Source organism: Enteractinococcus coprophilus (genome assembly GCF_006716305.1).
In the GTDB taxonomy this organism is placed as follows: Bacteria; Actinomycetota; Actinomycetes; order Actinomycetales; family Micrococcaceae; genus Yaniella; species Yaniella coprophila.
In genome coordinates this window covers 807,402-865,072 of record NZ_VFOU01000001.1, presented here as the reverse complement: position 1 = coordinate 865,072, position 57,671 = coordinate 807,402, and the positions used below count along the sequence as shown (strand labels likewise).

Annotated in this window: 56 protein-coding genes (2 of these 56 cut by a window edge); 27 read left to right on the top strand and 29 right to left on the bottom strand. The window is 57.8% G+C overall.

Annotation, left to right across the window (positions count from 1 at the left end):
• A protein-coding gene (locus tag FB556_RS03945; RefSeq protein ID WP_141864921.1) for an MFS transporter crosses the window boundary here: on the top strand, positions 1-595 show its end. The gene continues 743 nt to the left of window position 1, outside the view; the window shows 595 of its 1,338 coding nt (coding positions 744-1,338); its start codon lies off the left edge, out of view; the stop codon is at positions 593-595.
• Between the two features lies 1 nt (position 596).
• On the opposite strand, the gene FB556_RS03940 is transcribed toward FB556_RS03945, so the two are convergent.
• Together FB556_RS03940 and FB556_RS03935 are read right to left on the bottom strand one after the other, a co-directional pair.
• A complete protein-coding gene (locus FB556_RS03940; protein ID WP_141864919.1) occupies positions 597-1,544 on the bottom strand; it encodes a LysR substrate-binding domain-containing protein in 948 nt (315 codons plus the stop codon).
• Positions 1,545-1,689: 145 nt separating this feature from the next.
• Positions 1,690-2,031 carry a hypothetical protein gene (locus tag FB556_RS03935; protein ID WP_170200353.1) on the bottom strand — a complete coding sequence of 114 codons (342 nt, stop codon included), beginning with the start codon at positions 2,029-2,031 and terminating at the stop codon, positions 1,690-1,692.
• A 213-nt stretch (positions 2,032-2,244) separates the two neighbouring features.
• On the opposite strand from FB556_RS03935, the gene FB556_RS03925 reads away from it, so the two are divergent.
• Both FB556_RS03925 and FB556_RS03920 read left to right on the top strand, forming a co-directional pair.
• Positions 2,245-3,413, top strand: a protein-coding gene (locus tag FB556_RS03925) for an IS3 family transposase (RefSeq protein ID WP_141864913.1) whose coding sequence is annotated in 2 segments (ribosomal slippage) — positions 2,245-2,529 and positions 2,532-3,413 — 1,167 coding nt in all. Because the reading frame shifts where the segments join, the coding sequence is not laid out codon by codon here.
• Between the two features lie 368 nt (positions 3,414-3,781).
• Positions 3,782-4,096, top strand: coding sequence for a helix-turn-helix domain-containing protein (locus FB556_RS03920; RefSeq protein ID WP_141864911.1), 315 nt, complete (start codon positions 3,782-3,784; stop codon positions 4,094-4,096).
• Between the two features lie 409 nt (positions 4,097-4,505).
• Here the strand turns inward: FB556_RS03920 and FB556_RS03915 are convergent, their stop codons facing one another.
• The 8 genes from FB556_RS03915 to FB556_RS03885 all read right to left on the bottom strand — a co-directional run bounded on the left by FB556_RS03915 (position 4,506) and on the right by FB556_RS03885 (position 13,093).
• The gene (locus FB556_RS03915; RefSeq protein ID WP_141864909.1) at positions 4,506-5,576 is read right to left on the bottom strand and encodes an IS110 family RNA-guided transposase; all 1,071 of its coding nucleotides are present in this window, start codon (positions 5,574-5,576) and stop codon (positions 4,506-4,508) included.
• A gap of 308 nt (positions 5,577-5,884) precedes the next feature.
• A complete protein-coding gene (locus tag FB556_RS03910; protein ID WP_141864907.1) occupies positions 5,885-7,084 on the bottom strand; it encodes an IS110 family RNA-guided transposase in 1,200 nt (399 codons plus the stop codon).
• 375 nt (positions 7,085-7,459) lie between these two features.
• A complete protein-coding gene (locus FB556_RS03905) occupies positions 7,460-8,047 on the bottom strand; it encodes an NADPH-dependent FMN reductase (protein ID WP_141864905.1) in 588 nt (195 codons plus the stop codon).
• Positions 8,048-8,517: 470 nt separating this feature from the next.
• Positions 8,518-8,709, bottom strand: coding sequence for a hypothetical protein (locus FB556_RS03900; protein ID WP_141864904.1), 192 nt, complete (start codon positions 8,707-8,709; stop codon positions 8,518-8,520).
• A gap of 97 nt (positions 8,710-8,806) precedes the next feature.
• Positions 8,807-8,953, bottom strand: coding sequence for a hypothetical protein (locus FB556_RS13390; RefSeq protein ID WP_170200352.1), 147 nt, complete (start codon positions 8,951-8,953; stop codon positions 8,807-8,809).
• Positions 8,954-9,381: 428 nt separating this feature from the next.
• Complete coding sequence (locus FB556_RS03895; RefSeq protein ID WP_141864902.1) at positions 9,382-9,792, bottom strand: DUF421 domain-containing protein; 411 nt, start codon at positions 9,790-9,792, stop codon at positions 9,382-9,384.
• A 553-nt stretch (positions 9,793-10,345) separates the two neighbouring features.
• Positions 10,346-11,707, bottom strand: a complete 1,362-nt coding sequence (mgtE, locus tag FB556_RS03890; protein WP_246057186.1) for a magnesium transporter — start codon at positions 11,705-11,707, stop codon at positions 10,346-10,348.
• A gap of 612 nt (positions 11,708-12,319) precedes the next feature.
• Positions 12,320-13,093: an SDR family NAD(P)-dependent oxidoreductase gene (locus tag FB556_RS03885; protein WP_141864900.1), complete on the bottom strand. Its 774-nt coding sequence runs from the start codon at positions 13,091-13,093 to the stop codon at positions 12,320-12,322.
• An 857-nt stretch (positions 13,094-13,950) separates the two neighbouring features.
• On the opposite strand from FB556_RS03885, the gene FB556_RS03880 reads away from it, so the two are divergent.
• From FB556_RS03880 to FB556_RS03820, 13 genes are all read left to right on the top strand, one after another.
• Positions 13,951-14,253 (top strand): urease subunit gamma, encoded by a 303-nt coding sequence (locus tag FB556_RS03880; RefSeq protein ID WP_141864898.1) that lies wholly within the window; start codon positions 13,951-13,953, stop codon positions 14,251-14,253.
• Positions 14,254-14,267: 14 nt separating this feature from the next.
• Positions 14,268-14,858 (top strand): urease subunit beta, encoded by a 591-nt coding sequence (locus FB556_RS03875; protein WP_141864896.1) that lies wholly within the window; start codon positions 14,268-14,270, stop codon positions 14,856-14,858.
• Positions 14,855-16,567 carry an urease subunit alpha gene (gene ureC / locus FB556_RS03870; RefSeq protein WP_141864894.1) on the top strand — a complete coding sequence of 571 codons (1,713 nt, stop codon included), beginning with the start codon at positions 14,855-14,857 and terminating at the stop codon, positions 16,565-16,567. The genes FB556_RS03875 and ureC overlap by 4 nt, the downstream gene beginning before the upstream one ends.
• 16 nt (positions 16,568-16,583) lie before the next feature.
• Positions 16,584-17,057 (top strand): urease accessory protein UreE, encoded by a 474-nt coding sequence (gene ureE, locus FB556_RS03865; RefSeq protein WP_141864892.1) that lies wholly within the window; start codon positions 16,584-16,586, stop codon positions 17,055-17,057.
• A complete protein-coding gene (locus FB556_RS03860) occupies positions 17,038-17,787 on the top strand; it encodes an urease accessory protein UreF (protein ID WP_141864891.1) in 750 nt (249 codons plus the stop codon). Before ureE ends, FB556_RS03860 begins: the two co-directional genes overlap by 20 nt.
• Positions 17,788-17,822: 35 nt before the next feature.
• The gene (gene ureG, locus FB556_RS03855; RefSeq protein WP_141864890.1) at positions 17,823-18,437 is read left to right on the top strand and encodes an urease accessory protein UreG; all 615 of its coding nucleotides are present in this window, start codon (positions 17,823-17,825) and stop codon (positions 18,435-18,437) included.
• The gene (locus FB556_RS03850; RefSeq protein ID WP_141864888.1) at positions 18,434-19,324 is read left to right on the top strand and encodes an urease accessory protein UreD; all 891 of its coding nucleotides are present in this window, start codon (positions 18,434-18,436) and stop codon (positions 19,322-19,324) included. The genes ureG and FB556_RS03850 overlap by 4 nt, the downstream gene beginning before the upstream one ends.
• Positions 19,325-19,439: 115 nt before the next feature.
• Positions 19,440-20,543, top strand: coding sequence for a FecCD family ABC transporter permease (locus FB556_RS03845; protein ID WP_141864886.1), 1,104 nt, complete (start codon positions 19,440-19,442; stop codon positions 20,541-20,543).
• Between the two features lie 26 nt (positions 20,544-20,569).
• Positions 20,570-21,565, top strand: coding sequence for an ABC transporter substrate-binding protein (locus tag FB556_RS03840; protein WP_141864884.1), 996 nt, complete (start codon positions 20,570-20,572; stop codon positions 21,563-21,565).
• Positions 21,562-22,353 carry an ABC transporter ATP-binding protein gene (locus FB556_RS03835; RefSeq protein WP_141864882.1) on the top strand — a complete coding sequence of 264 codons (792 nt, stop codon included), beginning with the start codon at positions 21,562-21,564 and terminating at the stop codon, positions 22,351-22,353. Before FB556_RS03840 ends, FB556_RS03835 begins: the two co-directional genes overlap by 4 nt.
• Positions 22,350-23,420 carry a methyltransferase domain-containing protein gene (locus FB556_RS13635; RefSeq protein WP_141864879.1) on the top strand — a complete coding sequence of 357 codons (1,071 nt, stop codon included), beginning with the start codon at positions 22,350-22,352 and terminating at the stop codon, positions 23,418-23,420. Before FB556_RS03835 ends, FB556_RS13635 begins: the two co-directional genes overlap by 4 nt.
• 254 nt (positions 23,421-23,674) lie before the next feature.
• The gene (locus FB556_RS03825) at positions 23,675-24,217 is read left to right on the top strand and encodes a DUF7010 family protein (protein ID WP_170200351.1); all 543 of its coding nucleotides are present in this window, start codon (positions 23,675-23,677) and stop codon (positions 24,215-24,217) included.
• Positions 24,192-24,749 carry a GNAT family N-acetyltransferase gene (locus FB556_RS03820; protein ID WP_141864875.1) on the top strand — a complete coding sequence of 186 codons (558 nt, stop codon included), beginning with the start codon at positions 24,192-24,194 and terminating at the stop codon, positions 24,747-24,749. Before FB556_RS03825 ends, FB556_RS03820 begins: the two co-directional genes overlap by 26 nt.
• Before the next feature lie 23 nt (positions 24,750-24,772).
• On the opposite strand, the gene FB556_RS03815 is transcribed toward FB556_RS03820, so the two are convergent.
• Positions 24,773-25,192, bottom strand: a complete 420-nt coding sequence (locus FB556_RS03815; protein WP_141864873.1) for a hypothetical protein — start codon at positions 25,190-25,192, stop codon at positions 24,773-24,775.
• Positions 25,193-25,274: 82 nt separating this feature from the next.
• Complete coding sequence (locus FB556_RS03810) at positions 25,275-26,756, bottom strand: lipase maturation factor family protein (protein WP_141864871.1); 1,482 nt, start codon at positions 26,754-26,756, stop codon at positions 25,275-25,277.
• Between the two features lie 144 nt (positions 26,757-26,900).
• Here FB556_RS03810 and FB556_RS03805 point away from each other — a divergent pair, with 144 nt between their 5' ends.
• Positions 26,901-27,311 (top strand): VOC family protein, encoded by a 411-nt coding sequence (locus FB556_RS03805; RefSeq protein ID WP_141864869.1) that lies wholly within the window; start codon positions 26,901-26,903, stop codon positions 27,309-27,311.
• A 19-nt stretch (positions 27,312-27,330) separates the two neighbouring features.
• On the top strand, positions 27,331-28,164 hold the full coding sequence (locus FB556_RS03800) for a CoA transferase (RefSeq protein WP_211343968.1): 834 nt from the start codon (positions 27,331-27,333) through the stop codon (positions 28,162-28,164).
• A 162-nt stretch (positions 28,165-28,326) separates the two neighbouring features.
• Here the strand turns inward: FB556_RS03800 and FB556_RS03795 are convergent, their stop codons facing one another.
• Positions 28,327-28,761 carry an arsenate reductase ArsC gene (locus FB556_RS03795; RefSeq protein ID WP_141864867.1) on the bottom strand — a complete coding sequence of 145 codons (435 nt, stop codon included), beginning with the start codon at positions 28,759-28,761 and terminating at the stop codon, positions 28,327-28,329.
• Between the two features lie 7 nt (positions 28,762-28,768).
• The gene (arsB, locus tag FB556_RS03790) at positions 28,769-29,923 is read right to left on the bottom strand and encodes an ACR3 family arsenite efflux transporter (protein WP_141865334.1); all 1,155 of its coding nucleotides are present in this window, start codon (positions 29,921-29,923) and stop codon (positions 28,769-28,771) included.
• 92 nt (positions 29,924-30,015) lie between these two features.
• On the opposite strand from arsB, the gene FB556_RS03785 reads away from it, so the two are divergent.
• A complete protein-coding gene (locus FB556_RS03785) occupies positions 30,016-30,369 on the top strand; it encodes an ArsR/SmtB family transcription factor (protein WP_141864865.1) in 354 nt (117 codons plus the stop codon).
• Between the two features lie 25 nt (positions 30,370-30,394).
• Positions 30,395-31,267, top strand: coding sequence for an FAD-dependent monooxygenase (locus FB556_RS03780; protein ID WP_141864863.1), 873 nt, complete (start codon positions 30,395-30,397; stop codon positions 31,265-31,267).
• Positions 31,268-31,277: 10 nt separating this feature from the next.
• Here the strand turns inward: FB556_RS03780 and FB556_RS03775 are convergent, their stop codons facing one another.
• Genes FB556_RS03775 through FB556_RS03765 form a run of 3 tightly spaced genes read right to left on the bottom strand, consistent with a single transcriptional unit; the run spans position 31,278 to position 34,160 of the window.
• Positions 31,278-32,534 (bottom strand): hypothetical protein, encoded by a 1,257-nt coding sequence (locus FB556_RS03775; protein WP_141864861.1) that lies wholly within the window; start codon positions 32,532-32,534, stop codon positions 31,278-31,280.
• Positions 32,534-33,397, bottom strand: a complete 864-nt coding sequence (locus FB556_RS03770; RefSeq protein WP_141864859.1) for a cytochrome c biogenesis CcdA family protein — start codon at positions 33,395-33,397, stop codon at positions 32,534-32,536. The genes FB556_RS03775 and FB556_RS03770 overlap by 1 nt, the downstream gene beginning before the upstream one ends.
• A 7-nt stretch (positions 33,398-33,404) precedes the next feature.
• Positions 33,405-34,160, bottom strand: a complete 756-nt coding sequence (locus tag FB556_RS03765) for a DsbA family protein (protein WP_170200350.1) — start codon at positions 34,158-34,160, stop codon at positions 33,405-33,407.
• Between the two features lie 120 nt (positions 34,161-34,280).
• Here FB556_RS03765 and FB556_RS03760 point away from each other — a divergent pair, with 120 nt between their 5' ends.
• Genes FB556_RS03760 through FB556_RS03745 form a run of 4 tightly spaced genes read left to right on the top strand, consistent with a single transcriptional unit; the run spans position 34,281 to position 37,497 of the window.
• A complete protein-coding gene (locus tag FB556_RS03760; RefSeq protein ID WP_141864855.1) occupies positions 34,281-34,826 on the top strand; it encodes a hypothetical protein in 546 nt (181 codons plus the stop codon).
• Complete coding sequence (locus FB556_RS03755; protein WP_141864853.1) at positions 34,823-35,188, top strand: BlaI/MecI/CopY family transcriptional regulator; 366 nt, start codon at positions 34,823-34,825, stop codon at positions 35,186-35,188. The genes FB556_RS03760 and FB556_RS03755 overlap by 4 nt, the downstream gene beginning before the upstream one ends.
• Positions 35,185-36,177 (top strand): M56 family metallopeptidase, encoded by a 993-nt coding sequence (locus tag FB556_RS03750; RefSeq protein ID WP_141864851.1) that lies wholly within the window; start codon positions 35,185-35,187, stop codon positions 36,175-36,177. The genes FB556_RS03755 and FB556_RS03750 overlap by 4 nt, the downstream gene beginning before the upstream one ends.
• A gap of 48 nt (positions 36,178-36,225) precedes the next feature.
• Positions 36,226-37,497: an MFS transporter gene (locus tag FB556_RS03745; RefSeq protein WP_211343967.1), complete on the top strand. Its 1,272-nt coding sequence runs from the start codon at positions 36,226-36,228 to the stop codon at positions 37,495-37,497.
• Here FB556_RS03745 and FB556_RS03740 read toward each other — a convergent pair.
• The gene (locus FB556_RS03740; protein ID WP_170200349.1) at positions 37,481-37,912 is read right to left on the bottom strand and encodes a hypothetical protein; all 432 of its coding nucleotides are present in this window, start codon (positions 37,910-37,912) and stop codon (positions 37,481-37,483) included. The genes FB556_RS03745 and FB556_RS03740 overlap by 17 nt on opposite strands.
• Positions 37,909-39,867, bottom strand: coding sequence for a hypothetical protein (locus FB556_RS03735; protein ID WP_141864845.1), 1,959 nt, complete (start codon positions 39,865-39,867; stop codon positions 37,909-37,911). Before FB556_RS03735 ends, FB556_RS03740 begins: the two co-directional genes overlap by 4 nt.
• A gap of 112 nt (positions 39,868-39,979) precedes the next feature.
• On the opposite strand from FB556_RS03735, the gene FB556_RS03730 reads away from it, so the two are divergent.
• On the top strand, positions 39,980-40,405 hold the full coding sequence (locus FB556_RS03730; RefSeq protein WP_141864843.1) for an MFSD8-like MFS transporter: 426 nt from the start codon (positions 39,980-39,982) through the stop codon (positions 40,403-40,405).
• 22 nt (positions 40,406-40,427) lie between these two features.
• On the opposite strand, the gene FB556_RS03725 is transcribed toward FB556_RS03730, so the two are convergent.
• The 7 genes from FB556_RS03725 to FB556_RS03695 form a co-directional block, all read right to left on the bottom strand.
• On the bottom strand, positions 40,428-41,801 hold the full coding sequence (locus tag FB556_RS03725) for an NtaA/DmoA family FMN-dependent monooxygenase (protein ID WP_141864841.1): 1,374 nt from the start codon (positions 41,799-41,801) through the stop codon (positions 40,428-40,430).
• 50 nt (positions 41,802-41,851) lie between these two features.
• Complete coding sequence (locus FB556_RS03720; protein WP_141864839.1) at positions 41,852-42,382, bottom strand: hypothetical protein; 531 nt, start codon at positions 42,380-42,382, stop codon at positions 41,852-41,854.
• 99 nt (positions 42,383-42,481) lie between these two features.
• Positions 42,482-43,180: a hypothetical protein gene (locus FB556_RS03715; protein ID WP_141864837.1), complete on the bottom strand. Its 699-nt coding sequence runs from the start codon at positions 43,178-43,180 to the stop codon at positions 42,482-42,484.
• Positions 43,181-43,252: 72 nt separating this feature from the next.
• Entirely contained in the window at positions 43,253-43,507 is a 255-nt protein-coding gene (locus FB556_RS03710; RefSeq protein WP_141864835.1) for a hypothetical protein, read from the bottom strand.
• A 400-nt stretch (positions 43,508-43,907) separates the two neighbouring features.
• Positions 43,908-44,585, bottom strand: coding sequence for a hypothetical protein (locus tag FB556_RS03705; RefSeq protein WP_141864833.1), 678 nt, complete (start codon positions 44,583-44,585; stop codon positions 43,908-43,910).
• A gap of 5 nt (positions 44,586-44,590) precedes the next feature.
• Positions 44,591-50,101, bottom strand: coding sequence for a DUF6531 domain-containing protein (locus tag FB556_RS03700; protein ID WP_141864831.1), 5,511 nt, complete (start codon positions 50,099-50,101; stop codon positions 44,591-44,593).
• A gap of 131 nt (positions 50,102-50,232) precedes the next feature.
• A complete protein-coding gene (locus tag FB556_RS03695) occupies positions 50,233-50,517 on the bottom strand; it encodes a pyrophosphorylase (RefSeq protein WP_141864829.1) in 285 nt (94 codons plus the stop codon).
• Positions 50,518-50,975: 458 nt separating this feature from the next.
• Between FB556_RS03695 and FB556_RS03690 the strand changes: the two genes are divergently transcribed.
• Positions 50,976-52,952, top strand: coding sequence for a serine/threonine-protein kinase (locus FB556_RS03690; RefSeq protein ID WP_141864827.1), 1,977 nt, complete (start codon positions 50,976-50,978; stop codon positions 52,950-52,952).
• A gap of 126 nt (positions 52,953-53,078) precedes the next feature.
• Positions 53,079-54,401, top strand: coding sequence for an HNH endonuclease (locus FB556_RS03685; RefSeq protein WP_141864825.1), 1,323 nt, complete (start codon positions 53,079-53,081; stop codon positions 54,399-54,401).
• Between the two features lie 189 nt (positions 54,402-54,590).
• Here FB556_RS03685 and FB556_RS03680 read toward each other — a convergent pair whose 3' ends face one another.
• The 3 genes in view from FB556_RS03680 to FB556_RS03670 are tightly spaced (at most 41 nt apart) and all read right to left on the bottom strand, a layout consistent with a single transcriptional unit that may run on beyond the window.
• Positions 54,591-54,935, bottom strand: a complete 345-nt coding sequence (locus FB556_RS03680) for a DUF1307 domain-containing protein (RefSeq protein WP_141864823.1) — start codon at positions 54,933-54,935, stop codon at positions 54,591-54,593.
• Positions 54,936-54,937: 2 nt separating this feature from the next.
• Positions 54,938-55,195, bottom strand: coding sequence for a hypothetical protein (locus FB556_RS03675; RefSeq protein ID WP_141864822.1), 258 nt, complete (start codon positions 55,193-55,195; stop codon positions 54,938-54,940).
• Between the two features lie 41 nt (positions 55,196-55,236).
• Positions 55,237-57,671, bottom strand: the 3' portion of a protein-coding gene (locus tag FB556_RS03670; RefSeq protein WP_141864820.1) for a type VII secretion EssC family protein. 1,897 nt of this gene lie beyond the right edge of the window; 2,435 of the gene's 4,332 nt are visible here — the last part of the coding sequence; the start codon falls outside the window, past its right edge; it ends in the stop codon at positions 55,237-55,239.

The following is a 57,671-nucleotide window of genomic DNA, read 5'->3' as shown; positions in this document are numbered from 1 at the left end:
ATACCCCAAAAACCTCATCCTGGGCATCATCGCGGGCATGAGCTCCTACACGGTCCAAGGTCTGATGACCGTCTGGGGTATCGCCTATGTCATCAACAGTGGCCTGGACTCCACCCACGTGCTGTGGGTCAAAGCCCTCGGCGCGGCCTCGACCGTGGTGGTCGTCTGGTTCGCCTCGCAACTGTCCGATAAGTTCGGCCGTCGTCCGGTTATGATGGGCGGGATGCTGCTGGGTGCGATCTTCGCCTTCCCGGTCATGTTTATGCTCGATATGGCCAACCTATGGGTGTTCGCCTTCGCGCTGTTACTCACCCAGGGGCTCGTACAGGGCAGTATCTTCGGACCATTCGGAGCGTTCTGTGCCGAAATGTTCCCCACCCACATCCGGTACACCGGGGCCTCGCTGGTCTACCAGACCTCCTCGACCCTGGGTGCCGGTTTCACTCCGATGATTGCTTCGAGTCTGGTGGCCATTGCCGGCGGTTCGCTGTGGTTGATCGCCGTAGTCTGGATTGCCGTGTTCGTCGTCGCCATTGGCGCAACCATGTTAGTCAAAGAAGGTCGCACCACCGACCTTGAAGGAACCACGTTCTAACCTACGACGACGTCGCATTTGGTGCGCGATTGGATGCCGCTTGAGCATCAAGTCGCGCACCTTCTGCTGTACACACCGCAATGAGTTTAGCCAAGCGTCGGCTGTGCCGCTGCTGCGCAAACGCAATACAGATGTCACTGGGTTCGAAATCTTCTAACTGGATGGTCACCAACGGCAGCCCATCATAGGAGATATCCACCGGCGGGCGCTGTACCAGCACGCTCCAGCCCAGTCCGCGGGCCACCAAGCCGCGAACAGCTTCAAAACTAGTGGAGCGCCACGCAATATTGGGCCCCACCCCACCGGCCCGCAGTTTGGGCAACTGATTTTCACTCACCGCCGGCACATCCAACAGCACGTATGGGTCATCACCGAATTCGGCGATCTTAGCACTGGACCGCCCGGCAAGCGGGTGCGAAGGCGCCACCAACGCGTAGCCCTGCCCTTTGCGAATCACCTGGTGGCGCACGCCATCCACCAGGTGGCCCGTGTGAGTGAAGACCGCATCGAGTCGGCCTTCGAGCATTTGGCGTTGTAGTTCCTTGCCGTCGCCTTCAATAATCCGCACGGAAACCTGCGGGTTAGGCACAATAAAATGCTCTGCGATAAACGGTACCCAAAACGGTGCAACCGCCGTGTAGATCCCGATGTCCAGCGGCCCTACGAGTTCTTCGGCGCGATCGGTCATTTCTTGTTGGACGTCAGCGGCCATGGCAACGAGTTCTCGAGCGTCGGCTAAGAATCGTCTGCCCGATGACGTCAGCTGAATCCCGTAGCTGCGGGTGCGCACCATAAGCTGTTGCCCGACGGCGCGCTCCAACTCATTGAGCGACTGCGACATCGCCGCTTGGGAAATGTGCACCTGTGCGGCGGCCGCCGTCACGGTCCCAGCATCAGCCGCCGCGATAAAATGCTGCAACTGCCGCAGGGTGAAACGAAACGGATCCACGGCAACCTCACCTGGGATAGCTACGACAGTTTGAAAGTTCTAAGAGGACGCTCTAAGAACTATCACAATTATACTGCGCGCGCCGCCCCGGGCAGCAGCTACTCGACTTCGACACACCCCCAATCAAGAGCCCTCTGTCGAGACCCTAGTCCACGGTTTCCGTCTCAACCACGGGTATCTCAAAGGACGACGCTTCGCCGAACTCAGTATGCTGCTCGCCTTCCATGCCCTGTATCTGCTCAGATGTCACACTCATCAGTTCCTCGGCCTCGCCTTTCGTCCACCCCATACCTGCGTAATCAAATTCATTGACGGTGCTCTGCTCGGTAACCGGCACACTTTTGGCCTGCAGCACAGTGGTAGATGTCAAGGTGGTTTCAATCTCTTCGCCGTGTCCCGGGACTTCGTAAATTTCGATGTCGTCCGCGTCGCCAACGAACTCAACATCCACTCCTACCTCGCTGGCGGAATCTGGATGCGGCCTCATTCGGGAACGTACCAACGTCGGGCTGACGGCGGCTCGGGCACGAGGCCGCCCCGGCGGCCGCCCACCTAGGTTGACTCCCCATCAAGCGATCACTGCCAAGAAACTCTACGAGCAACAAGACATGATCGTCGCCCAAATCGGAGACGGGGCCTGCTGCACGACTAGGTGACATTCGATCTGGCTAGCTGACTGCTGGTCTGGAAGGATGAACCTATGCCCACCCCGTTCCCCAAAGAGTTCCGCGACGACGTTGGCGAAGTTGCGCTGAATCGTGATGCCGGTGTCACACTGGCTCAAATTGCCAAGGACTTTGGCATTCATGTTGGCACGCTGGATACATGGATGCGCCAAGCCCGCACCGCATCTGGGGAACCACCAAACGTGACCAAGTCAGAGAACGACGAGCTGAAGGAATTGCGGAAACGCAACCGCTTACTGGAGCAAGAAAACGAAGTCCTGCGACGTGCCGCAGCGTATTTATCACAGGCAAATCTGCCGGGAAAAGGCTCTACCCGCTCGTAAAACAGCTGGCCACCGAAGGGATCCCCGTGGTGGTATCGTGCCGGGTACTCAAGCTTGCTCGTCAACCGTACTACCGCTGGTTGCACCAGCCCGTACCAGAAGCTGACCTGGTGGCAGCCTATCGTGCCAACGCGCTCTTTGATGCCCACCGAGACGACCCGGAATTCGGCCACCGACTCTTGGCGGATGAAGCCACAGCCTCCGGCCAACCGATGGCTGATCAGACGGCATGGCGGATCTGCCACGACAACCAATGGTTCAGCGTATTCGGCAAACGGAAAGCACGCGGCAACGGTATCCGGCCTGGTCCTGCAGTCCACGATGACCTCGTAAAACGCGACTTCACCGCTGACCGCCCCAACCAGTTGTGGTTAACGGACATCACCGAACATCGCACCGGCCAAGGCAAACTCTATGTCTGTGCGGTCAAAGACGTCTTCGCCGGCAAAATCGTCGGATATTCCATCGATGCCCGTATGACCTCACGGTTAGCCCTCAACGCACTGAATAATGCTGTTGCCCTACGTGGCAACGTGGCCGGTTGTGTGGTCCATTCCGACCGCGGATCGCAATTTCGTTCACGGAAATTTGTGCGCGCCCTGAAACGTCACGGACTGGTCGGATCGATGGGCCGCGTCGGAGCTGCAGGAGACAACGCCGCCATGGAATCCTTCTTCTCGCTACTGCAAAACAATGTGCTGGATCGCAAACCATGGGCCACACGCATCGAGCTTCGCATCGCGATCGTCACCTGGATTGAACGAACCTACCACCGCCGCCGCAGACAATCCCGGCTCGGCCGGTTGACGCCAGTCGAATTCGAGACCATGATGAACACCCAGGTAGTACTCGCTGCCTGACACAACACCTGTCACCTAACCGTGCAGCAGGCGCACGTCTTAGGTGTCAGTCGCTCTACAATCTATCGGGCGTTACGGCATGATCCGGGATTCAGGCCGATGCAGCAACGGCCAGTGGGTGAGAAACGATCTGACCAGAAGCAGGATCTCTAGCCTGACTGGCCCGTCTGGGCGCAGCATCGCCCAGGGGCATGCTGAGTATCTGATGCGGCTTCAGCTCGGTGGGCGTCTAGGTGTTGTGCAGGTGCTTTGACGTGTTGTCCATGACCTGGGGTGGCCTTCGGTCCAGAGACCCTTCTTGCAGTCTGGACGAGGGTGGGGTACTGGCTGTTGGAAAAAACCTGCCAGAAGATGTCACAATTAAGGACATGACTATACAAGACGTTTTCAATTCTAACCTTGCCCGCGCCGGTCGTGCCTTGGTAGGCATCTCTACCTGGCACATCGCAAACGAAACCGGCATTAAACGCAAGGACATTCGTAAATTTGAACGCGGTATCATCGATCTGCCCGAGGACCAGAAAGAAGCCATCCAAGCAGTCCTCATCGACCACGGCGCACTCTTTCTACCAGATTCACAAGCCGGCGGCTACGGTGTGCGACTCAAATATTCCCAGCAAAAATCCAAACAACTCGACCGTTGGGAAGGCGAAGGCGGCCAACCCGCAGAGGACAACACCTAGAACTCACACCAGACCACACCGGCCATAAACCCTGCAGCGCCCTGAAGCGTCCTAGGACGGTTCAGGGCGCTGGCCAAGCATACTAGATTCGCTATCCGAGCGGAACAACACCCAAGACGGTCCACCCAAAGAAATAATGAACCCAGGCGCCGGCCCAGGCGCCCATCGATCCAGAGCAACCTAGCAAGCCAGGTCCAGAGATTGCTAGCCCTCGGAGAAGACAGAGTGGTCCAGAGGCTTCTTAAACATCCTTGACGGCATTGTAGAAACAGCCAGATTCGGCCTGCTTTTATATTTATCTCCTGTCACTTTAGAGAGTGAACAAAGGGCATACCCGGTTAGACAGTGACGCGGCGTGAGCTTTTTCAGGACGTGCGAGGGGGGTGCTTCTATGAAGCTTCTATAGATGTCAATACCTTTTTGCTGAGTGAGCGGCTTGATTGAGGTGCCGGTAAATTCGACGGGCCAGATAGCGTTTCAAGCATCTACGTATCTCTCGGTCAGTTTTGCCTTCGATGCGTCGTTTTTCGACATAAGCTTGGGTTTCGGGATCATGGATTGTTCGGTGCATCGCGATCACGTTGAGGGCTCGGTTGAGTTGGCGGTCACCGCCTCGGTTGAGCCGGTATCGCACCGTGTTACCTGAGGAAGCTGGCAGTGGGCTTGCACCAGCTAGAGCGGCAAATGCTGCCTCGTTGCGGAGCCTTCCGGGATAAGCCCACGCCACGAGCATCGTGGCTGCTGTGACTGGTCCGATGCCAGTTTCGTTGGTGAGGTCAGCAGCGGGACTTTGTGCAATCAGGTTCGACAGCTGTTTGTCATTCTGGAGAATCTCAGTGTGGGCTTGTCGGACGCGTTGCGCTAAACGAATAGCCTCGCTGCGTGCGATAGCTAAGCTGATGGGTTCTTTTCTGCTACGCCAGGATGCGATCTGGCTGATGATTTTCATCCCGAGTGCATGCCGTGCATCGATGCCTAAATCAATGGTCCGCAGTAACGCAGTTAGGGCGTTGATGGCTCTGGTGCGTTCGCGTGCTAATTCGTCTCTGGCGGTCAACAAAATCTGCAGTGCACTCTGAATGTCGTCGTGACCTCGTGGTTTGCGTAGCCGGTCAGTGGCCAATGGCAAGACTGCGCTGGCAATACGGAACGCATCAATGGGATCAGTTTTACCAATACCTCGGCGGGTTTTGTTGCTCATACGAGGCGCCTCGACGACTTCGTAGCCTGCCGTATCGACTGCTTTGGCCAGCTCAGCCCCGTAGCTGCCGATGCCCTCGATGACCCACAGACTATCCAGGTCTCCGTCGGTCCGTCGCCCGGCCCATGACAGAGCCCGTCGCAGCCCAGGTTTTGTGGTCGGAAACGTTTGGGTATCGACATGAACGCCACTGTTGGTGACCACAGCATAGGTGTGTGTTGCAGCGTGGGTGTCGACTCCGATGACATATGCATACTGGTGTGAAACGATAGTGGACATAGCGATTGTTTCCCTTCGGATCTGTTCGCGGACCGTGTTTCGGTCGCTATCGGCTGACACCGAGCCCGGACAGGAATCACTTCGGGGCAAAACTGTAACGGGTCACAACGCTCAATGTTGGACATGCTTCTATCAGGCCACCAAGGTGGACCGGGCGGTGTCGGCCCACCGTTGTCATCGGACAATTCATAGGCAAGACACCCCATCACGGAGGTCAGTTTTGTCATGAGTCACGACAACGCCAGTGTGCCAATCAACCTACCCGGCCAGCCAGTCCCGGACTAGCCACTTTCAGCTTTACAGTTCCGTCAAGCTGCTGTTGCAAGTTGAGTAGGCCGGGATTCGTAGAAGGTGCCGTCTCTGAGCATCGCGAAGAGCACGTCTGATCTGCGTCGAGCGAGGGCGATGATGGCTTGATTGTGGCGCTTTCCTTCGGCTCGTTTTCTATCGTAGTAGGCACGGGACACGGGATCGCCTTTGATCGAGGCGAAGGCTGACAAGAACAGGACGCGTTTGAGGACTTTGTTGCCGCGTCGGGACGGACTCTCACCACGGATTGAGGTGCCAGACTGCCGAGTGACCGGTGCGATGCCAGCATAAGATGCTAGGTGAGCTGCGGATTTGAAGTCTTTACCGACCACTTCGGTGAGAATGCGTGCGGCAGTCCTGACTCCAACACCGGGCATGGAAGTCAGGACTTCGGTAAGAGGGTGCGCATCAACCACCAACAAAATTTCAGCTTCAACATCACTGCGCTGCTGCGTGAGTTGCTGTAGTTGGGCAGCTAAGCGACCAATAATATGCTCAGCAGCATGAGTGCCGGTCACGATAGTCGTTTGCTCGGCTAATGCCCTAAAGATCTCATCGGTCAACCGTGCTGCCATGCGCGGCGCAAGCTTTTTGAGCCGAGCTCGAACGTGGCCTCGACCGGCGCGTTTCAACCCCGCAGGAGTTGGATACCTGCCGAGTAAATCAACGACTGCTGGGTGTGCCAACCGTGGCCCCAGCACGCGCTCTAATGCTGGATGGATCTGCGTCAGCAGCCCTCTGAGCCGATTGCGGACTTGAGTCAGCTGGGCTGCCAGGTCATCATCAAAACCACACAGCATTGACAACTCCGCGATCTGTTCTTCAGCCACGGTGATACTCCGCAGCGTGTGTGGCATGGTGCGGGCAGTTTCGGCAATGATGTAAGCATCTCGGGCATCCGTCTTCGCCTGACCCGGATGCAGATCAGCGACTCGACGCATCGTCAGTCCTGGCAAATACGCCACCTGAGTATCCATCTGCTGAGCTACAGCGACAACCAGCGCACCGATAGTTTTCGGCTGGTCTACTACGACCAGCAACTCGCCGTGTTTGGCGACAAGATCTGTCAGGAGTTCCTGAATCTTGGGCTCGGATTGTGGCAGCGGTTTGTCATGCACCACCCCGCCCTCCTGATTGACTGCGGTGGCGTGATGCTGAGACTTTCCGACGTCGATACCAACGAATACTTGGGGTTCCATATCGATCACCTTCTTGGGTGCGTTCCAATAAAAACAAGGTGACCGGTGGTTCGTGCGTTCACATCCACGTTACGAAGACCCACAAAATTTTGGAGCGTGCTTCTATTAGCGATCCGAACGAACCAGACTGGTTCCGGTGACTACACCCCCCTGACCATCAACGACTGGGGGCAACCATCATGCCGGAACCAGCTGGTTACCTACACTGCATATCCTGCCGGAAAACAGTGCTACCTAAAAGGTAACGGGGAAACGCGCAGAACCAAGTACGTCGACAGGCCGCCTAATACCACGGCGTTTAAGATGTGGCCGCTGGGGGAAGCCGTAGGAACTTTCGGTCACAAGGGCCAAGGAACGATCCGCTCGTGGGTGGGGTCAGGCGGCTTCAGGGTCTCCGATGTGGCCGGCGGCGTTGACGTCCAGGACCCGCTGAACGAAAGCGTAGAACTCGTTCATGTAATGCTGCAGGAAATCTTTCGTGCCATCGTCGCGGATCTCGCCGTCGCCGTAGACATCGGGGTCGAAGTTGATGTAGACCTCGGGCGAATTGAGCTGCGGGGCGTCCAGGAAGCTCAGGACGCTGCGGAGCTGGGACTGCGCGACGGCGGTGCCGATCGCTCCCATCGAAGCGCCAACCACACCGGTGGGCTTCCTGGCGAAGGAGTTGGCACCCCACGGGCGGGAGCCCCAGTCGATGGCGTTCTTCAGGGCACCCGGGATCGAGCGGTTGTATTCCGGGGTGATGATGAGGATGCCATCCGAGGCCTCGATCGCCTGTTTGAGGGCCCTGCCCTCCGCCGGGTAGTCGGCGTCGTAATCGTAGTTGTAGAGCGGCAGGTTGCCGATCTCGATCTCGGTGAACTCGAGGTCTGCGGGCGCGAGCTTGATGAGTGCCTTCGACAGGGTCCGGTTGATCGACTGGGTGGCAAGGGATCCAACGAGGTATCCGATTCTGTAAGTCACTTGGGCCTCCTAGAGGTTCCGGAAGTCATCTCAATCATCACTCTGCGTATTCGTCGAGTCAAGAGGGGGCGCCAACGGGTCGGGCTGGCTGCGAGGCTCGTGCGAGTCAAGTCTTCTGCTTCGCTGGTGCATGCAGCGCAGGTCCTCTGCAGTCCTGAACACCGGGGATTGCCACGGCTCACAATGGAAACAGCGCAACTTGTCGAAATGGGGCATGGCGCATAGAGAGGGTCATCATGAGAAGCGCCACAGCACCCCAAAGTCCGCCGATACCCACACTCAGATCGTACCCACATGATCACACCCTCCGAATAGCGGGTATACACGCTGTGAGACTTAAGGTAGCTGGTCTGGGATCGGCTGGCAGTCAGGCATCGATGAGGAAGTCCTAGGCGCCAGAGGTTACACCAGAAACAGCTGGTGTCATATTCGAGGCTCACGTCGTAGCCTTCTTGTTCAAGGACGTGTGGCTACAGCTCGGAGACGGCGATCCCTTCATCCCAGCCGTTGAAAACATCGATGGTGACCGAGCTGCCTTGGGTTTCACCATCACCTGGAGGGGCGGTGTCCTCTTGATCATAATCGTCAATACATCCGGTCAGAGCTAGGCCGACAACAGAAAGGATCGCGGCCGTTTTATAGAATCGAGCTGAGATTTTCATGGTGTGTCCTAAGTGGCGACAGGAGTGGATACGCTGGTGCCGCTAGCTTCGAGCTGGGTAGTGGAAACCAGCGGCTGTCAGCAAGTTGAAGGACTAACTACTGAGTCAGCCCCTTAACGTATTCTTGGTTTGCTGCTACCCATTCCGCGATGATTGAACGGTAATCATTGACATCCTGGTTCTCATTAAACAGCACGAACTCCCACGAGTACAGCAGCTCCGAGCCAATTTCAAAGTTTTCCAACCAACGACTTCGGCGTTGGCCTCATCAACAATCCATTCAGCGTTGGGGAAGGGGCGCAGATATAACATGCTCCACGACCCCCTGCTTGCCGTGACGGGTATACCTGCCTTGACACTCCTGTTGGCGATCCAACTTCATAAAACTGCGACTGTTCACACCCGTTTGCGGTGCTTGGCGGTGTTGTCTGGTGACATAGGTGGCCTGTGGCAGCGTTTGGCTTTGAAGTCGGTGACGTATTGCAGTACACCATCGAACACGCTTCATGACTTGCTGCAAACCATCCCACCAGCTATTGCCGTCGGTGTTGCGCTCATGTTCTGCAAGGCCGCACCGAACGACTCCCCAGCAGTTGGTAGCTGAGGTCTTAGTTCAGCTGCCAGGGAGCAGTTCGATACCGTCATCTCGGGCGTGGGCACGTTGAAGTTCCTTTAGTTTTCATACGGCACAAAACTAATCTGTCCGCTGGGCTCTAAATACGCAGATTTTACCTCGGAGAGCTCCTGGAAGCCGTTGACTCTGAGCTGGGATAAGATTTCGTCCTTCGCTAACAGCTCGCGCCGTGCGGTCTTGTGCACAATTTCGCCATCCCTGATCAACGGACGCGGACGCGGGGCCGTGAGGTTATCCAACCACGTCCAGCAATAGCTGCCCATACCCAGGAGTACCGCCCAGAATAATATGGTGGCCACCACCACAAGACTGCCAAAAATCGACGAGGCTTCTCCGCCAAGCCCCGGGCTGGCAGCCTCAGAAATCATGACGACCAAGATAATATCTGAGGCATTCAAGTCGCCTGACGTACGCCGCCCCAGGAACCGCATCAACAAAAAAGACGACAAGATACATCACCGTTCCGCGCAAGAACAGTTCGAGCACGGAGGTACTGAATACAAAAACTGCTTCCCACATAATCGTCTTCTACTACATACTGGTAGATCAGGTGTTTTATAAAGTACCCCGGACCGGCACCGGACAATAGGTCCCGATCACGAAGTATGTGAACCGTCAGGGAGGTCACGCGTTATCGTGCGGGAGAGCGCTGGGTTGCTGACCCATTGCGCCGCGCTACGACGGTACCGAAGTGTTCTCAGCAGCCGAGATTGCGGGAAGGTATTTTGACTGATCTCGGTGTAAGCGCGTGTGATGACTCGCGGTAGTGGTTGCTGCCGTGTGGGTGCAGCATTGGCCCGGGTCTGCAACGTGCTGTACGACACCAGGTGGAACTATGCCTGCCATGTCCTGCCGAGGTCTTCGTCCAAGGGCTGAGTTCATATCGCATGGGATGACCAGCGAAGCGTCACCAAGCGACCACCCCCGAGGCGCGGTATGAAACTGCACGGATCCGCCCCACGAAGCTACCAACCACAGGTAAAGGAAGGTAACTAGCCTGTGCTAGATGCCCAGGATGGCACGGGCGATCAGGAAATAGATGATGAGCCCGGTGGCGTCCACGAAAGTCGAAATAAACGGGTTGGAAAATACCGCCGGATCCACCTTAATTTTCTTAGCAATCAGGGGCATCACCCCACCAACACTGGCAGCCACACAACATATTGCCAGCAAGGTCAGCCCGATGATCAGCCCGACATCGAAATCAAAAATGAATCCGGTAATGACCAGCCCAAGCGTGCCCAACAACAGTCCCAGGCAGAACCCGGTGCGCACTTCTCTGGTGAGCACGCGAAAAACATCTCGGGGCTCAACATCGTGCAGGGCCAGGGCCCGCGTCACGGTAGTGGCAGCCTGGTTCCCGGTGTTGCCGCCGATACCAATCAACAGCGGTACGAACAGCGCCAGAGCGGTGACCTGTTCCAAGGAGTCTTCAAATACCGACAGCACCTGTACGGTGAGCGTGCCGCCAATGGCCAGCACCAGCAGCCACGTGATGCGACTCCGGACTAACCGCAGCACAGGGGTGGATAAATAGGGGCGGCGTAGTGCTTCCACACCACCTTGACGCGAGACGTCTTGGGATTCTTCATACTCTAAGATGCGCGCCGCATCATCCAGGGTAAAGATCCCGACCAGGCGTTGTTCGTCATCCACGATGGCGGTCGCGAAGGCCCCTTGACGGGTGATCCGGCGCGCCACGGTTTCGGCGTTTTCCGTGACGTAGGCAGTATGCGTCGGTCGCATAATGTCTTTGAGCACCTTAGCGTCGTCGCTGCGCAGCAAGGATCGTAAGGTGATCTCGCCCAGGACTCGCCGACCGTCATTGACCACCGGAAGATAATACACCGTTTCGGCGGTTGCTAGCTCTTCATCGACGTACTGCCTTGCTTCTGCAACGGTGCGCTGAGCTTCCAAGGCAACGAACCGCGGACTCATCCGTCGACCAATCGCCTCGTCGGGATAGCCAAGCAGGGTCGAGGTCTGGTTTCGCTCCTCGACGTCCAGGCCGAGTAATAGCTTTGAAGCTACCTTTGCGGGTAGCTCATCAAGCAACCACACTCGTTGAGCCGGGGACATCTCCAAGAACACTTCAGCGGTTTCATGCTCTTGGAGCGCACCGAGTAAATCACTTTGCAGTGCCGGTGACAGGCCCTCGAAAACGGTTAAGGCGACGTCTTTTTCTAATAGCCGGTAAACGATCGCGCGGTGCCGGTGGCTCAAACGGGACAGGACTTTTATCACCTGCACAGGCTCGAGCGCATTGATCGTTTCTTCAATCTCGGCATACTCGTCTTGGTTGAGATGGTCTTTCATCTCCTTGACGACCTGATTCAGGTGTTGTGGTTCAGTGTGAATCATCATAACCGCTTCCATGCAAATCAGAGACGGAGACCAGGGCACAGCTACCACACGGTACGTTGCCTTCAAGCTACGAGGTAGTCCTCGTCCCCTTGGACATTTTCCTTCGCTCTAGTTCTACCCGTTCCCAGACCGCCATGGCCAGCATTACGGTGGGGAGCCGAACCACCACTCAAGTGGACCTAGCGGAGTGTCGTGCGTGGGCCGTGGCACGTTCTTTAGACAGGTCGCTCGGGGTGAAAGCCCATGAAGTAGGCGGGCACTTCGCAGGAGCGATAGCGTAGTCACGAGGTACGGGATTGAGCTGCCGTTAGGGCACTATCTCTAGGCTAGCCACAGCACAGGACGCTCCAGAACAGGACCACCGCGCTGTGCAGCAGCCATCGGTCACGGAGTTCGTGTCGCCAGATAGCCCAGCGTGGCCCAGAATATGACCGTTCCGGTTACGAATACCTCCGCGACGCTTGGCAAGAAAATTCTGCTCCCCGCGCGAGCTCTTGTCCACCGAGAATCGGCGTAGCGTGGCCGCGCCAGAATCGGACCGACTGCAGCGCAGGGCGATGGGAGCCTCGCGCTGTGTTAAGCAGGGACAGGGGTGGAGTCAGGGAGCTAGCTTCAGTGGAGAACTGATCCACCATTAACATCCAGCGATGCGCCGGTGATGTAACTAGCGTCGTCAGATGCCAAGTAGAAGATCGCCCCGGCAATCTCGTCCGGCTCACCCGCCCGAAGCGCAGGGACCTTCCCCCACTCGATGTCCCGCATCTCCTCGAACGGAATCCCGCGTAGCTCAGCCTCGGCCTGGAGGGCGTCGGTGTGCATAGCGGTATTGATATGCCCAGGACAGACCGTATTCACTCGAACCTTTGGCGCTAATTCTTGAGCAAACGACTGCATCGCCACAATGAGGCCAGCCTTCGATGCGCTGTACGACGATAGGAAAGGATGACCGGACCTGCCCCACTGAGACGACACGGCAACGACAGAAGCCCCCTCGGTGTCCTGTAAGGCGCGAGCAAATGCGCGCGTGAACAGGAACGGGCCGGTCAGGTTGATGCTAAGTACGCGCTCCCATTCCTGCGGGTCCAACTCTCCGACTGAAGCAGCGGTCTGAACCGTGCCGGCGACGAGCAAAAGGGCTTTCACCCCGCCAAACTCCTCCAGGATCTCATCTCTGACCTGCTCGACGTCCGCAGCGGAAGCGGCGTCGGCGAAGTATCCACGCACCGTCTGGCCAGGACCAGCCAGCTCCTTGGCCTCTTCGAGGGCGCCCTCCAAGGACGCCCCGATGTCGATCATGGCAACATCCCAGCCCGCAGCCAGAAACCTGCGCACCGTAGCTCGCCCGATTCCGCCTCCGGCTCCGGTAATCACTGCGACGTCAGACATCGATTCTCTCCTTCCAAGGCCATCACGCTGTGAGGGGGATGGCCTGGCCAATGTATGAGGATTCCTTTGTCGCGATTGTAGTCCACTGTTGCTGACCAAGGAAGGCTCTTCCGCGATGCGGGATCGTATCCAGCGGTTTGTGATGGAGCAAGTCAATAGACGCTTCAGCGAAAAAAGTCCTCAAACAATAAGGCCTAACGGCCGTCGCCAACACTCCCAAGAGTAGAGGCGGACCTAGCCTCTTTTGAGTCAAATGAGAAGCGGAAGATTTGACAAGCGCAAGCACGATTGTTCCTCTGAGAGTTGCCGAACAAGTTACACGTCCTATTATCTGCGTATGCTGGCCTGAAGTGACCGGGCGAGAGTGGAGTTATTCGGCGCGAGCGAAGAATCCATTCGGTATTGGCGCAACGAGCACCACAATTGATCTCTATGAAGTCTGCCCCTCATACGAAAGGTGACTTGATACGTACCGCGAAGGAGGTTGGAGAGCCGAAGACTGTTACCGGGCCAAAAGCCGATCCCGAATTAAAAATCAGGGTACTTGATGAAGACTCCACCGGCGCTGCTGACATCTCCAGATACACGTTGCACGGTCCTCTAGAAAAAGCTTAACCGCAACAACCTGAACTCCACACCGCAAGACTTCACAAGATTCGAATAGTAATTCCAGCCGTGACTATGATTTCGCCTTCACCTTCTGTGAGGTGCGACAAGAACTACGCGCTACAATATGCAGAAGGTATGTCGCCATCAAGACATTCGCCCGTAAATCAGTTACTCTGCAGAGGAAACGAGTTGTCGTCCCGGGGATTCTCCCCGGCGGGAATTATCGTTCTTGATCGAGAGGATATGCGATGCATTTGACTCCACGTGAGCAAGAGAAACTGCTCATTGTCGTAGCCGCTGACGTGGCACGCCGGCGCCGGGAGCGCGGCCTGAAACTAAACCACCCGGAAGCAATGGCGCTTCTGACCGCCGAATTGCTCGAAGGAGCACGCGACGGCAAAACTGTCGCCGAGCTGATGAATTGGGGCGCCACTGTTCTGTCACGCGAAGACGTGATGGACGGGGTTCCAGAGATGATTCCAGATGTTCAAGTTGAAGCCACTTTCCCCGACGGCACCAAACTCGTAACCGTCCATAATCCCATTCGATAAAACGTGAGGTCGTTATGATTCCCGGTGAGTATATTTTGGCAACAGATCCCATCATTTGTAACTCAGACAAAAAGACGCGCATTATCAATGTCGTCAATCGCGGTGATCGACCCATACAGGTGGGCTCCCACTATCATTTTGCAGAGACCAACCCCGGCCTAGAGTTTGATCGGCTCGCAGCACGCGGGATGCGGTTGGACTCACCGGCGGGCACGGCAGTGCGTTTTGAACCCGGTGATGCGCGCAGCGTGCACCTTGTTGAAGTGGGCGGTGAACGCGTGATCTTCGGTTTCCATAACGAGGTTAATGGGTATGTCGGCTCGACCGTGTCAATGTTCTCTACCGAAGCCATTGGTGGTTCAGCAGGCTACGACATCGCTCGCGACGCGGATCTTCAGGACCGCCACGAAGAGTATCGTCAGACGAAAACCGGGGACGTCCTGGTCGGTGGGTCACAGACTGAAAGCGCGTCTCCGGTCAAAAATTCAAGTGCCACCGAGGCAGAGTTTGACGCAAACGACGAAATTCATACGAATTCCACGATGAGTGGCTCCAAGTCGACTGGCTCACGTGAGATTGAAAAACAAAGGAAGGACCGTTCATGAGTTTTGAAATGAGCCGCAAACAATATGCGGAGATGTACGGCCCGACCACAGGTGATGCGATCCGCCTGGCCGACACCGACCTGTTGGCAGAGATCGAACACGATTACACCGTGTACGGAGAAGAAGTCTCTTTTGGTGGCGGCAAAGTCATCCGCGACGGGATGGGCCAAAACGGTCAACGCACCCGTGACGAGGGCATCCCCGATACGGTCATTACCAATGTTGTGGTGCTGGACTACACCGGTATTTATAAGGCAGATGTTGCGCTGCGCGATGGCCATATTTTTGGCATCGGCAAGGCCGGTAACTCGCTGATCCAAGACGGTGTGACCATCCCGATCGGTGCTTCCACCGATGTCATTTCTGGTGAGCATAAGATCCTCACCGCCGGTGCCATTGACACCCACGTGCACTTTATCAACCCAGACCAAGTGGCGGTTGCGTTAGCCAATGGCACCACCACACTCATTGGTGGTGGCACCGGACCATCAGATGCATCAAATGCGACCACCGTGACCCCGGGGGCTTGGCATATCTCCCGCCTATTGCAGGCCGTGGATAATCTACCGATCAACGTCGGGTTGACGGGCAAAGGCCATGCCAGCTCTCAAGAACCGCTGGCCGAACAAATCCGGGCCGGAGCCATCGGGTTGAAACTCCACGAAGACTGGGGCGCTACCCACTCTTCCATCGATATGGCGTTGCAAGTCGCCGACCTCATGGACATTCAAATAGCCCTCCACGCGGATACGCTCAACGAGGGTGGTTTCGTGGAAGACACTATTCGCTCCATTGATGGTCGGGTCATCCACAGTTACCACACAGAAGGTGCCGGAGGTGGACACGCTCCTGACCTCATTCGGATGGCGGGTCTGCCCAACGTTCTCCCGGCGTCGACCAACCCAACCTTGCCCTATACCCGCAATACCGTGGATGAACACCTCGATATGGTGATGGTTGCACACAACCTGAACCCTGACATTCCAGAAGATGTCGCGTTTGCGGATTCGCGGATTCGTCATGAGACCATTGGAGCCGAAGACGTCCTGCAAGACCTGGGCGTCTTTTCCATCACCAGTTCCGATGCCCAAGCCATGGGCCGTATCGGTGAAGTCGTGCTACGCACCTGGCAGGTCGCCAACGCGATGAAACAGCAGCGCGGCCGCTTCGCTGATGATCCAAAGGTCGGCGATAACGCGCGCCTGAAGCGCTATATTGCCAAGTACACAATTAATCCGGCCATCACCCACGGCATTGCTGACACTGTGGGCTCTATTGAAGTCGGCAAGTTTGCTGATCTGGTGTTATGGGATCCGGCGTTCTTCGGCGTCAAACCCCAACTCGTTATTAAAGGCGGTCAGATCACCCAGGCCTTGATGGGTGATTCCAACGGTTCCATTCCCACCCCGCAACCACGCACCATGCGCTACAACTTCGGTGCACTGGGAGGTGCCGTGCATAAGTCATCGTTGACGTTCCTACCCACTGCGGCCCTGGAAGACGAAGTCCCAGAGCGCTTGGGCCTGCAGCGGACCGTGAAGGAAGCCAAAAATATGCGCCACTTGACCAAAGCCGATCTGAAGCTCAATGGTGAAACCCCACAGATTGATGTCGATCCGGAGACCTATCAGGTCTTCATCAATGGTGAGCACATCACTGCCCAACCCTCAGACGTGCTGCCAATGGCTCAGCGCTACTTCTTATTCTAGGCCCCGGAGATGCACCATGATTATTCACCAGATACTTGGCAATCGTCACGAACTATCCGACCAGCAGCTGGCCGGCCTCACCCAAGATCACGTGACCCTGAGCACTGAGCAATTGCGCAAACGCGTCCAACGGCTGACCACTCACACCGGTCGGGAAATCGGCCTGCAACTCGCAACGACCCAAGAACTGCGGGACGGCGATATTTTGTTTCGCGATGACGACACCCTGATCACCGTGCAGGTAGCACCCACCGACGTGCTGGTCATTGCACCAGAAGATTTAACCAGCATGGGGTTTGTGGCGCACAGCTTAGGCAACCGTCACTTACAGGCACAATTTTTTGGCCCGGAATCTGAATATGGTCGCGCAGTGATGGTCGTGCGCTACGATCACACGGTCGAAGACTTTCTCACCGAACACCACATCCCTTTCACCCGCGAGCAGCGCGTCATGCCCGCAGCCTTCCGTCATGCCGAACACACCCACTAACCCGGCAGCCACGCTGGATACAGCCCACATCGCGAGCCTCGTATCGCTGTCCGGACTGTTGACGGTGCTGCAGCTTTCGGACTCAGCCCTGCCGACCGGTTCGTTTAACCATTCTTTCGGGATGGAAACCTACCTGCAGCGCGAACTAGTGCACTCAGCTGATAGTTATGTGACTTGGGCGACCGGATATCTCCACCAGGTAGCGTATACCGAAGGTCTGACGGTGCGCCTGAGCCAAGAGGCCGCCAAGAAAAATGATCACGAGGCCATCGTTCGGATCGACCAACTGCTGTATGCTTCCACGATCCCTCGACAAATTCGCGAGGCAGGCACCTCAATGGGCCAGCGCCTCAACGACATTGTGGCAGTGGCGGTGCCCGATACCCCGGTGCTCCGTGGCTATCGTGGGGCCATCGACAATGGCGTATGCCACGGGCACCCAGCAGTGATGTTCGCCCTGGCGGCTGCAGCAGTTGGCGTCTCAGTTTATGAAGCCACCACCGCCTACCTGATGCAGTTGGCCACCTCGTTGAATCAGAATGCGATCCGCGCCATCCCCTTGGGTCAAAATGCCGGTCAGCGGGTGCTGACCGAACTGCGCGACATCATCCCGCAGCTTGTGGAGGTTATCTTCAGTCTGGATGAATATGATCTAGGGGCAAGCCCTCCAGGATTGGAAATCGCCCAGATGCAGCATGAAACTCAACGGGCTCGCATGTTCATGTCATAACCGAGCCCCACCCTGTTCAAAGGTAAGGAGAACTTATGAAACCCGTACGAATTGGCGTTGGCGGTCCCGTCGGCGCAGGAAAAACCCAGTTGATTGAACGCATCACCCGGGCGCTGCAGGACGAATACTCGATGGCTGCGATCACCAACGACATCTACACCATTGAAGACGCCAAGATCTTAGCCGCCAACGGGGTGCTGCCACTGGATCGCATCATCGGTATTGAGACCGGCGGCTGCCCGCACACGGCCATTCGCGAAGACACTTCGATGAACGAGGCCGCAATCAAAGAGCTCAAACGCCGTCACGACGACCTCGACATTGTCTTTGTTGAGTCCGGCGGCGATAACCTCTCGGCCACGTTCAGCCCAGAACTCGTTGACTTCTCAATGTATATTATTGACGTCGCGCAGGGCGAGAAGATTCCTCGGAAAGCCGGCCAAGGCATGATCAAATCGGATTTCTTCGTTATCAACAAAACCGATCTCGCTCCGTATGTGGGTGCCGATCTATCCGTGATGGAAAAAGATTCCCTTGAGTTTCGGGGCGAGAAACCTTTCGCATTTACGAATCTAAAAACCGATGAGGGTCTTGACGAAATTTTGGCCTGGATCCGCAAAGACGTCATGATGGCAGATCTGGCGCAGTGAGGCCTTCACTAGATAACCCCGTAGGGCAATTGCAGTTGGTCGTCCAACAACGCGGGGACCGGGCAATCGCCCGCCAGCAGTACTTCCAAGGTGCCCTACGGGTACTGCGACCGCACTACCTCGACGAGTCTGGCCAGGTAACCTACACGATCGTTAACCCCGGCGGCGGATACCTCGGCGGCGATGTCTACGCCATCGACGTTGAAGTCGATGAAGAAGCCTCGATGCTGCTGACCAGCCAGTCAGCTACGAAAGTGTATAAGACACCTGATGCGCCGGCTTACCAGCACTCGACCTTTCGACTCGGTCCTGGTGCTGTCTTAGAGTATGTGCCCGATCAGCTCATCGCCTACCGAGACGCCCACTATATTCAGGACACCGTGGTCGAGATGGATCCTACGGCGAGTTTTGTCTCCATGGAAATCATCACTCCCGGGTGGGCGCCCGATGGAACCCTCTTCCGCTACGACCGGATCCAGTTGCGACAAGAGGTTCGAATGCATGGACGTCCAGTGGTGGTCGACAATCTCTTGGTCCGGCCGGGAAGCGAAACTGCACCTGCCGAATCGCTGCTATCAATGGAGGATAAAACCCACGTCGGTTCGCTCCTCGCAATGGATGCCCGCATCACCCAGGACCTCGTAGACGAATTGCGCGACACCACACAGCAAGTGCTCGAGAACACCTCTGCCTTGTTAGGTTCCACCAAGCTCACAGCCCCACACCCCGCACCCCTATTGGGCATGTCGCTGCTCGAAGGCCCGGGACTTGCCCTGCGTGTGCTGGGCACTTCAACCGAACAGGTCTCTACGGCACTGTATGCGGTGATCAACGATTTGCGGTCCCGTTGGCGAGGGCAAGATCCCGTGCAGTTGCGTAAATACTGAGCTGCAGGAGAGCGCCTGCCCCGCATCCGGAGTACCCACAACGACTGTTGCTAGCGATACCCAGGGTGGTCGGTTTCGATGTAACGAAGTCGAGCAGAAGTGATAATGTGTCCAGGTGGACACATATCAGAAGACTGGCCGACACGGATCTCAAACCACTGTGGACCTTGCGGTACTTGGGGTGCAGAACCAACGACGGCGCACCTACCTCTGGCTTGTCTTACTGACTGTTGCAACGGCAGCCAGCCTGGTGCTGGGTATTTCGATTGGTGCAGTCGCTGTATCACCCGCTGACGTCCTCGGCGTAATTGGCCACCGTCTGTTCGGACTAGCTGACGGTTCGTGGTCGGAAACTACTGAAGCCATCGTTTGGGATGTCCGACTGCCACGGGTGGTACTTGGTTTGTGTGTAGGTGCCGGACTAGCCGTATGCGGCATGGCCCTGCAAGCTATGGTTCGCAATATGCTGGCCGATCCCTATTTGCTCGGTATCAACTCCGGGGCATCCTCAGGTGCGGCTGCTGCCATACTTTTTGGTTTCGGCGCTGGCCTGGGTGAACATGCCCTCCAGGGCAGCGCGTTTTTGGGCGCACTGGCGGCCTCTCTGCTGGTCTATAGCGTCGCACGTACCGGTGGTCGAGTGACCTCGGTTCGATTACTCCTTGCTGGGGTCACCGTTGGATATGCCCTGTATGCGCTCACGAGCTTCCTCATCTTTGCCAGTGGTTCCGCAGAAGGTGCCCGCTCGGTCATGTTTTGGCTGCTGGGTTCCTTGTCACTCGCCACTTGGGGCACGCCGTTACTGGCCGTCGTGTTGAGTACTCTACTCACCATCACCGTCTTGACCATGCTGGGACGCAGCGTTGATGTGCTGGCGCTAGGCGACGAGACCTCCCTGACCCTGGGTATCAGCCCAGAAAAACTCCGCACCGGGCTCCTTGTCCTCGTCGCTTTGTGCATCGGGATCCTCGTCTCGGCCGCGGGCAGCATCGGCTTCGTCGGGCTGGTGGTCCCACATCTTGCACGGCGCGCCGTCGGCTCCACGCACTCCCGTGCTATCCCCGTGGCGGCACTCATGGGCGGCGTCCTGCTGATTTGGGCAGATCTGGTGGCTCGGACCATGCTGGCACCTCAAGAAATTCCCGTAGGTATCCTCACCGCGATGGTCGGAGCACCCTTCCTGCTCATCCTCATTCACCGTCTCCAAGCAGCCAATTAACGCCAATCCCCCAGGAGATATTTACCATGCGTTCTATTCGACCTTCTGTTTTTCAGAGGTGGGCTCTTATTACCGTCGGCATTCTGTTGCTCACCGGTTGTGCTGCGAGCCCCGAAACCGCAAACACAACGGCCCCGCAAGGATACCCGGTAACCGTAGAGAACTGCGGGGCCGAGGTGACCTTCGAAGCCCCACCCGAACGGCTCGTGCTGCTAAAATCGGCACCCGTCCCGGCACTGCATGCCCTCGGGGTACTTGACCGAGCGGTGGCGCGAGCCGGAGCCTTCCCAGAAGAATATTTTGATGAGCCCACGCTTGAAGAGCTTGAAGCCATCCCGCAACTCGCTTCTGACGTGGATGCTACCGGTCATCTCCATATTTCCAAAGACATTGTCATCGCCCAAAACCCTGATGTCGTCTTCGGTGAGGTCGAAAACCTGCCTCGGCAAAGCCTTGCAGCATCGGCTATCCCATTATTAGAAGAGCCAGCATTGTGTGCCACCGGTGCCGATCAGTCCCCTGATTTTGAAGCGGTTTATCATCAGGTCGAGGTCTATGGCACAGTGTTCAATAAACAAGCCGCAGCCCGCACCATCGTCGAAGACCTCGAAGACCGTGTTGCAGCAGCCCGCGCTCAGACGCCTACTGATGAGCAACGCACCGCGGCCGTGCTGTACCCTACTGTCGGCGGCGGCACGACCTACGCCTACGGAACGGGCTCAATGGCTCACGCTCAGCTCGAAGCCGCCGGACTCACGAATGTCTTTGCGGGCACCTCCGAGCGCGTCTTCGAGGTCTCTTCCGAGCAGCTGCTGGGTTATGACCCTGATATCATCATTCTGCTGCACTCCGAAGGTGACCCCCAAGCCGTAGAAGAATCGCTGCATAGTCTGCCCGGGGCCGAAACACTTACCGCGGTGCAAAAAGACCAGGTGATGACTCAACTCTTGAACTTCGCCGAACCCGCTACGCCCCTGGCCGTGACCGGTTTGGAAAACATCGTCGAACGGTTCCACCTGTGATCACCGGCACCAACCTCACTTACGCCTACGGGAACCACCGCGTCATCAACAACATCTCGTTGTCGAGTGCACTCGGACGCGTCCTGGGGATCATCGGCCCAAATGGTTCGGGCAAAACCACGTTACTTCGACTGCTCTACGGGGCGTTACAACCCCAAGAAGGTGCAGTCTGTATCGACGGCAAACCCCTAAGCCAACTGAACCCACGCGAGATCGCCCAGCAGCTGGCCGTCGTCGTCCAAGAACCTTATGAAGAAAATGCGATCACCGTCGGGGAAATGGTCTTACTCGGCCGGACGCCGCATACCCCACCCTTCACCCGAACGACCGCCGAAGACCACCGCTTAGCAGCCGATGCACTGGAACGCGTCGGGGTCGCACACCTGGGCCATCGATCATTTACCAGCCTGTCGGGCGGCGAGCGCCAACGCGTCTTGATCGCTCGGGCGCTGGCACAACAAGGGCGACATCTGCTGCTCGATGAGCCCACCAACCATCTGGATATTCGATACCAACACGAAATTCTCGCTTTGGTGCGCAGCCTGAGCGTCACCACTCTGGTCGTGCTCCACGATCTCAATCTGGCAGCACAGTACTGCGATGAGCTCATCCTGTTGGACCACGGGCAGGTGGCTGCCAGCGGCACCCCCGAAGATGTTCTCAAGCCCGAGCTGATCTACGAGGTGTACGGCATTCATGCCATCCGGCACCAGGTCGCCGATCATGTGCACCTCTCCTTCGCGCTGCCACCGATCCCCACGCTTGATAAGAAAGGACCATACCTGTGACTGGTGTCCAACCACAGATCAACCGCTACTGGAATTATCGTGCTCCTACTTACGATGCTCACCAACAGCGTGCAGACCGTCGCAATGCTGATCAGGCCGCGTGGACCCGCGCTGTGAGTCCAGCCCTCCCGGAAAGTGTAAAAGATGTGCTAGATGTGGGCACCGGCACCGGTTACTTAGCCTTTCTGCTTGCAGACCTTGGGTACACAGTCACCGCTACCGACCTCTCCGAAGGCATGCTGGCTATCGCTGATGACCGGGCGCAAGAACGCAGCGCCCAGCACAAGCCGAATCCGACGTTTGGGATCGGAGACGCTATCCGACCAGATTTTGAACCGGCGAGTTTTGATGTGGTGGCGAACCGCTACCTGATGTGGACGCTGCGTGATCCTTTAGAGGCCCTGTTGAACTGGAAACGAATGCTACGGCCTGAAGGGCGCCTGATGATTATCGATGCACCGTGGTTCCCCAACGGTCTTGAAGCCAACCTGACCGAGAATTTTGTCGAACACTATGGGGGGCATGTGGCCGACGAGCTCCCGCTGGCAGAAGCCCACAGTATCCATGACACCCTGGCTATTATCCGGCAGGCCGGATTCCACCACGTCACGGCAACACCACTGGCCGAGGTATTCACACTAGATCAAGCGGCCGGTGTGGCCCCCGGACACCATGTGCAGATGCAATACATTATTACCGCTCGCAAAGCTCCCACGGTGCAGAATGGAACCGACCACGAGCACATCGCGGAAGCCGCCGTCGCCCGCATGGAGCCCCAACTTGAGCTGTGGACCGAGGCGTTTACGGTCTGTGCCGACCCGACTCGTCTCAAATTGCTGATCGCGATGCACGCCGCCCCCGAAGCCACGGTCACGCAGCTAGCTGCTGCCGTGGACTCCACTCCAAATGCGGTCACCCAGGCACTCCGGAAGCTCCACAGCATTGGTGTGGCCGAACCCCGCACCCACGGCCGACATCGCCGATGGCGCCTCACCGACCATCGAATCCATGACCTCCTGCACCATGTGGCTGCACCACACTCCGAGCTGCATCCCGATCACCCCTGACTCCCAACGGTCCGGCGACGAACGTAATAAGAACTGTACTAGCGCAGGGTGAAACGGACGGGCAATTCATGTTCTGAGTAACCAGACTCGCTACATCATGAACAGATCAAGGGCACCCTCCTCGCCTAGAATAATCTCCCGCATTGTGTGACGACTCACCGCCTTACGCGACCCTAAAGCACACTGCCCCCTGATGATCCTCTAATAGTAAGTGACTCGAAATGACCTCCACTGTTTCCACATCCATTGACGATTTGACACATCTTCGTCAGGATCTGAGCCATCGGACGGGCAGGGGCCTGAACGCTATCGTCGCCGGGATCGTGTTGTGGTCCACGTTCACGGTCTTGGGCGTGGTCCTTAGCGATAGTTTTGTGCTGGCGCTGGCTTATGTTTTTGGCGCTGGAGCGCTCTTTCCATTGAGCCTGCTGGTGGCCAAGTTCCTCAAACTCGACCCGTTCGCTTCAGGAAACCCGCTGGGAACGCTCGCCGGACTCTTGGGCGCCGTCCAGGTCTTGTTCATTCCGTTGATGATTGGCGCCGTCTTGGCTGTGCCGACTATGGTGCCGTGGTTTTTAGCGGTGCTGGTTGGCGCACACTTTCTTCCGTTTAGTTGGGTCTATTCCAGTCGCGCGTATCTGATCGCAGCGATCTCCATGCCCGTGGCGGCAGGGTCATATGCCTGGTTACTTCCAGCCTCTGTGCCCATCGTTGTCCCAGCGGCTGTCACGGCCATTCTGATACTCGTTGCAGTGTTGCTGAGCAGGGAAAATGCCAAGACCCGCAACGCTCAGTGAGGTACCGCAATTGGCAGCGGTGCTAGCTGATGCTTTCACCGATTACGCTTGGACGCGCTGGACCGTGCCCGCTGATCAGCATCAAGATCGAATTGAAACCCTGCAACGCATCTACCTCGAAGAACTCGCCATGCCGCACGGAATGGTGTGGACGTCGGATACCTTGGACGCCGTCGCGGCCTTCATCCCCGCCACCGCGGCACCGACGCCAGCAGTTCTCGATCGGATAACTGCACTGCACGCCGATCGGCTCAGTGCGCTATCCGAATCCGAAACTCTGGTGGCCCCGCACCGACCTGACCATGACTGGCTACTGGCCACCGTCGGGGTTGCCCAGCCCAGCAAGGGACGCGGCTTAGGTACTTCCGTGGTCGCTGCCGGTCTAAAGGTGATCGACTCCCAGCAAGCCACCTGCTTAACCGAGACGTCTGACCCGAACAATCTGGCGTTCTACTATCGTCTCGGATTCGAACTTACCGCCACGGTCAAAACCGCCGGGCCTCCCGTGTGGATTCTGACCAGACCGGCCTAAGCGGGATGACGCGCAGGCCGTCATTAAAGCGGCATTTCCGTCCCGCAGGTTTCTTCGATATAGGTGGTAGCGTTCTGGACTTCAGGTTCCTGCAGGCTCTCATCGAGCTCAGCACGCACCGCATCGATGTCCCCACCTGATGCAGCAATCGTGGAATTCAGCGTCTTACTCATCGTGTCGATGGATTGGGCAAGCTCGTCATCCTGGGCTTGATCAGCAATCACTTCAATCTCGGAGAAGCCTTCGCTCACGTGCGCGAGGATATCTCCAAAGCCCATGGTGGACGGGTCAATATCGCTGAACTTCTCTATGGTGTCGTGGAATCGTTCGCAGGTCACTTCAGGCGGGTCGCCACCTTCAACAAGGTTGTCCTCAGCACTGCACCCACTGAGCACCAGCAGCGAACATACAGCAGCGATAGGTATAAGTTTTGTGCGCTTCATGGGTACTGTCGCCAATCTCTTTGACACGGCTGGACACCAGCTTCACTCTATTAGCCGCACGCCAGCATCGCAATGGGATACTTCACCCGATCGGTGGCACGAGTGTGCCGAGTTCTTTGCGCCACCACCACTGGCCGGTTTCGCGTCGCTCGGCAGCTGTGGCATAGCGATATTCAAAGATTTTGACTCGAATGAGCACGGGCGGCTCGCCGTCAAACGGATCTGTACGCAGCAGCTTTCGAATCGCTGGATCGCCGTCCAATAACTTATCCAGCAACCGCCGAAACCACGGCTGATTCGGAGAACCCAACACTAAGAACCACATCATCCAATCCAGTCGAAGATGATAGGGCGCGACCTGGGGCGGCCGCCGGAACACATCCCCCGGCTTGCCTTTAAACTCGTAGGCCTGCCATCCGTCGTCGTCCGAAGGGTCCGAGCTCATGGTGCCCTCAATCATGATTTCGCGGCGCACCTGCGTCATCGACCCGAATGCACCATAGACGTTGACCAGGTGCCACCGGTTGAAACTGGCGTTCATCAGCTGATGCGGTGAAAACAGGTTGCGCAGGGGCTGCCAACTCAACGCACAGAGCCCCACAAAGACGACGGCGGTGAGCACCAGCCACCATATGGGCGACTGCAACTCGAGCTGTCCATTGAGCGCCGCGCCGATATGGCCCCAGCCCCAGTCCGGCGAACCACCACCGACCAACGCCGAGAGGAACGAGTCACTGATGGCAGAAAAAGCGATCAGAATCGTCAACCAGTTCAGCCACGCGTAGTTGCCGGTGATCACCAGCACCAACTGACTGAAAATAATCACGACGGCGGCAATCGAGGCGATCGGTTGTGGGAAGAACAATAACCAAGGCATGACCAGTTGGATCACGTGGCTGCCCAGGGTCTCAGACTTATGCCACAACTGAGGTTTCTGGTGCGCCCACCGACTCACCGGATTGGGCATCGGCTGGGTTTGGTGGTGATAGTTCATCGCGGTCAGATTCCGCCACGATTTGTCTCCGCGCATTTTGATCATCCCGGCGCCGAACTCAACGCGGAACAGGGTCCAGCGCAGAAACAGCAGGATCAGCAACGGCGGTGCGACGTCGGGCGTACCGAGAAATGCGACGACGAAGCCGACCTCTAGCAGCAGCGATTCCCACCCGAAGCCGTAGTAGTACTGCCCGATATTGACGATCGACTGATAGAGCCACCACATGAGCAAAAAGACCGGGATGGTGGTCCACGCAGGACCCAACTGCACCAACCCGAACACGACGCTCAGGCTCAGCACCATACCGATGAGACATACGATGCGCAGCAGTCGGTCGCTATAGGGAGTGAAGCGCCAGCGGAATAGGCTGGGCTTCTCGCGCGAGCTGGTGCGTGCAATGTATTCGGGGGCTGGAGTGAGTCCGTTTTCGCCCAGTAGGGCCGGGAATTGGTTGAATGCGACCAGAAATGCGGTGCAGTAGATCGCGGCCACCCCGCGTAACAGCACTTCGCGTGCGATGGTGTAATCGGTGGCTTCCAATAACGGAAGCCAAGTGTTCCAATCCATTGTCTTTCACCCGCTACATGTGCGCTCGCATGTTCTGCGTGTTGAAATCCGGTATGTCATCACCTTACTCCGTTCGGTCTATCCCGTGACCACCTGACCCCCTACACTTGAGGTCAGACAGCACATCGAGCCGAAGGGTTAGTCATGACCGATACGCAACAACTCTTACCCCATCTGATGTTTCAGAATGGGCGCGCTGAGGAAGCAATGAACTTCTATGTCGAACTCTTCGACGGCGAGGTCCTGATGCTGCAGCGTTACGGCGACGAGACACCCGATATGAACGGCAAAGTGCAAATCGCAACTCTTCGTATCGCGGGTCTAGAGCTCAACATTATGGACAGCCCGGTGCCCCACGAGTTTGATTTCACGCCGTCGATGTCCTTGTCTTTTCGATGCGAATCCGAAGACGAACTCGATCGGATGTATCAAGCGCTCTTAGAGGGCGGCCAGGCTATGATGCCGAAAAACGATTACGGTTTTGCCCCGTTTGCCTGGCTCAACGACCGCTACGGGGTGTCCTGGCAACTCAACGTTGCCCCTCACCAAGAGTAAATGCACAACCGTGATGCCCGTGCATGATTCAGGAAGCCTTATGGGTGTGCACGTCGTCACCGTTGCACCCAATCTGCCCGGTCCACTCGCCGCACGACACTTAGTCCGGCTGGGTGCTTCCGTCACGAAAGTCGAGTCCCCGCATGGTGATCCGGCGCAGGCGTTTCCGCAATGGTTCGAAGCACTCAACGCGGGACAGGTCCGCAAAACGTTGGATTTGAAAGTGCCCGAGGACAGGGAGCAGTTCGTCGAGCTGCTGTCCGGTGCTGATCTCCTGCTCTCGTCTATGCGGCCGAGCGCAGCTGACCGGCTCGGTCTTTATGACATGGTAGCTCGCGCACGAGTTGCCCATGTCGAAATTGTCGGCGATGTCGAAGCGCCTAATGAACCTGGACATGATCTGACCTATCAAGCCGCAGCCGGTTTATTAAACCCACCGGAGATGCCCCGCGTACCCTGGGCCGATGTACTCGGCGGCTACGAGGCCACGATTGCAGCACTGGATGCACTCCGCGAGCACGAGCACGCCCAAAAGATGGGCATTCATCAGGCCGTTCATCGCAGAGTTGGGCTCAAGCAGGGTGTCGACGACGCCGCGGAAGCGTTTCGGATCGGGGCGACCGCACCGGGCCAGATCCTCTCCGGTGCTCACCCGCAATACGGAATGTATCAAACCCAGGACGGATGGATCGCGGTGGCCGCCATCGAACCGCACTTTCATGCAACGCTCACCGCACTGCTGGGTGATAGCCGCTCGACCCTGGCAGAACATTTTTCCAAACGCTCGACCGCCGAATGGCTAGAGTTCGCCAAGCAACACGATCTACCGCTCGATGCGGTCGAGAAAAGGTAAGTCGTAGTCTCTAGCCCGAGATTCATTGCAGACATCTTCGGCTGCTACCGTTGCCTCGAGGCAGTGAGATATCTTCGAAGGAGATATGTGTGGTGCTGACATCCATGCTGCAGGCGATCGGGCTGTTCATCGCCACCAATATCGACGACGCTGTCATGCGTTTTAGCCTCTGGGCGACGGGGCGGAGTCGGGTGAGACTTCGGAAACTAACCGCTGCACCCGGGCTTTGATGTCGTCGCGGATCTTCCGGACGGTTTCGATCCCCTGGCCTGCTGGGTCGTCGAGTTCCCAGTCTTCGTAGCGTTTACCAGGATAGATCGGGCAGACATCCCCGCAACCCATGGTGATGACCACGTCAGAAGTCTTGACAGTTTCGGGCGTGAGGATCTTCGGGTGAGCCGAGGTAATGTCGATACCTTCTTCTGCCATGGCCTCCACAGCTATGGGGTTGAGTTGCTCAGCTGGCGCAGAGCCGGCGGAGCGAACCTCGATCCGCCCCTGTCCGAGTTCTCGAAGGTAGCCTGCTGCCATCTGGGAACGACCCGCATTGTGGACACAGACGAACAGCACACTGGGAATGGTCAGCGAAATGGACATGATTTTCTTAGACTCTCGTAGTACTCGTAGCAGTGTCAACGGCATCGGCATGCTTTACTCTGCGGAAGGTGGGCACGCTTGGATCTCCGGGAAAGAGACGACGCCCTAACCATAAGGCGACATACACCAGCCCGACGAGAACCGGCACCTCGATCAGTGGCCCAACCACGCCGGCTAAGGCCTGGCCCGAGGTGACGCCGAAAGTCCCAATTGCCACGGCGATGGCCAGTTCGAAGTTATTACCCGATGCGGTAAAGGCCACCGAAGTGGATTTAGCATAATTCAGTCCCACCATCTTGGACGCAATGAAGCTGACCAGAAACATCAACACGAAGTACAACAGCAGCGGGACTGCCATTCTGGCGACGTCCAACGGCTGAGAGGTAATGGCCTCACCTTGAAACGAGAATAACAACACGATGGTAAATAACAGTCCGTAGAGTGACCAGGGCCCGATCTTGGGCAGGAAAGTTTCTTCGTACCACTGGCGACCTTTGGCCCGTTCCCCGAAGGTACGCGTGAGGAATCCGGCGAGCAACGGAATACCCAAAAACACCAGCACCGATACCACGATGGCACCGATGGAAAATTCTGCCGACGTCGTCGCTAGCCCCAACCAGGAGGGTAGTGCTTGGAGGTAGAACCATCCCAGTGCGCCGTAGGCGACGACTTGGAATACCGAGTTGATTGCGACTAAGACAGCTGCGGCCTCGCGATCACCGCAGGCCATGTCATTCCAGATGAACACCATGGCAATACACCGAGCCAGGCCCACGATAATCAATCCGGTGCGATATTCCGGGAGATCCGGCAAGAATGTCCAGGCCAGGATGAACATGAATAGCGGTCCCAGCACCCAATTCAATACCAAGGACAAGATCAGCAGCTTGCGGTCCCCGGTCACCCGCTGGGTCTCGTTATACCGAACCTTAGCCAAGACCGGATACATCATGACCAACAGGCCGACGGCGATCGGCACCGAGATCCCGCCGATCGTCATAGAATCCAGGATCGCATTCAGGTCCGGCACGAAACGGCCCAGCCCCAGACCAAGACCCATCGCTAACAGAATCCAGACCGCTAACCACCGGTCCAGAAACGACATCTCTTGTACCACCGGCGATTCCGTCGTCGCAGCGGTATTTTGCACAGCAGTGCTCATCATTTACACGAATCTCTCATATTGACGTTCATCAATGCATCGGATCTGAGACTACCCTGACACATTGATGACCGTCAATGTAAGATGGCGTCATGAGCACGACCATCGATGAAGCAACAGCCACCGCCTCCAATACCCCGTGTTGCTCCCTGACAGCAGGACCCATAGGCGCCGCACAAGCCGAGCGCCTCGCCGAGATGCTCAAAGCGTTAGCGGATCCCACCCGACTCCGATTGCTTTCCCACATCACGGCACAGGGTTGCCAGGAAGTCTGCGATTGTGATCTCACCGAAGAACTTGGGATCACCCAACCCACCGTGAGCCACCATATGAAAAAGCTCGTCGACGCCGGCCTGATTACCCGCGAGCAACGCGGTCGATGGGCACACTATAGCGTCGTCCCAGAAGCCTTCGATCAACTGCGCAATTTTCTAGACCTCAGCTAACCCTAAGGGCGGCCGGTATGTTTCGATCGCCCGTTCTGATCTTTCTGCAACAATCTACGATTGTCTCGACGACGTAGAGACCATTTTCGGCGACACCGTGACAGCGCTGGAGGACGATGGTCAGCTAGTTCACGTCGACTTTGCCCACTCCAAGTCCCGCGAATTCGACTTGGTGTTCGGAGCGGACGGCCTGCATTCGAAGGTTCGGTCGCTGGTCTTTGGTTTGGAGGCCGACTTCGAACACCACGTAGGGCTGGTCGTCTGTGCCCTGGAGTTAGAGGGCTACCGGCCACGCAATGAACTGGTCGCCGTCACCCAAACCACCATCGGTGTGCAAACCATGCGATTGTCGTTGCACCATGACGCGACCCTGGTGCTGTTTACTTTCCGGGACGATCGTCCAATCCCGCTCCACGATGTTGAGGCACGACAGGAACTCCTTCGGACGAGGTTGCGCGGCATCGGTGGCGAGGCCCCCAACATCCTCGAGCACCTACCGCGAGCCAAGTCATTTTATATGGACCGGGCCAGCCAGATTCGCATGCCCACATGGTCTCGCGGCCGCGTTGCACTCCTGGGCGATGCCGCAGCGGCGCCCTCCTTGTTGGCGGGGCAAGGTTCAGCGCTCGCCATGGTGGGTGCCTACGTCTTGGCGGCACAGCTACGCCGTACCCAGGGCAACCACCAACAGGCTTTTGCGGCCTATCAGCGGCAGCTGCAACCCATGATTCAAGATAAACAGGATGCTGCCCTGCAATTAGACATCGCGTTTGCGCCAAAGGATCGCAAGCAGCTGTACATGCGCAATGCGACCATCCGCCTCATGGGGCTGCCATTCGTGTCGAAACTCGTCATGGCACGCAGCCTGCGCGATCCCATTGAACTCCCCAGCTGGTAACGACGACTAACTATCCCTCTTGGTCTTCGGCCGATGCTGCGGGTACCAGATAGTATTCGTCATCGGCTTCGAGGATGCCGGCACCGGTTGCAGTGATCACGCTGGGCACTGTGAGCACTCCGGCATCTTGCGGATCATAGGACCGCCCAATCGCACCGGTCAAAACATTGCGCGCTTCGATATTGCCCTCGGCGTTTCGCAGATATGCAATCGCCGCTCCGACACCGATCAGATCCGCGCCGTTGTGGGACTCTTCGTAAAGTTTGTGCTCCTCGACGTCATAGCCGACGATATTTTCGCCAATGGTCACCCAGGTTTGGCTCGACGGGTCCTGACCTGCCGCAGAAAGCTGGTCAGCGATCACCTGTCCATCAGTAAGTGTGACCAGGATCCGGTCCGTATCGTTGGTGCCAATGAGCACGCCCCCGGACTGCTCTTCGGCGATCGGGTTCGGCGTCGGAGCCTTCGCAGTCAGCCGCTGTGTGTCCCAGGCGTAGTCATCCAGCGGGATGCTCCACTTGGGCTGTCCGGTGAGTCCGTCTTGGGCTAGGCCACTTGCGCTATGTGCTTGCACCTGCTCGTCGACAACTAACAGCACGATGCCGTGGAATTCCCCGAGGATCGCCACTTCGGGCGTCTCGCGCTCGTCGATGAGGACGTCGCCGGTAGCTGGATCCAGCACGACTTGTGGTCCGGACTCCCCCATGGCTTCTTCCGACGGTGCAGCAAACACGATCCCCGGACCGTGATGCGGGCCGGGGACCTCGACTGGGCCCCAGGATTGGTCGCCCGTCTGCAGGTCATAGGCGGCCGCAACGGTATGCCCAAAGGTCTGGACATCGGCGTCAATGTCGGTGAGGACCGCATAGCTTTGCTCGTCGTCGGCGGTGGTGAGGGTGAAGCCGGTGCAACTGAGCGGTCGTTGGGCTTCCCAGAGGATCGTCCCAGTGTCATCAACGGCTCGGAATGTCAGGATGTCGTCGTTATGTCCTGCGGACAAAAACACGCCATCGGCGCCGTGCGGTGGGGTCTGCCAGCCGGGTGCGACCAGGGATTGGTGGGTGAACTGCAGCGGTACGCGCAGTTCGTCTTTCTTTACTTCGGTCGCCGGGCTGTTGACCTGGGCTGGTGCGGGATCATAGTCCGGTAAGGTTTGGCCTTGCGAGCTGTCGCCCCCGGAACCGCACGCGCTCAGGAGGACTGCGGCAGCCAGTGCCGCCCCGAAGTGCCACCGTCTCCGCGGCAGGATAGAGTGCAGCAAGACCATTAGAGCACTTCCTCTTCAGAGGGTTGCTGGACCGTCACCTGGTTGCGACTTCGTCGCACGGCCCAGATGGTGATCACCACAACGACGACTGCTGCAAGCAATATGGCGTCGACCAGTGGGTTCGCCAAGACACCGCTGTAGGACTGCAGGCCGCGTTGGATACCGGTAGGCAGCAGAGATGGCGCACTGACCAGGCCGTTAGTTGTCCAGAAGACGACACCCAGCGCGACGATCAACAGACCCGTGACGACCGAGGTGGTGTGGAGATCGCGACCCAGAAATCGGAATCCGCGACCGCGTAGCACCGAGAGTGCCCGAGGGCTGAGTTTGTGCCACACTGCGGCCAGGATCGTGAGCGGCACGACCATTCCCAGGCCATAGACAGCCAGCATGACTCCGGCGTTCCACGTATTGCCCTGGGCCACGGCCAGCGTGAGGATTGCACCGAGAATTGGGCCGGAGCAGAATCCAGCCACACCACTGGCGGCACCTAAGAGTACGGTGCGGACGAAGCCGCCGCGGCTGTGAGCGCGCTGCTGTAGCGCTCCGGCACCCGGCAGTGCTTTCGACAAATCGAAACCAAACCCTGCGGCTTGCACCAGTCCTAAGAGAATCAGGATCACAGAGGTCGTCACGATGAGCGCACCCCGGTATTCGGTTAGCAGACTACCCACCGCGCCGAGTCCTAGCCCGAGCGGTACCAGTGTCACCACGAGTCCGAGGTAGAACACCCCGCCGTGTAAGAGCAGGCGCATGCGTTGGCCGATAACCGAGGCAAAGAATGCGGGTAACAGCAGCGCACCGCAGGGGCTCAATAAGGCGAGCACGCCACCGAGAAACGCTGTGACTAGACTGATTTCCATAGTCTATTCACTCCGACGCGTCGGTGAGTGCTTGATCCACGGCGTCAACAAACACGTCGGTGGGTTGTGCCCCGACCATTGGCTGGCCACCCACTATGAATGACGGCGTCGAGTATGCTCCGAGGTCAGTACCCAGGCGCTGATTTTCCAAGATCTGTTCTTGGACTGCTTCTGAGTGCATATCTTCGAGGAATTGGTCTGTGTCCAGTCCGAGCTCTGCGGCCAGGTCTAGGAGAGCTTCTTCGCTGAGCTCAGCGGGCTGCCTGATCTCGCCGTCGGCCAATAAGGCCTGATGGTATTCCATGTAGGAATCTTGTAACGCTGCGGCGTAGGCGGCATGTGAGGCGCGCTCGGATTCTGGACCAAAGACATTCAGATCACGAAATTCGATGCGCAGCTGCTCGTCGTCGACGTAGTCCATCATGACCGGTAGCGTTTCATCCATCCAGGATGCACAGAACGGGCATTGATAGTCCGAGAACATCACCATCGTCACTGGAGCATCCACCGTGCCAATGCTCAACGGGTCCTCGCTGTCGCGTCGCTCGACGTGGCTCAGATCAATCTGGTCTTCTTCGCCCTGCGGGACAACATCAACGACCCCGCCCCCTTCACTTTCGGGACTGTTTGCGACGTCGGAATCATTGGAACTCCCCGAACCGAAGAAGAGAAAATATGCCGCGGCAATCACGACAAGGGCGGCGATACCAACGATGACTGGGAGAAGCCACGGTGGTTTCGAACTGGAGGGTTGTTGCGGCAAAACGATTCCTTCATATACTTTACGTTTTCGATTTCCAGAGGACCATAGTTACTATGCGAGATAGTAACAACTCCGGCAGGCAACTATACATCATCGTTACTATCAGGCATAGTAGATGCCATGCTCACAACCCTTGGATACGCCAAACAAGCCCTGGGTCAATGGACGGCGCGCCAAATTCTCATGGCGGCACTGGCCGCCATTGCCGTTGGTTTGCTCATCGGAATAGCGACAGTCCTAATCCCCAATCCCGTGTTCGCACGTGACATTCCACCAGTGTGGTGGAATTATCCGGTTTGGATTGTCACGTCTATTATCAGCGGAATGCTGATAGCCACCTATATCCAACCGGTCTCATCGGTGGACGAAGATGCCATAGCCCTTGACCCCACAGGACGCCAAGGAAAACTCGGCATGCTCGGTGGTTTCCTATCATGGTTCGCTGTCGGCTGCCCGGTCTGTAATAAACTGGCGCTGATCGCGTTCGGTTACTTTGGTGCTATTACCTATTTCGCTCCGATCCAACCGTTTTTGGGGGTTGCGGCACTTCTGCTCACTAGCGTCGCCCTGCTGTGGCGGCTCAAAGAGCAGATCGTGTGCAGGGTGGCACCAACCCCACCTGCGAATCAGTCTTTCACTCAGGAGCACGTCAGCACACGCCTATGACCACCGCACGAAACCACCCGGCGCCTCAGCTGGGAGAACTTGAACAACAAGTCATGAATCTCTTGTGGGACTCTAGTCCTCGCAGCGTCCGCGACGTCATGGATGTTCTGCCCAGCAATCCGGCCTACACCACCATCGCCACGGTCATGCAGAACCTCAAAACCAAACAGATGGTGCGCGCCGAACGCGAGGGGCGATTTGTCCATTACCTCCCGCAGATGAGTCGTGAAGAATACGTCGCACGACAGATGCATCAAGCGTTAGATTCTAGCCAGAATAAGGCCGCTTCGATCCTGCATTTTGTCCAAGACATGCCAGAAGAAGGACTACAAATGCTGCGCAATTATCTGGAGCAATCATGACTGCGTTACTCATCGCCGCGGTGTTGACCGTCACCGTCATCGCCAGCGGGTTAACGAGCGGGATACTCGTCCGCAAGGCAGCACCCGCGTTGATGTTGAAACCCCGTGTGGCGGTAGTCGCGCTGTTGGCAACGGCCAGCGTCTGGATCGCCAGTTTCGCCGCGCTGGGCCCTATGCTTGCTTGGGGTCTGTCTGGACCCAGCCATGTCATGCCGGGAAACACCGGAGTGGTCTGTCAACGGTGTCTCAATGCAGCAAACCCGCTGCCATCGGGGTTAACAGTTGACACGTTCATCCCAATCATTGTCCTGCTGGCAGTGCCGGTCTTCCTCGGGCTGTTGATGGTCGTGAGCGGTTACCGGTACTTCCGCCGAAGCGTCAAACAACGTCGACGTCTCGAACAAGCCCTGCGGCACACGGCCTATCGAACACGGCTTGCTGGACATGATGTCACCGTGATTGAACATTCGCACCCCACGGCCTTTGCGCTAGCAAATCGTGGCTGGGGCATCGTCGTCTCTACCGCACTCCTCGAGCTGCTCACTCCAGATGAGTTGACCGCCGTTGTCACCCACGAAGCCGCACACCTGCGGCAACGACACCACCTCATCTTGGGCCTATTTCAGGGTGCAATTGCTCCGTTGCGTTGGGTTCCGCTGATTGCTGCCATAAACTCCGCGGTGCCGCACTACCTGGAAATGGCTGCCGACAATACCGCGCGTTACCGCACGAGTACACCGGTTTTGGCCAGTGCGCTATTGAAGTTGGGCGAAAGGTCTGGTCCAGGCGTCGCCCATGATACGTGTGGAGCCATCGCGTTGCATGCGGCCGGGATTGACCGGATCCGGCACCTTGTCGCACCGCCCAACGGCAAACGCGGCCTAGTGTCTATTTCGACGATGGTACCTGTCACTGGGATTCTTCTTGCCGGTAGCCTCGTAGTCCACCTGCCGTACCTGAATGCCATCTTAGATGGCTGTTTGATGTAACCCTCACGTGATATCGCACCGCAACCATCTTCACAGGAGCCAGCCGATTTGACCACGTCCGTTGACACGATCACACCGCAACAGCGCCAACGACTCCACCGTCGCACCTTGCTCACGGTGGTGATGAGTCAAGCCTTCGGTGGTGCGGGACTGGCTGCCGGCATTTCCGTGGGCGCACTGATCGCCCAGGACCTGCTCGGCACCGAGGCGCTCTCTGGTTTACCGACAGCCCTATTCACGCTGGGGGCCGCGCTGACCGCATTTCTGATTGGTCGTGCAACCCAACGAACGGGACGACGACGCGCTCTGGGTTTCGGCTTTATCGTCGGCGGCATCGGCGCCATCGGAGTCGTCATCGCCACACAAATCTCCAGCCCGGTCCTCCTCTTCGTCTCGTTATTCATCTATGGGGCAGGGACGGCAACCAACATGCAAACCCGCTATGCCGGTACGGATTTAGCACCGGCACACCGCAAGGGCACCGCGGTGAGCATCGCCATGGTCGCCACCACCATCGGCGCGGTCGCAGGCCCCAACCTCATCGAACCACTCGGCGACCTCGCCGAACGCTTCGGCCTGCCATCACTGACGGGGCCCTTCCTGCTGGCAGCAGTCGCCTACCTCGTCGCGGGCAGCATTCTGGTAACCATGCTGCGGCCCGACCCCTATGTGGTTGCCAAACAACTTCAGGCCCAAGACAGCGCGCAAGGCCTCGAGGTCACCGCCCCACCAGTCGTAGAGAAACCGTCGCGACTCGTTCGAGTCGGGGCACTCGTGCTCGTCATTTCGCAGATGGTCATGGTGGGCATTATGACGATGACCCCGGTGCACATGCGCGCTCATGATCATTCGCTGGGTGCCGTCGGACTGGTCATTGGACTCCACGTCGCGGCAATGTGGTTGCCCTCCTTGGTCACCGGACCGTTAGTCGACAGGGTCGGTCCCCGGCGCATGGCGATTTCCGGGGGTATCATCCTCCTAGCCACTGGACTGCTGGCTGCTTTTGCACCCGCTGAGAATCTGGTCGCACTGGTGGTTGCCCTGATGCTGTTGGGCATCGGCTGGAATATTGGACTGGTCTCTGGCACCACGCTGATTGTGCACGGGACCCAGCCCGACACCCGTGCCGCCACGCAAGGCAGCATCGACGTGTGGTATCAAATTTTCGGTGCGGGTGCCGGGGTATTTTCTGGAGTGCTCATGAGCGCGGCAGGATTCGGTATCCTCACGGTGGTCGGTGGGATCTTGGCGCTGATCATTGTTCCTGCGGCCGTATTAGCGCCGAAAACCCACGCCGATGCGGTTACTGAACGTCGCTGACAGCTCTATTCTCCTCAGTGGGTAGCCGCCGGAAATCTTTGGCATCTGCGGCATGGCCCAATAAGGTCCCACCCTGGGCTCGTCGCTGCGAGACCGCACCGAATTTGAATTCATATGGACCCGGCTCAAACTGCGCGGCCACGCCCTCGACGTTGTCTTGGCTCGTGCCGACCCGGTAGACAACGGTTCCGCAGTCACGGGTCTCCACCGCGACATACCAGGGTACCGAGGAGTTTCTACCACCGCGCTGGGTCTTAGCGCTCATGACCTCGCACTCGACCCACGTGAAGTTCTGGGCATCTCGCCAAGGATCAGTGAAAGCCCAGGTCATGAGTAGCAACCCACCGAACATGATCAACAAGGTCACAACGGTTTGGGTGCGGGTCGGGGTCTTGTTTCGACGACGTGCCATCACGACCCCGAGGAGATGTCCTCAACCACCCAGGCCACCCGACCCGGATAGTCGTAGCTATAAGACACCTGCATATTCGTAGCTTCGTCACCCATGACGAAGTACCCCAGCTGGCCGGTCGCGCACTGTCCTGCCTCCAGCTCGCGTGGTTGCAGCGGATCCTCAACGTCCTCCACGTCGTGTGCGAATTGTGACGGCTCACCGTGGGTCATGGAGAACAGCTCCGGGTCCACGAAGTCGTCGTCCTCGGCGGCGCAATATTCGATATCCGCCACCAGATGCACGCCCGTGAATGCTGCGAATTCACTATCCTCGCCCGGTTCAAACTCAGTCACGTCAACGGTGACGCGCGACCAGTTCGCCAACGTCGCAGTCTCTCCCGCTGCCGTTTTGACCTGCTCTGCAGCACGTTCCGGCTCATCTTGTCGAGCCTGCGGCGGGTCCATGTGCTCGGGTGCTGGTTCGCCGACCTCGCGCAACCCTTCCGCCCAGGACATCAACACCGCAAACATGATGATGGCCACCGGAGCTAGCCCAACCGCCCACTTGAGCATCCGCGACTTGCCCGCCTGCTGTCGGACCTGCGCTGTCGGGATCAGGTCGCCGGCGGTAATCCGCGGCACGCCCTGGGTACGCTGGGTGATCAACTCGCGTAGCTGATTTTGTTTGCGGTACACATCGAAAATGACATCCACCGTGCGGTACTGGTCATCGATGAGCACCACGGCATCAGATGGGTCCTCGATCACCAGCGCCAGGTTGTGTACATCTACCGCATCGACCGTCACCGCGCCATGGCCACCAGCATAACGATGCTCGATGACGTCGGTGCCGATCACCAGGTGGTCGCGGCCAGCTTTTCGCTTGAATTTCGGACCATCCGCGGCGGGCAAGGCCTGGTCAATCGGTTCGTACCCGGCCGGAAGGTGCGAGAGGGGGTCTGTGTAGAACCGCATCGTTGCCCGGGCCTGCGCTACCGCCTGGTGCGTGGCATCCAGCGAGGCGAATTCCTCATCCAGACCGTGGACCCGACGGGCTAGAATTCTACTGAGCGGCCGGTTTTCGACCTCGAACTCCACGGCGTCGGCAATCCGGTGATCCGGAATCGGTTTGGAGACAATCAATTGCTGGATCTGCGAGCGCTGTTGCCCATGCAAAATAGCGTCCGCGACCATCAGGGTCGCCAACGTATCCGGCCCCACGGACACCAGAGAAACTTCGATGCCCAGATCGCGCCGGGTCACGTCATGAATATGTTGGACCGTTTGTTGGGCCAGCACTCGCACGGCGGCGGCACCATCGGCCGAACTGGGCACCATGACCGAGATCAACGGATAACCCGCACGAAATTCCATCCCGCCCGGGCGGGCATCGGCACGATACCGCGAACGCTCCACACCCGCCAATCCCCCGGTAGGTGCCGCAAATGCGTTGGAGATCAGCTGCTCGGTATTCGTGCACATCACCGCCCGAACCTGGCCCGCAGCGGGATTCAGGTGTCCTAACAACATAAACGGGTCACCCGCAGCCTGTGGTTGCACCACCTGCGAGGCGGCTAACGTCAACGAGGTCAACCCAAACCGGGTCGTGATATCCCGCGGGGCTGCTGAGATCCGTACATCCACCGGATCGGAGATGTCCACCGTCTGGCGGCCTGCCAAAACGTCAGCAAACCGCTGCCACGCCGCCGACAGGGTCGCTACATCCCCGCGCATGCCAATGGTTGTCGTATCAGAACCCACCGTCACCGACACTTCCGGCACCGAAGCTCGCCCAAAACCGGTCTCGACGGGGCGCGACAGCTCCATCTGCAACATGCCCGCAGCCAACTGCAGGGTCCCAAACTCCTCGACTGGCTCATGCACCAACCCGTAACCGAGCACTAAACTCAGATACGGTCCGGTCTCCGGGGTCTCAAGTACGTACCAGTCATAACCATCAACTTCGCGCCACTGCATCCTTCGATACTAACCATTGCTTCAACCTTGCAGCGTGCATGACCGACGACGACACCACCGTCGTAGAATCGACTCGATCCTACCCCTGCCCCAGCCGTTTGAGGAGGCACCCGTGAGCCACGCGCAGCCCGTTGAACCCAAGGCACCCAAGACGGTGGGCCAACGCCTGGTGGGATTAGCATTTTTACTCATGGTCTTGTGGTTCCTGGTGTTGATTCCCTTTGGTTTCATATCGATGGGCGCCGGCTATCCCAGCGATCTGCGCTGGGGCGTCTGCAATGTCACGCAGGCCACCGCAGAAGAAACCCGCGACGACGAGCTCCCCTGGCGCATCGTCCTCGAATCCACCAACTGTCCCACCTTGATCTATACCGATGGGCTCACCGATGACAACGCCGAAGGCCTGGCCAACACGTTCGAGCAGGCACCGTATGAGGTGCGCGTGCACGAATCCGCGATCGACGTCGACGGCAGCATCCGCTATGCCAAGGAACTGAAAATCCACTCTTACCGGCCAGCGCCACAGGAAGGAACGTGATCCCATGCCACGGACCGGGCTTTTACAGGGATCTTTTAGATCCTCGATAGGCACCCCCGGTGGAGTCTTGTGGCAGCCAATCTGTCCCGAATATGCGACCACGAAGCGTTTGAGAGTGAGCCTCGTCCTGTAATGCCGCCCCAAGGTGTCCACGTGCTCGCAGTTCCGGCGTGACAAACTGCGCGAACGCCGCCATATCCGGGCCACGGAGCGCGTAGTCGATGTTGAAGCCGTCAACACCAGCTTCTCTTACCCACCGTTCCAGTTCGTCGACGACGGTCTTGCCGGATCCTACAATGACGGGACCGCGAGCGCCAATGGACATGTATGAGGCAAGGTCAGCAATTGTCCATTGGCGATCAGGATCCATCGAGGTAAACGACTGCAACGCAGAACGGTTGCCTTCAATATGCACGTCTTGGAGCACATCAGTCGGTTTAAACTGCGACAAATCCAGGCCCGTCCAGCCAGCAAAGAGGGCAAGTGCAGCGTCTTGATCAACGTATTGGCTGTAGTCGCGGAAGCGATCATAGGCTGCTTCATCTGTGGCTGCTGCGATGACTGTCACCGAGGTGATCAGACGTGCTGATGCTCTGGAACGCCCGGCAGCCTGCATCTGTTGTTCTACCCGATCGACTAGCTGTCGCACGTTTTCTGGTGAGGTACCCGAGAAGAATAGGGCTTCTGCATGTTTCACGGCAAACTCGATACCGCGAGGCGATGATCCTGCTTGGAAGAGTAATGGTGTGCGCTGTGGGCCCGGTGTCACCAGGGCTGGACCCGGGACAGTGAACCAGTCACCGGAGTGGTCAATCGGATGGACTTTTTTCGGATCGATATAGGTGTTACTGGTGACATCACCAACGATCGCATCAGGTTCGACGGAAGCTTCCCATAAGCCGTAGACGACTTCCATGTACTCATCGGCGCGGTCATACCGTTGGTCATGTGGCAGCATGTCTTCGCCACCGAGGTTACGCAGTGCAGAGCGCTGGTATCCGGTGACGATGTTCCAACCGATCCGCCCATTGGTGAGGTGATCCAAGGTGGCAAACGTACGGGCTAATAAATATGGCGGCAGATACGAGACATTGGCCGTGACCCCAAAACCGATGGTCGAAGTTTCGGCTGCCAGGGCACTGATCAACAGTAATGGATCAAGTGCTGGGTATTGCATGCCAGCACGAATTGCCGTTGTGCCGGTGCCTTCATAGACGTCGTACAGGCCCGAGACATCCGCAAAAAACATGGTGTCAAAGCCTGCTTCTTCCAGCATGACCGCATGTTTCTTCCAAAAATGCAGATCAGAGTACTGGGCGTGCTGCGCCTCTGGATGGCGCCACAATCCTGAAGTTTGATGAGTTGGGACCAACATGTCCAAAGCACTGAGAAACATGCGTACAGTATCCCACGGCGTCCGAAGTGAATCGAATTGTGAGACTCCGATCACTCGGTGCTTCCAGCCCGGTTGACATAGGACTTTGGCGGCTGTATCAAAGCTTGGAGTCGGTCTAGCTCTTCGGGATGAGCATCATAGAACGTTTGGTGGTTCTGGTATGCATGACGTGCGAGCGAATTGCGGAAGGCCTGGGCGGTACCTTCCCATTCTGGATCATCAATATCGAGGTTCTTGACCTTTATGCGGCGGTACTGCAGCTCTTCCAGTAAGCGAATGTAGACCAGTGTGTAATCGAACCGGTTGTAATCGATATTGATTTTTGTATCCCCGCCATATACCTTGAAGCGCCCAACTCCGGTGTCGATTCGATCTACGTTTTCAAAACGGATCTGACGGTTGAACAGCTTACCGAACCGGGTCCACACTTTGTCCCGATCCACCCCAAAACGGCGGAACAGTCCCATCAACAACAACAGGTAACAAAACAGGGTGAATAACCCGGGCAAGATGACCGAGAAGATATCGTCACTCGTGCCGTCAAGATACTCACCGATGAAACTCGGTACGATCAGCGTCATGAGCAAGCTGAGGAATAACCCAAGCGGGACCCAGATCTTTCCCTGTGAAAAGACGCGCGACCACACCGCATGGCTGAGTTGTAAGCTTTACCCCGCACACTATCCTTGCGCGGCGGGGGTGCCTTGATCCTTCAGTGGGAGTTTGGCGGCTCGACGCACCTGCACCAGTGATCGATGAATGGTGCTCGGGTCTTTCATAATGCACGCCACTACGTAGGCGGTCAGCCAGCTGAACCCAAGGAAGGTGGCATAGTCTGCTCGTTCCAGGAAGGTAACTGCAAGTACGACTGACACCAAGAAAACCGCGTAAAGACGCCATCTTCCGGTGAGCAGTGCAATGACGCATCCCGCGAGCGACCCAAATAATACGACCCAAAGTGTCTGTTGTGCCACCTGACCGTGGACAACGACGGGGACAACCACGGTATAAACGGTTATGACAATACCTGCGATAATCCAGTTCGGGACATGGAATCTGACCAAGCGGCCTCGCGGGACATCCGCAAGCGAAGAATACTGCTGTGCTAGTCCTTTCAGCCGGTGGACCGCCAATTCCAACAACTCTTGGCCACTAAGGGCCCAGAACATCAGCCCGGTAAACCACCAAAGAAGCGGCAGCACCTCAGCCGCGAAAAGTTGAGTCACAGGTGAGCCGAAGAGCAGGATGGCCAAACTCGGCAGCACTATCCATTGAAACGCCACCAGCTGTGAGGCTCCAAAGCTCATCACCAGTGCGATGAGCATGACACCGCGAGTGGGCAGGTACTCCCCTAGGGGTTCTGCATTCGTCGGTATCAATAAGGCTCCAAGAAAGAGCAGCCCTATGAGGCCCCACCGAATCCTGCGAGCTGTTAACACCTCGGCACTTCCTTAATCCCCACGAAACCAATCTATCGTTTCCTCAACGGTATGGGTTACTGCGCCGCTGACCGTGGAGCCTGTTACAGCCCCTTGGACCAGTCTTCCAGCGTTCGGTCCGGCCGGTGAGATGAGTCCATCGAGTGTGCGGACACTGAAATGCGAGGCTTGCTTCAGCGTGGTCATTGCATGCTGACTCGGGAGATATTTGGATGTCAGCGGCGTGGTGACCCCGGAGGTGGTGCCTGACAGCAGAGCATTCGACATGGATATGTCTCGTCCAGAGAGCACATCGTTGAGTACAGACCCCGCGGCACCGCTGGTGGAGTTTATTCCCGATTGCAATGTTGTCGCCAGTGTCGAAGTAGCATTCTGGCCCAGGCTTTTAGCCAACGTTCCTGCGGCTGGCCCTCCTACCCCTGATAAACCACCGGCCACACTGCCCGACACGAATGAAGCAAGGTAGCCCTGCAGACTTTTATCTTCTGCGGTCAGAGCATACGGGTGACACCAGGCCGCCCGGTCTGATCGTCAGGCTGGAAGCCGCTCATATCCAGTCCTTATTTCGCATGCAACCCACTAGTCAAGACACAGCCCATGAGCTATGCGTGATTCTGACTATCTGCAAGATGTCCCAAGATAAGGGCCGGTACATCATGGCCTAAAATCAATTGCTATACGACGTCGGCGGCTCAATCAAGGCCTGGAGCTTATCAAGTTCCTCTGGATGGGTTTCATAAAACGCTCGGTGGTTCTCAAACACGTCAGAAGCAAACATATTGCGGTGCGCTTGGGCAGTATCTTCCCACTGAGGATCATCGATATCGACATTTTGCAGTTTGAAACGGCGAACCTGTAGTTCTTCCAACAACCGGATGAACACTAGCGAGTAGTCGAAACGGTTGTAGTCGATATTGACCTTGGTGTCACCAGCGTAGAGTTTATATTGCTGAAATCCCACACCAAACCGATCGATCTGGTCAAAGCGGACTTCTTTGCGGAATAGTGCTCCAAACTTGGTCCAGACTTTCTCACGGTCCACCCCAAAGCGACGAAACAGTCCGTGCAGCAGCAGGACATAACTAAACAGCGTAATCAGGCCCGGAATGATGATCGAAAAGATGTCATTGCTACGGCCAGCTACGTAGTCGCTGATCGGAAAATACATCACCAAGGTCATCACCAGGCTGGCAACTAGGCCCAAAGGCACCAAAATTTTGGCTTGCGAAAAAACCCGTGGCTCCTCCGGATGACCACTCATCTTCCGCAACTTGCGCTGCGTAGTACCACTAGCCGCACCTGCCGCAAGCCCTGCCCCGGCACCTAAACGTGTTGGCTCAACCATGCTGATTACTCTCCTTGAGACCTTGGCAAATGCATCTCTGGAACGCTTGTGTTCATGCCCGAGCCGAGTGTTGAGGCCCCGATATTCACAATGTCTGCGGTGCGCTGCCCTGGGGTCAAGCCCTCATCCGATGCTCCTTGTACTTGCCAATCAGCATAAGTCGTTAATGCATCAGCCGACACACTTGGCACAGCGTCACGAGCAAACGCAGATGCTCTGTCGCTTAATGGAGCACCGGCTGTCACATCCGTTGGCATGCCAAACACCAGTGAACCAGATTTTACCGTTGATGAGACAGTAGTGTTCAACAGGCCTTGACCGTTAGCCCACACAAAGTCTCTCATGTTGAGGTCTTTATCTGGATTTGTTGCAACGTCCACAAAGTATCCTACGTTTGCAGTCGTCATATTCGAGACAGCATCACTGGCCAGACTGCGAGTGAAGTTATCTACCGCCATATTGGTGTTGGTAGCGGCTTCAACTTTCGAAGCAGCATCAAGTTTTGTGTTGCCATTGAACTTAGCCCAAAGGCTATCACTACCTTTCACGACGGCAGCATCATCCGCGTGGTTACCAACAGCGTTTCGTGCCGTAGATGACTTTTTCAGCAGCATCGACTTCGTCAGGTTGCCTGCACCGGCTCCCAGCCCACCCATGGCTCCACCCACAGCGGCATCCACACCGACTTGCTTCCAGTTAACTTCACCATTTTGATATTTCTGCGTCCCGATCGACAATCCGCCAGACATGAATGCCCCCGAAATGATGGCGGCACCGACCGGCCCGCCAACACCGGTTGCCATAAAGCCAATGCCGACAGCAACGGCTGCACCTGCTGCCAAGTACTCCCAGTTGTCTTTGGTCCAATCGACTGCGGCATTAAAGCCGGTGGCCAGCGGTCCTTGAAGACCATCGGCATACTCTTGAAGCTCGGCATCCGTTACCGGGCTAAGACCTAACGGATCTAGGGCATGCAACGGATCATTTCCGGCATAGGAGTAGGGGTTTGCGGACCAGCCAGCACCCGGAGGCGGAGCCAGCGGATCGACCGACAAGAAACCTCTTGCCACCGGATCGTAGGCTCGAGCACCCAGCCATTCCAGGCCTGCAATCTGGATTCCACCATCAGCACTGAGACTCATGCCGCTGGTATATGACTCAGCGGCAGACAGGGTCTGCCATGGTTCTGCACCGTCAGTCGCTCGCACAGTTCGCCAGCCGGCAGCCTGCCATTGGTCGCCCAGACCGGTGAAACCCGCAGGACCGCGCAACACGGCGGTATCATCTACACCCATGAGTTGCGGCACCGCTGTACCAAGATCCCAGTGAAGACGGTTGCCATCCACTTGAGTCAATTCACCCAGTGCATTGACCCACAGGTTGGTTTCATGCTCGCCATCGGTGCCGCGTTCGGTCACGCTGGTCAACCAACCGCGAGCATCCCACACATAATCGGTGATTGTCTCGGGTGTTAGCTCCTGGATGCGGCGTCCCTGGCCGTCATAGAGATACTGTGTCTGAGTACCCTCAGCATCCATAATGGTCTGTAATTGACCGGCAATATCGTAGGTCAGATCGCGTTGACTGCTCGGTGACGTTTCCCGGATGAGTCGACCACCCAGATCATAAGTCCAGGTTTGTTGGCCGACCAGTGACGTAGCGCCGATCAGTTGGCAGGCGTCGTCATAAGAAAACTCGGTGACGCCGTCCGGGCCATCCAACGCGGTGATACGTCCAACGTCATCACGCGAAATCTGCGTCCTGGACACGCCCGAGTCATCGCTGCGTGTATGAGTCACAGGGAAACCATTGGCGTATTCCCAGGTGTGGAGCTGTCCATCCGTTTGCGCTTCGCGGACTCGGCCTGCAGCATCGTAGGATAGTTGAATCTCTGGCAGGTCCGGATGGGTGATCCGGGTGATGCGACCCAGAAGATCCCTATGGTACTGGGTGCGACGACCGGCATTGTCTATCATTGCCGTCCGGTTGCCAACGACGTCGTATTCCCACTGCGTGGTGTACTCGGCCTGACCGATGGTGGTCGTACGGCGAGTGCATTGTCCGCGCAGGTTCATAACCAGAGTATGGGTGGTGGGGGCATCGCCGGTGTAATCAGCGAAGACCACGGTGCGCGCATGCTCGTTGGGTTCGAGTTTGGCGACCCAGTGGTCATCAATTTTCATCCCGATTTCACGGCCTGCTGCGTCGTGGACCCATTGGGTGATGTGGCCATCAGGATCCGTCTGCGAGGTTTGCCGACCTGCCGGATCGTAGGTTGCGGTGGTGGTACGGCCAAGCGGGTCAGTCACCGAGGCAATTTGATCTAGCTCGGTATAGGTATATCGCGTGACGCCGCCTGTTGGGTCGGTGACTTGTGTCAGCCGACCGCGGGCGTCGTATGCATAGGTTGTGATACCGCCGACGCCGTTGGTGATTTTGGTCAGTTGACCTGCAGCGTCGTATTGGAAACTGCGTTGGCCATAGCGGTGATCTTGGATGCCAACTAAGCGGCCGAGTTTATCGTAGCGGTAACGAGCCACTCCGGAACCTGGTACCACCCGGCGGATGACTCGGCCGACAGCATCGTACTCGGTGGTGGCGACGTCGCCAGCCGGATTGGTCATCTTGATGACCCGGGAGTCGGCGTTATATGTCAGGCTGGTGCGGCCACCGGTTGGATCGATGGCGGTGACTGGACGGCCGCAGGCGTCATATTCGTAGCGGGTGGTCAGGTCTGCAGCCGTAGTGATTGCAATGATCCGTCCGGCCAGGTCGCGCTCAATTTTGGTCAGGCCGCCGTCGGCAGCAACCAGTTCAATCGGGCGTCCGCAGGCATCGTAGGAGATCAGTTCTACAGCCCCGTCATGGTGTTTGACCTGAACGGGACGGCCATATTCGTCATGGTTGATGGTGGTTTGCTCGAAGGCATTACGTACGGTGGCGATACCATCTTCACGGGATCGTGAGACTCCGCTGCGCACACCGGTGGGGTCGATCAGGGCGGTGACCTGACCGTTGACATCATATTCGCGGGACCACACGCCGCCGGCGGGGTCGATGACCTCGCGTAGGCGGGACAGCGCGTCGTGGGTGAAGGTCCACTGGGTGTCATCCGGCAGGGTCACGGTTGATAGATTGCCGAATTCATCAAAATCTTTAGTGATGGTGCGTCCGAGTTGATCGGTGATGACCGCCAGATCGCCACTTGGCCCATAGGCCAGTTCGGTGCGTCCGCCCAAGGGGTCGATCAGGCCGGTGACTTTGCCACCGGCACCGTATTCGAAACGCCAGATTGCGCCGTCGGGGTCCTGGCGCGATGCCAGTGCTCCCTGGTCGTCGTAGCGGTATTCCGTTACGGCACCGCCGGCAGTGATGGCTTGTGTGACGCGGCCAGCATGGTCGCGCACGAGTTGGACGGTATCTCCAGCTGCGTTGGTCACGGCCGTCATTTCACCGTGCTCGTTGTGGCTAAAGGTCAGTTGTACACCCTCGGGGTCGATGACCTGGGTGAGCAATCCTGCTGACCAGTTTAGCTGGGTGCGTCCGCCCACTGGGTCGATAATGATCGAGGGGTTACGGTCGGCAGCGTTGGCGTATTCATATTCAACAACACCACCGGTAGCAGTCACCACAGTGGTGACTCGGTCGTGCTCGTCGTAGCCGTAGGTGATGTCAGCACCTTCAGGGGTGACGGTGCGGGTTTTGCGGCCACGATCATCATAAGCGTGCACGGTGACTTGGCCATCACGCTCGGTGGCCGAGACTATATTGCCGTGTGGATCATAGGCCATCGACTGCCGGTTGCCCTCGGCGTCGATAATGCCCACCAACCTGCCTTTACGGTCAGCAATCCAGGTATTGGCACCACCACCATCATCGGTGGATACTGAGGTGACCCGGCCGCGCAAATACGCAAACCGCACACTACGACCGTACGGGGTCAGCTGACGGGTCACCCGCCCCTTGGCATCGTAGGTGTTGACAACTTCAACAACGCCATCAGCCGCGACCACCTGGTCGATCAGACCGGCGTCATTCCAACGATACGTGCGCGTACCGGATGCGCTGGTCACCTCGGTGAGACGACGCTGGTCGTCATACAGGTATTCGATGCGGCGGCCATCCGATGCATGCACACTGGCCACCCGGTCAGCAGCATATTCCACGTCAATAAACCGGCCACGGTCATGACTCAGACGGGTGATATCACCGGCATCATCACGCACCACGCTCACGGTCGTACCCGGCCCGGTACCAGCCGCCACCCAGATGCCAGTCGGAGTAAAAGCCCACCAGTTGCCTTCGTTATCGGTCACCGTCAGTACACGATCAGGCAGCCCGACAACACTGGTGAGTCGCTGCGGCAATGTGTCCGTCAGCCAGTAGTTTTCGCCAACCCCGCGATCCCAGCCGTCACCGGCGCGTGGGAAGGTAATCTGGCGGCCGTCTTCCATGATGAAGCGGGCGCCTTCGTCATCCAGCTCCAGACGAGTATCCAGCACCGAGGACCAACCGAAACCGAACACGCCGGTGCGGTCATCCAGGGAGTTATACATGCGCGAGAATCGCAATGATGCAGCGGCGTCAGAAAACACCAGATCATGCTCGGGTTCTAAGAAGTTCCCGGTCGAGGTGTTGACCGGGTCGTCGGCGAAACCGGTGGTCGGTTGCGATCCAACAGCCGAAAAGGGCTCAATCGTGAGGTTATCGCGATGCGAATCGACCCCGGCGTTGGCCAAGGTAGCAGCAATCGACGCGTCGGCCATCGTAATGCGGCCTTCACCACCGGCGGCTTCAAAAGCTTCAGCAACGAGTCCAGCCCACTGAGCGTCGTTGGCGTTATCTTCTAGCCACGAATTCATCGCGGTCAAAACCGGCTGACCGTTGAGGTAACCCCACGCGCTATTACAGCCGGCCTCGTAGTCGCTTAACGCGCTCTGGAATTGCGAGACAGCGGTCGCCAGTTCATCATCGAGTTCTCCGGTGCGCGTCTGGAAATGACGCAAATCAGTAGGCGCCGCAGACGATGTGCTCGAGCTACCGGCCGGAGGATCGATTTCACGTCCCTTCACTTGGACGACGTCGCTTTGAAAGTTTGGTGGGTCTTCCGCCGGCGGTGGCTGCGGATCATCGCCGCCACCGAACCAGGTGGTGACTTCATGCCATGCGCCAACCAATAAGTTATTCTCACGCTGGCGCTGACGTTCTGCCCATGCCCGGGCCTCTTCGCGGCGTTGATCTTCGGCTTCGGCGGCTTCTTTGAGCTCGACTACCCAACCAGCCAACTGCCCCAACGCATTGGCGACCTCGCGGCGACCGTCTGACGCGACCTCGGCGTTACGATCAAAGACCTCAGAGTAATATCCGCGAAACTCTCGCATCGCGTACCACACAGCAGACGAGCGGGAGCCTTGTTGACCATATAGCTTGCCCTGCAAGTTGCTTGCCTTGGCTTTGAGCGTGTCAGCTGCTGCGTAGTTATAGCCCGTTGGTTCGTTGCCGCCGATGCCTGACATGAATTTTCTCGCCTTCTGAATTCTTACAATGCCGCACAGTGAACATGACGCCGTACTGACGTCGTGAAAGAACAGGGAACCGGCGTGCCGAGAACGCAGAAGGTCTCGACACACCGGTATTCGGAAGCGTGTTAGGCGCCGCCACCTGCGGTGAAGATGTCTTGGGAAATGCGGTCCAGCTGATTGCGCAGTTCTTCCAGCTGTTGCTTGGCGTTGTCCAGGGCCGATTTGGTTTCTGGCCAGGTGCCATTGCGGAAGGTTTCTGCCAGCGGGCCATCCCAGACGTTTGGATCCGACAGGACACGACCCTGGGTGTCCAGGTTGGTGATCTGATCGGTAAAGCCACCATTGACGATGGACTGGATCTGACGAATCGCGGTTTTCGCTTCTTCGGTTGATAATACGCGTGTAGCCATCGGAGCACTCCTTGAAAAAGACAACAAAAGGCCACCCAAAATTTGGGCACCATCCCAGCGAAGCAAATATTTTCAACTAATTTCAATCCATGTCACAACATGACGCCCACTACCGAACCAGCATAAAAATAGTTCAAATATGAATATCAGCATCGAAGTGTCTGCCACGGATCATCGCTAATCCGCCTAAAATGGCCTGTTGACTTGGTGCAATACGTAAAGCTTCAAGATACTCCGTTGACTAGGACCGGCAGGATCGATACGGCACACCACCCTTGAATCATCAAAATGTTCACTCATTCTTCAAGAATCCTTAACCAAAAATTGATCTAGTACATCAAGAGATTAACGTCAGATCGACGGCACAACATCGGTCATGTACTCGTTGAGGAATCGCCACGTTGATACGATGCAACAGTCTGCATAGTCCCTGTCATAACAGTCCGGAAGGAGCGTAAATGTCGACTCCACAACCCGGCGATGCACTCGGCGCCTCCTACCGGCTCGTCAAGCACATCGGTTCAGGTGCCGCCGGTGATGTGTGGTTAACAGAATCCACGCGCGACGACGCGACCTACGCGGCAAAAATCTTGAAGGCAGAACACGCCAACGATGCGGATCTTGTGGAACGATTTGTTCGCGAACGTTCCGTACTCATCGGGTTGCGCCACCCAAATATCGTGGCGGTACGCGACCTGGTCGTCGAAGGTTCAACCCTTGCGATTGTCATGGACTACATCGCCGGGGGGACGCTGCGCGATCTCTTAGCAGCCCAGAAGACCCTACCGGCCGCCGAAGCCCTCAACCTCGCAGCCCAAATCTTTGATGGGCTGACCGAGGCTCACCGCCTGCAGGTAACCCACCGCGATATCAAACCGGATAACGTCCTGCTGGCTGAAGCATGGCAACCCGGTCAGAGGCAGACTGTGCGGGTGACCGACTTTGGTATCGCCTCGGTGGTCAGTGCCCGCCAACGCCAAACCTCCGGCATGCTGGGCACTCCCCAGTACATGGCGCCAGAAATCATTAGCCACGGCCATTCCACTTCCGCCGCCGACATCTACTCGACCGGTGTGTTGCTCTATGAACTACTATCCGGCCGAACCCCATTCGACGGTCCGGGTACCGACTTCACCATCGCGTACCGTCACGTCACCGCGCTCCCTCCGGAACTCGATATTCCGCGTGAGCTCTGGCGCGCCGTCAATGACCTGCTGGCCAAAGATCCGCGTGATCGACCCAGTGCCGCAGAAGCCGCAGCGACCATGCGCCGTCTGGCACCGAAATTTCACGACCTGCCTGCCCTTGCGCCCGCTGCGGTTGCCGAAGATTTTGTCGAAGCAGAACGTCCTCGCACCATGCTGCGCAGCGACCTGCTCCACGAAACAAACCTGACCGGCGACGTCGAATCATCCGTCGCCCAAGATGCCCCCGAATTAGGCCCGGCCCCGCAGCATACGGTTCTGCGCCCCATGCCGGTAGCGCGTACCTCCGAACCGGACGAACCCGCCACAGAGCAAACGCCGGCAGACGAGCAGCAGAGCTGGTTCACGAAGAAAAATATCGTGCTTGGTCTTTGCGGGCTCGTATTACTGGTCGCGCTCGTGGTCGGCGGTATCTGGTTATTCACCGGCAATGCCGACGACGCGCAAACGGCCTCCGACACAGCTTTGCAGGCGAGCCAACAAGATCCACCATTGCCCACCGGGCTGGCGGTGTCTCGTCAGGCATCTTATGATCCTGATGCGGAACAGATCACCGTCGAAATCACCTACTCGGCACAGCGAGCACCCCTATCGGGCCAGTTCTTAGAGGTCTTGCCCGCCACGGATCCCGAAGCGGAAGCGTGCCCAGCGGTGAGCTGGGAGGGCGCGGCTGCCAAATCCCACCAGACTTCCAACACCGGCCTTCGCGCCGAATGCGGGTGGCAGTTGGACGGCGTCGACATTCCTGCCAACGACCAGCTCACAGTAACGGCGACCCTGCCCGGCAGCATAACCGATCAACAAGAGCTCAACGCCTGGCTCGAGGCCGCCGCCCAGGCGACAAATACCGCCTTGCACAACCCGGATGCGTCGTCCACCGCTTATCCGGTGCAACGCCTCATGGATATCCGCGTTGAAACACCATCGCGAACCGTCTCCCAGACCCCGCTACCGATCACCTTGCTTCCCGTATGGCCAAGCGGCCCGGATGAGCTCAATCCGCTGTATCAAAGCCCCTCCTCCGGTTCACCATCCAAGATGCTGCAGAACATTGCCGGTGATGAGTCGGGCGTACGTTTTTCTGATAACTGCTCAGGCGCCGTCGCCATTTCCTCTGACGGTTTAACAGTGACGGCGCTATCGGTCACCCCGCAGTGCAGTATCCACGCATCGGTCGGAAACTTCACCAGTCTGCAGAGCTCCCCGTTGAGCATTACCACGCGCGACTAGTGTTTCAATAGCACAAAACAGCACTCACGATGGTGGTTTTCCACAGCGTGGTGTGGTGGGGTGGAGTTGTCCAAACGGTGGGTGATGGTGGCTTATCGTGTCCGTGTGGCTGACTAGGGTTGGGGTATGGAAACACGGGATGAGGTCGCAGGAGACGTGGTGCAGCGGGCGATGGCCGTGCTGGGCTCGTTACCGGCCCCGGAGTCCCCGGAAGCTTGTATTGATCGGCTCCAACTGGTGGAACAAGCCGCCCGGATGCTGCGGGGCGATCAGGCGCTGACGACCTCGCGATTCGTTGACTACCGGCATGCTGACGAGGCCGCGTTACGGATCCCTACCTCGCAGCGGTGCAAGGGCATTGAGGCCGAGGTCGGGTTTGCTCGGGGCGAGTCCCCATATGTGGGGGCCGCGTTGACCCATACGGCCACGGCACTGTGCACCGTGTTGCCCCATACGTTGGCGGCGCTGACCGAGGGTCGGGTCAGTGAATTTCATGCCCGGGTGGTCGCCCAGGAAACCCTCCATCTGTCTGATGCCCACCGCCGGGCAATCGATGCTTTGATTGCCCACCGGTTGGGCAAAGCCTCCACCACCCAATTGCGGCGGCTCATCCAGGGCCATGCCTACCGGTTAGATCGGGCCGCCGCCGAAGCCCGGGCCGCAGAGAACACATCCCGGCGCCGGGTGTGCAAAGACCCCGCCGGGGATGGCCTGGTGTATGTCACCGCTGAGCTGCCCTCCCACCAAGGGGCCGCCGTGATGGAAACGTTGACGCGCCTCACCAACCAACGCCTCGACCAAGGCCAAGCCGTGGATGCCGATGGCACACCGTTGACCCGAGACCAGGTGATGACCGATCTGTTCGTGGAGTTACTCACCGGGCAAACCACCGCCAACGGGGTGCAGGCTGAAGTCATCGTCGTCATGCACGACACGACCTTGTTCGGGGCCGATGACCTGCCGGCTTGGTTGCCCGGCGACGGCCCGGTCCCGGCCGGGATGATCACCGACTGGCTAGCCGACCCAGCCGCAAACATCTTCTTACGGCGGCTCTACACCCGACCCACCGATGGGCAACTGGTGGCCATGGATTCCCGGCGCCGACACTTCCCCAAGAATCTGACCAAAATGCTGAAAATCCGCGACGATGTCTGCGCCACACCGTGGTGTAATAGCCCGGTCCAGGACGCCGATCACCGCCACCCCTGGGCCGAAGGTGGGCCCACCAGCTGGGAAAACGCCACCGGACTGTGCAAACGCTGCAACCAACGCAAAGAAAATCGGGGTTGGACCTACACCGGCACCGTGGATGAACTCACCGTCACCACCCCCACCGGACACACCTACACCGTGGACACCCGCCCACCACTGGCCGAACTCAAACACTGGAACAGCGACCCACCCGCACCCCTCGGTGCCATCGACATCGCCTGGGCTGATGCAGCCTGACCACATGTATGCACCGCTTTGGGATGCAACAGACCCGGTCAAAGCTCAGTGCTGAACCCAATAATTACTTCACCAGCGGTGCTTACCCCTCGGGGGCCGCACCGCTGGTGAATCCTGTTCTTAGCTTCGAGTTGACCAAGACTCCACGTTGAATTGGGCCATAATGTTCATCGTGTTTTTGGCCCAGTCCTATTCGACTTCAGTGAAACCTTGCTGCTCAAGGAGCTTACGGCTTTCTGACAGGCTGATGAAGTCGGCAACACCCATGTTTTCCGAGCCTTCGAAGCCAAGCAGGCCCTCCAGGTCGCTCATATCTACAACTTCATAATCAACTGAGACTTCCTCAACGGCAGAGGTCTCACCGTATTCCATGCTTTGGTCATACCCTTCGATCCCGGAGGCCTGATCCAGCATGGGATCCAAGATTTCCTGAGCCTGAGCTTTATCCGCAAATCCGGCTGCTTGGTAGTCGATCACGTTGCGGGTGGTCTGTTTGATGACTCGGTCACCAACTGCGGTGTAGATAAGCGTCATTTCTACACCGTTCTGGCTTTGCGTAAAGGCAGTTTCGGTCGTTTCACCCTGGCAGCAGGGGTGTCTGGGGTGGTCTCGACCGGCTCAACGCTGGCCTCGCTCGGTGTTGCTTCAGCTTCGACCGGCTCAATATTGACATTGGATGCGCCGTCGCTCGCATTACTGCCGTCATCGCTGCCACACCCCGACAGAGCAAGCACTGCGACAAATGGCACAACTGCCAGAGCTGCGAGTTTCTTCGAAGAGCGAGTGATGGTCATGGTTCTCCTTAGAACACTGATACGCCGTGGGCTTTCCACAACTACAACTTGGCTTGAGATTCCAGAGGTGGCTGGGACGATTCAACATGATCGGTCGGGCTCATCGATTGGATCAGCGACACTGAACCACCAACACCGGCATAACCGCGTCCGGTGGTCATGGCGACCGGGGCGCGGCGCGGGATCTTGACGTTGAGCAGGTCGCCGTCAAAATCCACATCGGGTTGCAACAGGACACCGCACCGAGCTTTGGATAGCTTCTTGGTCCAGTGGCCATACTGCGAGCGCAGATCTCCGGCCCGTCCGGCGGCCACGACGCACACTCGAGGGTTCGTGGAGGTCAATAGCCCGGCGATCGACTGATCGGCGTCGTCAACGCGTTCGGCGTCATCAATGAGCAGAAAGACGGGGCCGGTTTCGAGTCGTAGGAGCGCGAGCATGCCGGGGATGTCGTCGGGGGTTTCAGCAATCTTATCCAGCGGCAGCTCCCCCAGCGGTGAACGCCGGTTGGAAATACCCCAGACGGCGGGGCGCTGGCCAGCCGGGGCGTTGAGTAGCAGCTCGGCGATCGCACACAGCAGGGTGGATTTACCACTGCGGGCGGGCCCGGCGATGAGGATGTGTTCTTCTTCGAAGACTTCCAGCATGGTTGGTTGCAGGGTGTCTTCGCTGATGCCCACCGGAATGCGCAGCGGTTCCTCTGTGAGGTCCAGGTGTGGGGCCAGGGTGCTGGCGGCGACGTTTTCTGGCAGGACACCGATGACGTCGGCCTTGGCGGGCGCATCGGCCCAGCGTTCAACGGCTTCTGTGACGGCGGCTTCGAGACCCTGGTCTGGGGTAGCGATATGCATTTGCAGCAGAGTGTTGACATCAACGCAGCGGCCCGGCACCTCGGATGGCACGTTCTTGCCTTTGACGCCCAGTGCCGAGTAGTCGTAGGCATCGGCCAGGCGGTACACCCAGCGCTGGGTGGTCACCTCATCCATGGCTGGCGGCACAGCTTTCGCGCGAGTAGTGGTGACGACGAAGTGCATGCCCACCGCCGGCCCGTCGGCGTAAACCCGGTAGAGGGTTTCGAGGTGTTCTTGGCCCTCGAAGTCGGTGAACTCGTCCTTGAACGTGGCCAGCCCGTCGAACAGGATGACCATGTCGCGCTGTTTCACGCTCGTTTCACGACGACGATTGAACTCGGTGCGCAAGAATCGCATAAAGCGCACCTGTTGTTCTTTGGCACCGGGGCCGGCACCCACATACGCCACGGTGTGCGGGAGGCGCTCAAGTTCGGCCAGTCCGCGGGAACCAACATCCAGGCACAGCAGGTCGAGTTCCTGGGGTGGCCGCGTGGCGGCCAGGGCCAGGCCGATGCTGGCCAGGGTCGTCGTCGTACCACTGCCGCGTACGCCCATGAGCATCAGGTTGCCTTCGTGCATATCCCAACCGGTGGCCGACTGGCGTTGCAGATCTGGCTCATCGGCCAGCGCGACCCGTACGATACCACGATCTACGCCGCCGACGGCTGGAACAGGGCGGTCCTGCGGATCTTCGGCGGTGTTTGCGGTATAGCCGTCGAGGCGGACGCGTTCGCCCAGTGCCTCGGGCCAGACCTGACGCGGTGGGGCGAACCCGGCGGCCTGGTTAGCGGCAATGACGGCGTCGATGAGCAGATCAAAATCGTTCTCGTCGCTGCTGGAGGCTTTCGGTACCGAGGTTTCGCGTGGGATGAGCTGCCCGAACAGGCCGACATCTTGGATCTCAACCTTTTCGGTGACGTGTTCTTGGGCCTTGCCGGTGACCAGGGCGGTCTGGACCGGGGTGATGTCATCCTGGCCCAGTTTGATATAGGCGCGGCCCATTTGTGAGCGCTCGATACTGGCCGCATCCGGTACGCCGATCACATTCGATGAATCCTCACGGCTCTGCACCCGCAGGGCCACGCGCAAGTTGGTGTTGGCCAAAATGTCCTCATTAACCACACCGGCCGGGCGCTGGGTTGCCAAGATCATGTGCACACCCAGGGTACGACCAACCGCAGCCACACTGACTAACGAGGCCAACACATCCGGGAAGTCCTTGGCCAGCATCGCGAACTCGTCAATAACTAACAACAACCGCGGCAGCGGTTCTGGCGGATTCGTGGCCAGGTAAGCGGGTAGGTTATCGATGTCCTCGCCGGCTTGGGCAAAGAGTCGTTGACGACGTTCCATCTCGGCCTCCAGCGCGCGCAAGGCACGGTCGGCCAACTGCTCGTCGAGGTTCGAAATCGTCCCGATCGTATGCGGGAGTCGTTCGGCCGCCTTGAATGCCGCGCCACCCTTGAAGTCAATGAGAATAAAGCTCAGCGTCTCGGGGCTATTGCGCGCAGCCAGCCCGGCAATAAAGGACCGTAAGAACTCGGACTTACCGGAACCGGTCGTCCCACCGACCAGACCGTGCGGCCCGTCCTTCACGATGTCTAAGAACACCGTGCCCTTCTCAC

Coding starts and splice junctions, on each gene's coding strand:
- FB556_RS03935 (WP_170200353.1), bottom strand. CDS start 2,031: ATGAGGCCGCATCCAGATTCCGCCAGCGAGGTAGGAGTGGATGTTGAG.
- FB556_RS03920 (WP_141864911.1), top strand. CDS start 3,782: ATGACTATACAAGACGTTTTCAATTCTAACCTTGCCCGCGCCGGTCGT.
- FB556_RS03915 (WP_141864909.1), bottom strand. CDS start 5,576: ATGTCCACTATCGTTTCACACCAGTATGCATATGTCATCGGAGTCGAC.
- FB556_RS03910 (WP_141864907.1), bottom strand. CDS start 7,084: ATGGAACCCCAAGTATTCGTTGGTATCGACGTCGGAAAGTCTCAGCAT.
- FB556_RS03900 (WP_141864904.1), bottom strand. CDS start 8,709: ATGAAAATCTCAGCTCGATTCTATAAAACGGCCGCGATCCTTTCTGTT.
- mgtE (WP_246057186.1), bottom strand. CDS start 11,707: ATGATGATTCACACTGAACCACAACACCTGAATCAGGTCGTCAAGGAG.
- FB556_RS03885 (WP_141864900.1), bottom strand. CDS start 13,093: ATGTCTGACGTCGCAGTGATTACCGGAGCCGGAGGCGGAATCGGGCGA.
- FB556_RS03880 (WP_141864898.1), top strand. CDS start 13,951: ATGCATTTGACTCCACGTGAGCAAGAGAAACTGCTCATTGTCGTAGCC.
- FB556_RS03875 (WP_141864896.1), top strand. CDS start 14,268: ATGATTCCCGGTGAGTATATTTTGGCAACAGATCCCATCATTTGTAAC.
- ureC (WP_141864894.1), top strand. CDS start 14,855: ATGAGTTTTGAAATGAGCCGCAAACAATATGCGGAGATGTACGGCCCG.
- ureE (WP_141864892.1), top strand. CDS start 16,584: ATGATTATTCACCAGATACTTGGCAATCGTCACGAACTATCCGACCAG.
- FB556_RS03860 (WP_141864891.1), top strand. CDS start 17,038: ATGCCGAACACACCCACTAACCCGGCAGCCACGCTGGATACAGCCCAC.
- ureG (WP_141864890.1), top strand. CDS start 17,823: ATGAAACCCGTACGAATTGGCGTTGGCGGTCCCGTCGGCGCAGGAAAA.
- FB556_RS03840 (WP_141864884.1), top strand. CDS start 20,570: ATGCGTTCTATTCGACCTTCTGTTTTTCAGAGGTGGGCTCTTATTACC.
- FB556_RS03820 (WP_141864875.1), top strand. CDS start 24,192: ATGCCAAGACCCGCAACGCTCAGTGAGGTACCGCAATTGGCAGCGGTG.
- FB556_RS03815 (WP_141864873.1), bottom strand. CDS start 25,192: ATGAAGCGCACAAAACTTATACCTATCGCTGCTGTATGTTCGCTGCTG.
- FB556_RS03810 (WP_141864871.1), bottom strand. CDS start 26,756: ATGGATTGGAACACTTGGCTTCCGTTATTGGAAGCCACCGATTACACC.
- FB556_RS03805 (WP_141864869.1), top strand. CDS start 26,901: ATGACCGATACGCAACAACTCTTACCCCATCTGATGTTTCAGAATGGG.
- FB556_RS03795 (WP_141864867.1), bottom strand. CDS start 28,761: ATGTCCATTTCGCTGACCATTCCCAGTGTGCTGTTCGTCTGTGTCCAC.
- arsB (WP_141865334.1), bottom strand. CDS start 29,923: ATGAGCACTGCTGTGCAAAATACCGCTGCGACGACGGAATCGCCGGTG.
- FB556_RS03785 (WP_141864865.1), top strand. CDS start 30,016: ATGAGCACGACCATCGATGAAGCAACAGCCACCGCCTCCAATACCCCG.
- FB556_RS03775 (WP_141864861.1), bottom strand. CDS start 32,534: ATGGTCTTGCTGCACTCTATCCTGCCGCGGAGACGGTGGCACTTCGGG.
- FB556_RS03770 (WP_141864859.1), bottom strand. CDS start 33,397: ATGGAAATCAGTCTAGTCACAGCGTTTCTCGGTGGCGTGCTCGCCTTA.
- FB556_RS03760 (WP_141864855.1), top strand. CDS start 34,281: ATGCTCACAACCCTTGGATACGCCAAACAAGCCCTGGGTCAATGGACG.
- FB556_RS03755 (WP_141864853.1), top strand. CDS start 34,823: ATGACCACCGCACGAAACCACCCGGCGCCTCAGCTGGGAGAACTTGAA.
- FB556_RS03750 (WP_141864851.1), top strand. CDS start 35,185: ATGACTGCGTTACTCATCGCCGCGGTGTTGACCGTCACCGTCATCGCC.
- FB556_RS03735 (WP_141864845.1), bottom strand. CDS start 39,867: ATGCAGTGGCGCGAAGTTGATGGTTATGACTGGTACGTACTTGAGACC.
- FB556_RS03725 (WP_141864841.1), bottom strand. CDS start 41,801: ATGTTTCTCAGTGCTTTGGACATGTTGGTCCCAACTCATCAAACTTCA.
- FB556_RS03720 (WP_141864839.1), bottom strand. CDS start 42,382: ATGACGCTGATCGTACCGAGTTTCATCGGTGAGTATCTTGACGGCACG.
- FB556_RS03710 (WP_141864835.1), bottom strand. CDS start 43,507: ATGTCGAATGCTCTGCTGTCAGGCACCACCTCCGGGGTCACCACGCCG.
- FB556_RS03705 (WP_141864833.1), bottom strand. CDS start 44,585: ATGGTTGAGCCAACACGTTTAGGTGCCGGGGCAGGGCTTGCGGCAGGT.
- FB556_RS03700 (WP_141864831.1), bottom strand. CDS start 50,101: ATGTCAGGCATCGGCGGCAACGAACCAACGGGCTATAACTACGCAGCA.
- FB556_RS03695 (WP_141864829.1), bottom strand. CDS start 50,517: ATGGCTACACGCGTATTATCAACCGAAGAAGCGAAAACCGCGATTCGT.
- FB556_RS03690 (WP_141864827.1), top strand. CDS start 50,976: ATGTCGACTCCACAACCCGGCGATGCACTCGGCGCCTCCTACCGGCTC.
- FB556_RS03685 (WP_141864825.1), top strand. CDS start 53,079: ATGGAAACACGGGATGAGGTCGCAGGAGACGTGGTGCAGCGGGCGATG.
- FB556_RS03680 (WP_141864823.1), bottom strand. CDS start 54,935: ATGACGCTTATCTACACCGCAGTTGGTGACCGAGTCATCAAACAGACC.
- FB556_RS03675 (WP_141864822.1), bottom strand. CDS start 55,195: ATGACCATCACTCGCTCTTCGAAGAAACTCGCAGCTCTGGCAGTTGTG.